42 protein-coding genes, 1 other RNA gene and 1 pseudogene are annotated in these 47,564 nt (G+C 75.8%); 25 read left to right on the top strand and 19 right to left on the bottom strand.

Annotated elements, in window-relative coordinates; translation table 11 throughout:
- Positions 1 to 156 precede the first annotated feature (156 nt).
- Positions 157 to 1,011: a PhzF family phenazine biosynthesis protein gene (locus ACZ6EJ_RS20730; protein WP_469268973.1), complete on the top strand. Its 855-nt coding sequence runs from the start codon at positions 157 to 159 to the stop codon at positions 1,009 to 1,011.
- 218 nt (positions 1,012 to 1,229) lie between these two features.
- Here ACZ6EJ_RS20730 and ACZ6EJ_RS20725 read toward each other — a convergent pair whose 3' ends face one another.
- Positions 1,230 to 2,252 carry a hypothetical protein gene (locus ACZ6EJ_RS20725; RefSeq protein ID WP_469268972.1) on the bottom strand — a complete coding sequence of 341 codons (1,023 nt, stop codon included), beginning with the start codon at positions 2,250 to 2,252 and terminating at the stop codon, positions 1,230 to 1,232.
- A 109-nt stretch (positions 2,253 to 2,361) separates the two neighbouring features.
- Complete coding sequence (locus ACZ6EJ_RS20720; RefSeq protein ID WP_469268970.1) at positions 2,362 to 3,006, bottom strand: TetR/AcrR family transcriptional regulator; 645 nt, start codon at positions 3,004 to 3,006, stop codon at positions 2,362 to 2,364.
- A 112-nt stretch (positions 3,007 to 3,118) separates the two neighbouring features.
- Between ACZ6EJ_RS20720 and ACZ6EJ_RS20715 the strand changes: the two genes are divergently transcribed.
- Complete coding sequence (locus ACZ6EJ_RS20715) at positions 3,119 to 4,597, top strand: MFS transporter (protein WP_469268968.1); 1,479 nt, start codon at positions 3,119 to 3,121, stop codon at positions 4,595 to 4,597.
- Between the two features lie 431 nt (positions 4,598 to 5,028).
- Positions 5,029 to 5,895 carry a glycosyltransferase family 2 protein gene (locus ACZ6EJ_RS20710; RefSeq protein ID WP_469268978.1) on the top strand — a complete coding sequence of 289 codons (867 nt, stop codon included), beginning with the start codon at positions 5,029 to 5,031 and terminating at the stop codon, positions 5,893 to 5,895.
- A 143-nt stretch (positions 5,896 to 6,038) separates the two neighbouring features.
- Here the strand turns inward: ACZ6EJ_RS20710 and rnpB are convergent.
- An RNA gene (rnpB, locus tag ACZ6EJ_RS20705) (RNase P RNA component class A) lies at positions 6,039 to 6,442 on the bottom strand.
- A gap of 141 nt (positions 6,443 to 6,583) precedes the next feature.
- On the opposite strand from rnpB, the gene yaaA reads away from it, so the two are divergent.
- Entirely contained in the window at positions 6,584 to 7,384 is an 801-nt protein-coding gene (yaaA, locus tag ACZ6EJ_RS20700) for a peroxide stress protein YaaA (RefSeq protein ID WP_469268967.1), read from the top strand.
- A gap of 73 nt (positions 7,385 to 7,457) precedes the next feature.
- A complete protein-coding gene (gene eda / locus ACZ6EJ_RS20695) occupies positions 7,458 to 8,108 on the top strand; it encodes a bifunctional 4-hydroxy-2-oxoglutarate aldolase/2-dehydro-3-deoxy-phosphogluconate aldolase (protein WP_469268965.1) in 651 nt (216 codons plus the stop codon).
- Between the two features lie 295 nt (positions 8,109 to 8,403).
- Here the strand turns inward: eda and ACZ6EJ_RS20690 are convergent, their stop codons facing one another.
- Positions 8,404 to 9,294 carry an alpha/beta hydrolase gene (locus ACZ6EJ_RS20690; protein WP_469268963.1) on the bottom strand — a complete coding sequence of 297 codons (891 nt, stop codon included), beginning with the start codon at positions 9,292 to 9,294 and terminating at the stop codon, positions 8,404 to 8,406.
- Positions 9,295 to 9,543: 249 nt separating this feature from the next.
- Here ACZ6EJ_RS20690 and ACZ6EJ_RS20685 point away from each other — a divergent pair, with 249 nt between their 5' ends.
- Positions 9,544 to 10,443, top strand: a complete 900-nt coding sequence (locus ACZ6EJ_RS20685) for a helix-turn-helix domain-containing protein (protein WP_469268961.1) — start codon at positions 9,544 to 9,546, stop codon at positions 10,441 to 10,443.
- Between the two features lie 46 nt (positions 10,444 to 10,489).
- On the opposite strand, the gene ACZ6EJ_RS20680 is transcribed toward ACZ6EJ_RS20685, so the two are convergent.
- The 4 genes from ACZ6EJ_RS20680 to ACZ6EJ_RS20665 form a co-directional block, all read right to left on the bottom strand.
- On the bottom strand, positions 10,490 to 11,809 hold the full coding sequence (locus ACZ6EJ_RS20680) for a bifunctional RNase H/acid phosphatase (protein WP_469268959.1): 1,320 nt from the start codon (positions 11,807 to 11,809) through the stop codon (positions 10,490 to 10,492).
- On the bottom strand, positions 11,809 to 12,552 hold the full coding sequence (locus ACZ6EJ_RS20675) for a zinc ribbon domain-containing protein (RefSeq protein ID WP_469268977.1): 744 nt from the start codon (positions 12,550 to 12,552) through the stop codon (positions 11,809 to 11,811). The genes ACZ6EJ_RS20680 and ACZ6EJ_RS20675 overlap by 1 nt, the downstream gene beginning before the upstream one ends.
- Positions 12,549 to 13,385, bottom strand: coding sequence for a Nif3-like dinuclear metal center hexameric protein (locus tag ACZ6EJ_RS20670; protein ID WP_469268957.1), 837 nt, complete (start codon positions 13,383 to 13,385; stop codon positions 12,549 to 12,551). Before ACZ6EJ_RS20670 ends, ACZ6EJ_RS20675 begins: the two co-directional genes overlap by 4 nt.
- 246 nt (positions 13,386 to 13,631) lie before the next feature.
- Positions 13,632 to 14,669, bottom strand: coding sequence for an ABC transporter substrate-binding protein (locus tag ACZ6EJ_RS20665; RefSeq protein ID WP_469268955.1), 1,038 nt, complete (start codon positions 14,667 to 14,669; stop codon positions 13,632 to 13,634).
- Between the two features lie 211 nt (positions 14,670 to 14,880).
- Between ACZ6EJ_RS20665 and ACZ6EJ_RS20660 the strand changes: the two genes are divergently transcribed.
- Positions 14,881 to 16,533 carry a hypothetical protein gene (locus ACZ6EJ_RS20660; protein ID WP_469268953.1) on the top strand — a complete coding sequence of 551 codons (1,653 nt, stop codon included), beginning with the start codon at positions 14,881 to 14,883 and terminating at the stop codon, positions 16,531 to 16,533.
- A 424-nt stretch (positions 16,534 to 16,957) separates the two neighbouring features.
- On the opposite strand, the gene ACZ6EJ_RS20655 is transcribed toward ACZ6EJ_RS20660, so the two are convergent.
- On the bottom strand, positions 16,958 to 18,421 hold the full coding sequence (locus tag ACZ6EJ_RS20655; RefSeq protein ID WP_469268952.1) for an MFS transporter: 1,464 nt from the start codon (positions 18,419 to 18,421) through the stop codon (positions 16,958 to 16,960).
- 195 nt (positions 18,422 to 18,616) lie between these two features.
- On the opposite strand from ACZ6EJ_RS20655, the gene ACZ6EJ_RS20650 reads away from it, so the two are divergent.
- The 3 genes from ACZ6EJ_RS20650 (at position 18,617) to ACZ6EJ_RS20640 (ending at position 21,214) form a co-directional block, all read left to right on the top strand.
- A complete protein-coding gene (locus tag ACZ6EJ_RS20650) occupies positions 18,617 to 19,204 on the top strand; it encodes a class I SAM-dependent methyltransferase (RefSeq protein ID WP_469268975.1) in 588 nt (195 codons plus the stop codon).
- Positions 19,205 to 19,286: 82 nt separating this feature from the next.
- Positions 19,287 to 20,222 (top strand): N-acetylmuramoyl-L-alanine amidase, encoded by a 936-nt coding sequence (locus ACZ6EJ_RS20645; protein ID WP_469268950.1) that lies wholly within the window; start codon positions 19,287 to 19,289, stop codon positions 20,220 to 20,222.
- A gap of 176 nt (positions 20,223 to 20,398) precedes the next feature.
- Positions 20,399 to 21,214 (top strand): hypothetical protein, encoded by an 816-nt coding sequence (locus tag ACZ6EJ_RS20640; protein WP_469268948.1) that lies wholly within the window; start codon positions 20,399 to 20,401, stop codon positions 21,212 to 21,214.
- Between the two features lie 120 nt (positions 21,215 to 21,334).
- On the opposite strand, the gene ACZ6EJ_RS20635 is transcribed toward ACZ6EJ_RS20640, so the two are convergent.
- Complete coding sequence (locus ACZ6EJ_RS20635) at positions 21,335 to 22,114, bottom strand: maleylpyruvate isomerase family mycothiol-dependent enzyme (protein ID WP_469268947.1); 780 nt, start codon at positions 22,112 to 22,114, stop codon at positions 21,335 to 21,337.
- A 126-nt stretch (positions 22,115 to 22,240) separates the two neighbouring features.
- Here ACZ6EJ_RS20635 and ACZ6EJ_RS20630 point away from each other — a divergent pair, with 126 nt between their 5' ends.
- Positions 22,241 to 22,534, top strand: coding sequence for a hypothetical protein (locus tag ACZ6EJ_RS20630; protein ID WP_469268946.1), 294 nt, complete (start codon positions 22,241 to 22,243; stop codon positions 22,532 to 22,534).
- Between the two features lie 49 nt (positions 22,535 to 22,583).
- On the opposite strand, the gene ACZ6EJ_RS20625 is transcribed toward ACZ6EJ_RS20630, so the two are convergent.
- The 3 genes from ACZ6EJ_RS20625 to ACZ6EJ_RS20615 are packed head-to-tail and all read right to left on the bottom strand — an operon-like array spanning position 22,584 to position 25,742.
- Positions 22,584 to 23,657: a prenyltransferase gene (locus ACZ6EJ_RS20625; RefSeq protein ID WP_469268945.1), complete on the bottom strand. Its 1,074-nt coding sequence runs from the start codon at positions 23,655 to 23,657 to the stop codon at positions 22,584 to 22,586.
- Positions 23,654 to 24,385: a class I SAM-dependent methyltransferase gene (locus ACZ6EJ_RS20620; RefSeq protein WP_469268943.1), complete on the bottom strand. Its 732-nt coding sequence runs from the start codon at positions 24,383 to 24,385 to the stop codon at positions 23,654 to 23,656. Before ACZ6EJ_RS20620 ends, ACZ6EJ_RS20625 begins: the two co-directional genes overlap by 4 nt.
- 52 nt (positions 24,386 to 24,437) lie before the next feature.
- A complete protein-coding gene (locus tag ACZ6EJ_RS20615) occupies positions 24,438 to 25,742 on the bottom strand; it encodes a glycosyltransferase family 4 protein (RefSeq protein ID WP_469268941.1) in 1,305 nt (434 codons plus the stop codon).
- A 243-nt stretch (positions 25,743 to 25,985) separates the two neighbouring features.
- On the opposite strand from ACZ6EJ_RS20615, the gene ACZ6EJ_RS20610 reads away from it, so the two are divergent.
- The 6 genes from ACZ6EJ_RS20610 (at position 25,986) to ACZ6EJ_RS20585 (ending at position 32,746) form a co-directional block, all read left to right on the top strand.
- Positions 25,986 to 26,615, top strand: a complete 630-nt coding sequence (locus ACZ6EJ_RS20610) for a TetR family transcriptional regulator (RefSeq protein WP_469268940.1) — start codon at positions 25,986 to 25,988, stop codon at positions 26,613 to 26,615.
- Positions 26,616 to 26,951: 336 nt separating this feature from the next.
- Positions 26,952 to 28,202, top strand: coding sequence for a prenyltransferase/squalene oxidase repeat-containing protein (locus tag ACZ6EJ_RS20605; RefSeq protein WP_469268939.1), 1,251 nt, complete (start codon positions 26,952 to 26,954; stop codon positions 28,200 to 28,202).
- Positions 28,199 to 28,897 (top strand): SCO2322 family protein, encoded by a 699-nt coding sequence (locus tag ACZ6EJ_RS20600; RefSeq protein ID WP_469268937.1) that lies wholly within the window; start codon positions 28,199 to 28,201, stop codon positions 28,895 to 28,897. Before ACZ6EJ_RS20605 ends, ACZ6EJ_RS20600 begins: the two co-directional genes overlap by 4 nt.
- Positions 28,894 to 30,141, top strand: coding sequence for an energy-coupling factor transporter transmembrane component T (locus ACZ6EJ_RS20595; RefSeq protein ID WP_469268935.1), 1,248 nt, complete (start codon positions 28,894 to 28,896; stop codon positions 30,139 to 30,141). The genes ACZ6EJ_RS20600 and ACZ6EJ_RS20595 overlap by 4 nt, the downstream gene beginning before the upstream one ends.
- Complete coding sequence (locus tag ACZ6EJ_RS20590; RefSeq protein WP_469268934.1) at positions 30,138 to 31,853, top strand: ABC transporter ATP-binding protein; 1,716 nt, start codon at positions 30,138 to 30,140, stop codon at positions 31,851 to 31,853. The genes ACZ6EJ_RS20595 and ACZ6EJ_RS20590 overlap by 4 nt, the downstream gene beginning before the upstream one ends.
- A complete protein-coding gene (locus tag ACZ6EJ_RS20585) occupies positions 31,850 to 32,746 on the top strand; it encodes an ECF transporter S component (RefSeq protein WP_469268932.1) in 897 nt (298 codons plus the stop codon). Before ACZ6EJ_RS20590 ends, ACZ6EJ_RS20585 begins: the two co-directional genes overlap by 4 nt.
- A gap of 149 nt (positions 32,747 to 32,895) precedes the next feature.
- On the opposite strand, the gene ACZ6EJ_RS20580 is transcribed toward ACZ6EJ_RS20585, so the two are convergent.
- Positions 32,896 to 35,034, bottom strand: a complete 2,139-nt coding sequence (locus ACZ6EJ_RS20580; RefSeq protein WP_469268931.1) for a bifunctional glycosyltransferase 87/phosphatase PAP2 family protein — start codon at positions 35,032 to 35,034, stop codon at positions 32,896 to 32,898.
- Positions 35,035 to 35,200: 166 nt separating this feature from the next.
- Between ACZ6EJ_RS20580 and ACZ6EJ_RS20575 the strand changes: the two genes are divergently transcribed.
- A complete protein-coding gene (locus ACZ6EJ_RS20575) occupies positions 35,201 to 35,689 on the top strand; it encodes a GNAT family N-acetyltransferase (protein WP_469268928.1) in 489 nt (162 codons plus the stop codon).
- Positions 35,690 to 35,703: 14 nt separating this feature from the next.
- Here ACZ6EJ_RS20575 and ACZ6EJ_RS20570 read toward each other — a convergent pair whose 3' ends face one another.
- On the bottom strand, positions 35,704 to 37,803 hold the full coding sequence (locus ACZ6EJ_RS20570; RefSeq protein WP_469268926.1) for an MDR family MFS transporter: 2,100 nt from the start codon (positions 37,801 to 37,803) through the stop codon (positions 35,704 to 35,706).
- Positions 37,804 to 37,945: 142 nt separating this feature from the next.
- On the opposite strand from ACZ6EJ_RS20570, the gene ACZ6EJ_RS20565 reads away from it, so the two are divergent.
- On the top strand, positions 37,946 to 39,271 hold the full coding sequence (locus tag ACZ6EJ_RS20565; RefSeq protein WP_469268925.1) for a peptidoglycan-binding domain-containing protein: 1,326 nt from the start codon (positions 37,946 to 37,948) through the stop codon (positions 39,269 to 39,271).
- A 180-nt stretch (positions 39,272 to 39,451) separates the two neighbouring features.
- The gene (locus ACZ6EJ_RS20560) at positions 39,452 to 40,114 is read left to right on the top strand and encodes an HAD-IA family hydrolase (RefSeq protein ID WP_469268923.1); all 663 of its coding nucleotides are present in this window, start codon (positions 39,452 to 39,454) and stop codon (positions 40,112 to 40,114) included.
- A gap of 164 nt (positions 40,115 to 40,278) precedes the next feature.
- Here ACZ6EJ_RS20560 and ACZ6EJ_RS20555 read toward each other — a convergent pair whose 3' ends face one another.
- Positions 40,279 to 41,013, bottom strand: a complete 735-nt coding sequence (locus ACZ6EJ_RS20555; protein WP_469268922.1) for an ABC transporter permease — start codon at positions 41,011 to 41,013, stop codon at positions 40,279 to 40,281.
- Positions 41,014 to 41,483: 470 nt separating this feature from the next.
- Here ACZ6EJ_RS20555 and ACZ6EJ_RS20550 point away from each other — a divergent pair, with 470 nt between their 5' ends.
- Both ACZ6EJ_RS20550 and ACZ6EJ_RS20545 read left to right on the top strand, forming a co-directional pair.
- The gene (locus tag ACZ6EJ_RS20550; protein ID WP_469268920.1) at positions 41,484 to 42,128 is read left to right on the top strand and encodes an HNH endonuclease family protein; all 645 of its coding nucleotides are present in this window, start codon (positions 41,484 to 41,486) and stop codon (positions 42,126 to 42,128) included.
- 1,163 nt (positions 42,129 to 43,291) lie between these two features.
- Complete coding sequence (locus ACZ6EJ_RS20545) at positions 43,292 to 43,741, top strand: DoxX family protein (RefSeq protein ID WP_469268918.1); 450 nt, start codon at positions 43,292 to 43,294, stop codon at positions 43,739 to 43,741.
- Between the two features lie 253 nt (positions 43,742 to 43,994).
- Here ACZ6EJ_RS20545 and ACZ6EJ_RS20540 read toward each other — a convergent pair whose 3' ends face one another.
- The gene (locus ACZ6EJ_RS20540; RefSeq protein ID WP_469268916.1) at positions 43,995 to 44,771 is read right to left on the bottom strand and encodes a superoxide dismutase family protein; all 777 of its coding nucleotides are present in this window, start codon (positions 44,769 to 44,771) and stop codon (positions 43,995 to 43,997) included.
- Between the two features lie 198 nt (positions 44,772 to 44,969).
- Here ACZ6EJ_RS20540 and ACZ6EJ_RS20535 point away from each other — a divergent pair, with 198 nt between their 5' ends.
- Positions 44,970 to 45,800 (top strand): DedA family protein, encoded by an 831-nt coding sequence (locus ACZ6EJ_RS20535; RefSeq protein ID WP_469268914.1) that lies wholly within the window; start codon positions 44,970 to 44,972, stop codon positions 45,798 to 45,800.
- 19 nt (positions 45,801 to 45,819) lie between these two features.
- On the opposite strand, the gene ACZ6EJ_RS20530 is transcribed toward ACZ6EJ_RS20535, so the two are convergent.
- Positions 45,820 to 46,044 (bottom strand): DUF2277 domain-containing protein, encoded by a 225-nt coding sequence (locus ACZ6EJ_RS20530; RefSeq protein WP_469268913.1) that lies wholly within the window; start codon positions 46,042 to 46,044, stop codon positions 45,820 to 45,822.
- Positions 46,045 to 46,253: 209 nt separating this feature from the next.
- Complete coding sequence (locus ACZ6EJ_RS20525; RefSeq protein ID WP_469268911.1) at positions 46,254 to 46,472, bottom strand: hypothetical protein; 219 nt, start codon at positions 46,470 to 46,472, stop codon at positions 46,254 to 46,256.
- 157 nt (positions 46,473 to 46,629) lie between these two features.
- Between ACZ6EJ_RS20525 and ACZ6EJ_RS20520 the strand changes: the two genes are divergently transcribed.
- Both ACZ6EJ_RS20520 and ACZ6EJ_RS20515 read left to right on the top strand, forming a co-directional pair.
- Positions 46,630 to 47,253 carry a histidine phosphatase family protein gene (locus ACZ6EJ_RS20520; RefSeq protein WP_469268908.1) on the top strand — a complete coding sequence of 208 codons (624 nt, stop codon included), beginning with the start codon at positions 46,630 to 46,632 and terminating at the stop codon, positions 47,251 to 47,253.
- Positions 47,254 to 47,472: 219 nt separating this feature from the next.
- Positions 47,473 to 47,564 (top strand): annotated as a pseudogene (locus ACZ6EJ_RS20515) (RidA family protein); the annotation flags it as partial.

The raw sequence follows: 47,564 nt of genomic DNA, 5'->3' as shown, positions 1-47,564 counted from the left end.
CACCCCCCCCCACCCCCCCCCCCCCCCCCCCCCCCCTCCCCCCCCCCCCCCCCCCCCCCCCCTCCCCCTGCTCCCCCCCCCCCCCCCCCCCCCCCCCCCCCCCACGCCGGGGGCGGGCCGGGAATGACACGGGGCGCGCGCGGGTTGGGGTGCTGCATGGCACCTGACCGCGAGCCCCGCGTACTGCGCTACACCGCCTTCTCCGACGACCCCGCCGGCGGCAATCCCGCGGGCGTCGTCCTGGACGCCTCGGGGTGGGACGAGCCGCACATGCGGACCGTCGCGGCGGAGCTGGGCTACAGCGAGTCGGCGTTCCTCACGGAGCGGACCGGCGAAGGGGCCTACACGATCCGCTACTTCAGCCCGAAGGCCGAGGTCCCCTTCTGCGGCCACGCCACGGTCGCCACCGCGCTCGCCCTGGCCGAACGGGACGGACCGGGCGGACTGGTGTTCACCACGGTCGCCGGCACGGTGCCGGTCGACGTCGTCCGCGAGCGCGGCGAACTGCGCGCCACGCTGACCAGCGTGACCCCGTACGTCGCGGAGGTCGACGCGGCGGACCTGGCGGAGGCGCTGGCCGCGCTGGACTGGGCGGCCGCCGACCTGGACCCGGCCCTGCCGCCCCGGATCGCGTACGCGGGGGCCCGCCACCTGGTGCTGGCCGCGGCGACGCGCGAGCGGCTGGCGGACCTGGACTACGCCTTCGCCCGGCTCGAAGCGCTCATGCACCGGCTCGACCTGACCACCCTGCAACTGGTCTGGCGCGAAGGGCCGGACGTCTTCCACGTACGCGACCCGTTCCCGGTGGGCGGGGTGGTCGAGGACCCGGCGACGGGCTCGGCGGCGGCCGCCTTCGGCGCGTACGCCCGCGAACAGGGCCTCGTACCGGAGGCGGCCGTGCTCACCCTGCACCAAGGGGCGGACATGGGCCGCCCCGGCGTCCTCACGGTCGAGCTGCGCGCGGGCGACCCGCGGGTGCGGGTGAGCGGAACGGGCGTCCGGATCGGCTGACGGCCGGGGGCGGGGGCGGTCGCCGCGCCGGGGGCGGCGGTGGCCGCGGCGGTACGAGGGGTGGCGGTGGGGCCGGTTCTGGCGGTGGTGCGGGCGGGGCGGCCGGTGCGGGTGGGGCGGCCGGTCGGCGTCGCGCTTGAGCGGTGGGGCGCGGCGCCCGGTCGGTGGGACGCGGCGCCCGGTCGATGGGGCACGGCGCCCGGTCGGTGGGGCGCCGGTCAGCCGGCGGGCCCCCCGGCCGAGGAGACGCGGGCGTACCAGTGCTCGGTCTCCTCCGGGTCGAGGACGCGCTCCAGCAGGACCTCGCCGCGCATTCCGGGGAGGACGCGGCCCGCGGGCCAGGACCGCCGGCAGGACGGCGCGTCCAGCACCAGCAGGCGTACGCCGTCGACGCGGGGGATGTCGGCCGGGACGCCCTCGTTCCGGATCGGGCTGCCGTCCGGGGCCGTCAGGTCGAAGGAGCCCACGGTGTCCACCTGGCCCGGAGTCTCCCGGCACACGGCCGCCTCCTGGGGCGAGGGGGCGCGGCCCTCGACGTGGCCGCCGCCGACGAGGGTGTCGGCGAGCAGGGTGTGCAGTTGGAAGGTGTCCCCGATGCCGGAGATGCGGAGCAGGTAGCCGGTGCCGGTCGCCCGGTGGAGGGCCACGAGCGGTTCGTCGTCCAGCACCCGCAGGGCGTGGGACAGGTCCGCGAACTCCGCGCCCGACGCCTCCTCCACCACGCGCAACCGCCGCAGCAGCGCGTCGCGGTCGCCGGTCCCCCGGCGCACCTCGGGGTCGTTCAGCACCGCGACGGCGGCCATCTCCCACTGCCGCAGCGTCCACCAGCCGACGGCCGCCTCGAAACCGGCCCGCTTCACCACGTCCTCGTCGGGCTCGTCGCCGCTCGGGACGGGCAGGGGGCCGCCCCCGGTCCCGGCCCACGCCTCGGTGAACGCCACGGCCTGCTCCAGCGCCGCCCGGAGTCCGGCCAGCACCCCCGGCGCACAGCGCCCGGCGTCCGCGCCGCGCTCGACGCAGGCCCCGACGAGGGCGGCGACGACGGCCCGCGGCATGGGCGGCGTCTGCTCCAGGACGGCGGCGAGCCGCACCCCGCCGGCCAGCAGCTCCGCCTCCTTGGCCTGCCCGAAGGTGTCCTGCAACCGGGCGAACGCCCTACCGGACCGCTTGGCGTCCCGCGCGACCACGGCGGCCTCGAAGTCCGCGACCGCGCCTCCGAACCCGGCTCTACCGAATATCATTCCCGCACTTTATCGACGCGCCGCGCTCCACCGTGAACGCGGTCTCCCGACGACGCCCACCCCGCCGCGGCGCTGCCCCGGCCACCTCCCCTCGCCGCTCCCGCCCGCCTCACCGGACGAACACCCCGGCGCGGGCGGCGGCGACGGCCGCGGCGGCGGCGCGGTCGGCGGCGGCCTCGTCCAACGGGGCGCCACTGGCCAGCAGCCGGTAGTACAGGGGTGCGGAGACGGCCATGACCGTCTCCGCCGGGTCGGTCCCGGCGGGCAGCTCGCCGCGTTCGACGGCCGCTGTGACGCACCCCGCCCACGCGTCGACGCGCACCGCGTAGAAGCGGTGCAGGGCCTCGGCGGTCCGGGGGTCGCAGGTGGCCGCCGCGATGACGGCCGCGAAGAGGGCTCCCTGGCGCGGATCGGTCAGGGTGCGGACCACGAGGCGGGCGTTGGCCCGGAGGTCCTCCGCCAGTGAGCCGGTGTCCGTCCGGGGCAGCGACTGCTCGGCCATGTCCGCCAGCAGGTCGGCCACCAGTCCGGCGGGGGTGGACCAGCGGCGGTAGACGGTCGTCTTGCCGACCTCGGCCCGGCGCGCGACGTCGGCCAGGTCAAGTCGATCGAACCCCTGTTCGGCCAGTACGTCACCGGCCGCGCGCAGCACCGCCTCCCGCACGCGCGCGGTACGGCCGCCGGGGCGCACGGTCCCCGGCTCCGTACCGCCAACACCCCCGCCGTCGACGCGCTCTGCACCCTCAGCACCCATAACGGGACTCCTGTTCCATTAATGACGCCCAAGCTGTTACGGTGCTCCCACCTTAATGGAACCACAGGACCATTAACGTCTCGGCATCCCGCCCAGGAAGGCATCCTCCGCCATGTCCGCACCGTGCACCGCCCCTGATCCCGCGCCTCCCGTCCCCTACGCCCCCGAAGCCCCGGCGGACGCCGAGGCCCCCGGTCCCCGCATGACCGGTCGGCAGAAACTCGTGCTCACCCTGCTGCTCGGCTCGCAGTTCATGATCGCGGTGGACTTCTCGATCCTGAACGTGGCGCTGCCCGTCGTCGGGGAAGGACTCGGCTTCCCCCTCGCCCACCTCCAGTGGATCGCCACGTCCTTCGCGCTCGCCGCCGCCGGATTCACGCTGCTCTTCGGGCGCGTGGCGGACCTCGTCGGCCGCAAGAACGTGTTCCTCGGCGGAATGGCCGTCCTCGGCCTCTCCTCCGCGCTCGGCGGGCTCGCCACCACCCCCGAGGTCCTGCTGACCGCGAGGGTGCTGCAAGGTCTGGCCACCGCGGCCGTCACCCCGGCCGGCCTCGCCCTGCTGACCACCGCGTTCCGGGAGGGGCCGCTGCGCGACCGCGCGCTGGGACTCAACGGGGCCCTCATGTCGGCCGGGTTCACCGCCGGGGCGATCCTCGGCGGGCTGCTGACGGACCTGCTCTCGTGGCGCTGGGCCTTCTTCGTCAACGTACCGGTCGCCGCGCTCGTCGTGCTCCTGGCGCCGTCCGCCATCAGCGACTCCCGCCCCGAACGGCGGCCGAAACTCGACGTGCCCGGCGCCGTCACCGTCACGGGCGGGCTGCTCCTCCTCGTCCTCGGGCTCACCCGAGCCGGGGAGACCGGCTGGACCGCCCCCTCCGCCCTCGCCCCCCTGCTCGCCGGGGCCCTCCTCCTGGCGGCGTTCGTCCGCATCGAACGGCGGGCCGCCGCGCCCCTCGTCCCGATGCACGTCCTGAAGCGCCGCAGCGTCGTGTGGGGGAACGCCGCCGGGCTGATCGCCTTCGTGACGGAGACCTCACTGGTCTTCCTGCTCACCCTCTACCTCCAGGAAGTCCTCGGCTACACCGCGCTCGCCACCGGCCTCGCCTTCGGCGTCCTCGGCGCCGGGACCGTCCTCGGGGGCGTCCTCGGCGGCCGGGCGACGGGCCGGTTCGGCAGCCGGCGCACCATCGTGCTGGGCGGCGTCGTCCAGGCCCTGGCCACGCTCTCCCTGGTGGCGCTGGGCGGCTCCGGGGCCTGGATCTGGCTGCTGCTGGCGGCCACCTTCGTCGGGGGCGTCGGCAATATGCTGATGATCGTCGGCTTCATGGTCACGGCCACCTCGGGGCTGCCGGACGAGGAGCAGGGGCGGGCCACCGGGCTCGCGACGATGACCCAGCAGGTCGGCATCGCCCTCGGCATCCCGGTGATGAGCGCGGTCGTCACCGCCCGGATGGGGGCCGCGACCGGACCGGAGGCGGTTCTGTCCGGGGTCACCACCGCCATCCTGGTGAACTCCGCCCTGGTCCTCGCGGGCGCGCTGGTCGCGGGCCGCTTCCTGGGCGCGGGAGAGCGGACGCCGAGCACGAGGTGAGCGGAGCCGCGGGCGGGGGACGGGGCGCGCGACAGCGGTGAGGCGGGTCCGGCACCGGCGGGCAGGCGGGAGTACGACCGCGGATGAGGCGGTCCGGCGCCGGCGAGGAGACGGGCGTACGACCGCGACGGGCCGGCCCGGATCCGACCGGGGCGGGCGGCCGGAACCGGCCAGGGCGACCGGCGGCGGCACACAACCGCGTACGCGCCGCTGAACACCGAGCGACCCGCGCGTGACCGGACGGCGACGGCGATCTGAACAGCGAGGCGTTACGATCGCGGGCACCGTATCGCACGGTGCCGCACCGCGCGGCGGAGCAACCGGATCGCGCCGAAAAGCGTCACGGAGCACTGCACCGCGCGGCCGTCGCCGCCGAACCAGGAGTACCGATCTTGTCGTCCGCCCCACGCATCGGCGTATCCATCGTGACCATGGGGGACCGCCCCCAGGCGGTCGAAGCGCTGCTCGCGTCGGTCGCCTCGCAGGACGTCCGGCCCACCCGGCTCGTGGTCATCGGCAACGGCACGGCCCTCCCGGACTACACCGCCTTCCCCGGCCTGGACGACCTCGACGGCGGGGTGACCCTCATCGAGCTGCCCGAGAACCTCGGCTGCCCCGGCGGACGGAACGCCGGACTGCGCGAGCTCGCGGAGATCGGCGACGTGGACGTGGTGATCGAGCTGGACGACGACGGGCTCCTGGTCGACAAGGACGTCTTCCGCCGGGTCCGGGAGCACTTCGCCGCCGACGACCGGCTGGGCATCCTCGGCTTCCGGATCGCCGACGAGCACGGCGAGACGCAGCGCCGCCACGTGCCCCGGCTGCGGGCGGGCGACCCGATGCGCGGCGGCCCGGTCACCGCGTTCCTCGGCGGCGGCCACGCGTTCTCCATGGAGATGCTGGCGGAGACCGGCCTGTGGCCCGCGCAGTTCTTCTTCACCCACGAGGAGACGGACCTCGCCTGGCGGGCGCTGGACGCCGGCTGGAAGGTGCTGTACGAACCGGAGCTGCTGCTCCAGCACCCGAAGACGTCCCCGGCCCGCCACGCGGTGTACTACCGGATGACCGCCCGCAACCGCGTCTGGCTGGCCCGCCGCAACCTCCCCCTCCCTCTGGTCCCCGCCTACCTCGGCACCTGGACCCTGCTCACCCTCGCCCGCACCCGCTCCGCGAAGGGCCTGCGCGCCTGGGCGGCCGGCTTCGCCGAGGGCGTCCGCACCCCCTGCGGCGAACGCAGCCCGATGCGCTGGTCCACGGTGTGGCGCATGACGAGGCTGGGCCGCCCGCCGGTCATCTGACCCGACCACCGTCCGGCGGCGCCCACTGATGCGCCTCCGGCCCGCGAGTGGAGCAGCAGGCCCCCGCGCGACACGGAGTCCTGGGTCGGCGCACGAAAAAGAGCCCATGACCAGCGCTTTCGCTGATCAGAGGCCCTGAGCGGCAGACGAGTCGGGCTGTACGCCGGGTTCTGTCGCCCGGTCGCCTCGCGGCGGCCGGGGAGACGGCCATCCATCTAGGACCGGCATTGCTGCCGGCCTCCTGCGGTCTACCCGCGAACTCGGGCGGGCAGCCCTCGAACGTTCGCGCAGGGCCGTCCTGGGACGGCCCCTCTTGACCTTGCTCCGGGTGGGGTTTACCTAGCCGCCTGAGTCACCTCAGGCGCTGGTGGTCTCTTACACCACCGTTTCACCCTTACCCGAGACCGAGGTCTCGGGCGGTCTGTTTTCTGTGGCACTGTCCCGCGGGTCACCCCGGGTGGCCGTTAGCCACCACCCTGCCCTGTGGAGCCCGGACGTTCCTCGGGAGGGTCCCGAAGGATCCTCACGCGGCCGTCCGCCCGGCTCGTCTGCCGTGCCGCCCATCCTACCGGGCCGCCCGCCCGGCGGTCCCCCGGCCGGTGGGCGCCCTCGCCGTACCCTTGCCGGGGACCTCGTGCGCAGACCGGGGTCGCCGTCGCCCGTGTCGTGCGTACGAAGGAGAAGCCCCGTGCTCGTGCTGTTGCCGCCCTCCGAGGGGAAGGCCGCCTCGGGGCGCGGGGCGCCCCTGAAGCCGGAGGCGCTGTCGTTGCCGGGTCTCGCTCCGGCCCGCGCGGCGGTGCTGGAGGAGCTGGAGGAGCTCTGCCGGGGCGACGAGGAGAAGGCCCGCGAGGTGCTCGGCCTGAGCGTGGGGCTGCGGGGCGAGGTCGCCAAGAACGCCGGGCTGCGCACCGCCGGGGCCCGCCCGGCCGGGGAGCTGTACACCGGCGTGCTGTACGACGCGCTGGACCTGGCCTCGCTGGACGCGGCCGCGCGGCGGCGGGCGAGCGCGTCGCTGCTCGTCTTCTCCGGGCTGTGGGGCGCGGTCCGGATCGGTGACCGGATTCCCCCGTACCGCTGCTCGATGGGGGTGAGGCTGCCCGGCCTCGGTGCGCTCGGCGCGTACTGGCGCGCACCGATGGAGACCGTGCTGCCCGAGGCCGCCGGGAGCGGGCTCGTCCTGGACCTGCGGTCCTCCGCGTACGCCGCCGCCTGGAAGCCGAAGGGCGAGGTGGCCGCGCGGACGGCGAGCGTGCGGGTGCTCCACGCGCAGTGGGTGGACGGGGTGGAGAAGCGGTCCGTGGTGAGCCACTTCAACAAGGCGACCAAGGGCCGGATGGTGCGCGACCTGCTGCTGGCGGGGGCCCGGCCGAAGGACCCGGCGCGGTTGGCGGAGGCGTTGCGGGACCTCGGGTACGTGGTCGAGGCCGAGGCCCCCGCACGGGCCGGGCGGCCCTGGACGCTCGACGTGGTGGTGACGGAGATCCACTGACCCGACCCTCGATCCATTGCACCCTGCGCAACGGTCGTTGCAGATACCGCTGGGCGCGCGGCAGGATGGGCCCATGACCTCCTCCTCGTCGCCCTCCGCCCCGTCCGACGCCTCCGTGCTGGACCTCGCCCCCGTCATCCCCGTCGTCGTGCTGCATGACGCGGCCGACGCGGTGCCGCTGGCGCGGGCGCTGGTGGCGGGCGGCCTCCCGGCGATCGAGGTGACGCTGCGGACGCCCGCCGCGCGGGAGGCGATCCGGGCCATCGCCGCCGAGGCGCCGGGCGCGGTGGTCGGCGCGGGCACGGTGATCACGCCCGAGCACGTGCGCGACACGGTCGCCGCCGGCGCCCGCTTCCTGGTCAGTCCGGGGTGGACGGACGCGCTGCTCGACGCGATGAAGGCGTCCGGGGTGCCGTTCCTGCCGGGGGTCTCGACGACCTCCGAGGTGGTGGCCCTGCTGGAGCGCGGGGTGCGCGAGATGAAGTTCTTCCCGGCCGAGGCGGCGGGCGGCACGGCCTACCTCAAGGCCCTGTCCGCGCCGCTCCCCCAGGCCCGCTTCTGCCCGACCGGCGGCATCTCGCTCGCCTCCGCCCCGTCCTACCTCGCCCTGCCCAACGTCGGTTGTGTGGGCGGAAGTTGGATGGTTCCGGGCGACGCGATCGCGGCCAAGGACTGGGACCGGGTGGCCCGCCTGGCCGCCGAGGCGGCGGCGCTCGCCGCGTAGGGCGCGGAGCCTCCCCGTACGCTCCCGTTCCGGGGCCGCGGTCCGGGGCGGGTCTCGGCCCGTGCGCGCGCACGGGCCGGCCCCCCCGCGCCCCCGTACGTCCCGCGCCCGCGGTCCGGGGCGGGACCCGGCGGTCGTACGCCCGGCTGCCGCGTCACGGGGTGAGGCGGTCCACCGGCGCGCAGGACGTCAACCCGCGGGCCCGTCCTCCCGGTCGAGGGCGGCACGCCCGCGGGTTCACGGCAGGCGGCCCCGCGGGGTGCGCCCGCGGTCGGCGCGCGCCCCACCGCGGCGGTCAGAGGTGCTTGCCGAAGAAGTCGACCAGCTTGGCGACGGCCGGGGCCACGGCCTCGTCCCGGTCGTACAGGTCCACGTGCGTGGCGCCCTCGACGAGGAAGAGCTCGGCGGTGTCACCGGCCTTCTCCACCGCCCCCCGGCTGAAGGGCAGCGTCTCGGCCTCGGAGCCGGCGATCATCAGGAGCGGGCGCGGGGCGATCTTGTGGACCTCGGCGTAGGAGTCGAACTGGTCCAGCAGGTCGGCGCTGCGCAGCGCGTACGCCCCGATGGAGCGCGGGTGCCGGGCGCGGGGCGTCTTGTAGTAGTCGTGGAACTCGCGTACGGGCGCCGGGGTGCTGCCGTCGACCGTGTCGGGCAGCACGGGGACCAGGCGGACCGGCTGCCCGGCGGCCTCCTCGGTGCGGGCCCGGCCGGCCTCCTCGACGAGCTTCCGGAAGCCCTCGGGGTCGGCGCTCCGGAGGAAGGTCGGCACGTCGGCGGCGCTGACGGTGGCCACGGCCTTCATGCGGTGGTCGGTCTGCGCGGCGTACGGGGCATAGCCGCCGGAGCCGCAGATGCCGAGCACGCCGATGCGCTCCGGGTCGACGTCCGCGCGGGTCGTCAGGTACGTGACGGCGTTGCGGAAGTCCTCGGCACGCTGGAACGGGTCCTCCAGCGCACGCGGCAGGCCCTCGCTCTCGCCCTGGTGGGCGGCGTCGAAGGCGAGCACCAGATAACCCGCCTCCGCCAGGCCCGGCGCGTACGAGGCGGGGGCCTGCTCCTTCACCCCGGTCGTCGGGTGGCCGATCACGACGGCCGGGAGGCGCTCGCCCCCGGCGCGGCCGTCGGGGGCGTAGAGGTGTCCGGCCAGGTTCATGCCGCTGCTGGGAAAGGTGACGTCCGTCTTCATTTCCTTCGCCTTTTTCTCTACAAGGGAATGTTCCATGAGGGTGCGCCGGGGACCGGAAAGAGGACGGGAAATCCTCCTCAATGCGGTCCGCTCTCCCGGAGGCGGAATCCGGGTCCCATCGGCGACCCCATGCACCGTCGCATGGGGTTTGCACCCTCCACAATGGGCCGGGCACGTCCCCGGACAAGGCGGTCCGGGGACAGGATTGGCCCCCTCTCCCCGGTGGCGCCCGCTGGCACACTGGTCTTCATGAGCAGCGATGCGAACGCGTTGGGGGAATTCCTGAAGGCCCGCCGCGCCGAGGTCTCCCCCCGGGCCGCCGGGCTTCCGGAGACCGGGGCGGCCCGCCGGGTCGAGGGGCTGCGCCGCGAGGAGGTGGCGCTGCTCGTCTCGATCAGCACCGACTACTACACCCGGCTGGAGCAGGGCCGCAGGCAGGCGTCCGCGCCGGTCCTGACCGCGCTCGCCCGCGTGCTCGACCTGAACGAGGAGGAGCGCGCGTACCTCTTCGAGCTGGCCGGGAAGGACGCTCCGAGAACCCGCCGGCAGAGCGCCCAGAAAGTACACCCCCAGTTGCGGCGGCTGCTCGACGAACTGCCCGTCAGCCCGGCCCTCGTACTCGGCCGCCGTATGGACGTGCTCGCCTGGAATCCGATGGCCGCCGCACTGCTCACCGATTTCTCGGCGCTTCCGCGAAAACAGCGGAATTACGCGTGGCTGGTCTTCTCCGACCCGGTCATGAGGGAGATCCACGCGGACTGGGAGGGCACCGCCCGCGCGTGCGTGGCGATGCTCCGCATGGAAGCGGGACGCGATGCGGACGATCCCCGCATGGCGGCGCTCGTCGGCGAACTCTCGATAAAGGACGCGGATTTCCGCCGCTGGTGGGGCGAACACCACGTCGCCGCCCGGACGCGGGGCGCCAAGGTCCTGCGCCACCCGGTCACCGGCGACCTGGCGCTCGACTGGGACTCCCTCGCCTGCGCCCACGACCCGGACCAGCATCTGGTCGTCTGGACCGCCGAGCCCGGCACCCCGTCCCACGACGGCCTGCGCATCCTGGCCTCCTGGGCGACGACGGGCGCCGCGCCCGCACCGCCCGGCGGCAGCCCCCGTACGGGCCCCGCGGCCTCCCGCCGGTCCCCCTGAGCCGCGGCGCGGCCCCGCCCCCGGCACGGCGGGCGGGGCCCGGTCCTCACCCGCGCAGGTGCGAGGTGCCGTTGAGCAGGCGTACGGAGGCGTTGCCGTCCCCGTAGTACGCGACCTCCGAGATCGAGGCCGCCGACAGCTCCATGCGGAACAGCGACCGCGCCGGGGCCTCCAGGGCGAGCCGGACGAGCGTCTTGATCGGGGTCACGTGGGTGACCAGCAGCACGGTGCGGCCGGCGCAGCGGGCGACGATCCGGTCCCGTGCCGCGGCGACCCGGTCGGCGACCTCGGTGAAGCTCTCGCCGCCGCCGGTCGGGGCGGTGTCCGGGTCGGCCAGCCAGGCGGTGAGGTCGTCGGCGTACCGCTCCCGCACCTCCCCGAAGGTCAGGCCCTCCCACGCGCCGAAGTCCGTCTCGCGCAGGCCCGGTTCGGTGCGGACGTCCAGGCCCAGGCGGGCGGCGACGGCGTCGGCGGTCTCGCGGCAGCGGCGCAGCGGGGAGCTGACGATCTCCTGGACAGCGCCCAGGGCGGCGAAGTGCTCGGCGGCCCGCTCGGCCTGGCGGCGGCCGGCGTCGGAGAGTGCGGGGTCGGCGCCGCCGCTCCCGGAGAACCGTTTCTGGGGGGTGAGGGCGGTCTCGCCGTGCCGGAGCAGGAGGAGGGTCGCGGGGGCCCCGAGGTCGGGGGCCGGACCCCAGCCGACCTGCGGCACGGTCGTGGGCTCGGGCACGGACGCCGACGCGCCGGCCGTGCGCGCGGAGACGTCGGCCGCGGGCTCGGCCGCCGACGACGCGGCTCGGGCCGCCGCCAGGGCGGCGCGGGCCTTCGCCGCGCCCGCGGCGGCGTCGCCGGGCGGGCCCTGGGCGGGCGGCCCGGCGGGCGCGGTGCGCGCCGGGGCGTCCAGGGCGGCCGTCGAGGCGGACGCCTCCCACCGCCTGCCGTCGCGGCCCGCGTCCATCGCCTCGTTGGCGAGCCGGTCCGCGTGCTTGTTCTGCGCGCGCGGGATCCACTCGTACGTGACGGAGGACGGCGGCAGGACCGCGGCGGCGCGGGCCGCCAGCGGCTTCATGTCGGGGTGCTTGATCTTCCAGCGCCCCGACATCTGCTCGACCACCAGCTTGGAGTCCATCCGGACGTGGACCCGCAGGTCCTCTCCCGCGTCCGGGTACAGCGCCTTCGCGGCGGTCAGACCGGCGATCAGGCCCCGGTACTCGGCGACGTTGTTCGTCGCCACGCCGATGTGCTCGGCGGCCTCGGCGAGGGTCTCGCCGGTGGCCGGGTCGATGACGACGGCGCCGTAGCCGGCGGGTCCGGGGTTGCCCCGTGAACCGCCGTCGGCCTCGACGACGAGTCGGCGGGGGGTGGGCATTACAGGCCCGACTCCGCCGTGCGCACCAGGATGCGGTGGCAGTTCTCGCACCGCAGGACGGTGTCGGGGGCGGCGGCCTTCACGTCGTTGACCTCGGTGATGTTCAGCTCCAGGCGGCAGCCCTCGCAGCGGCGCTGGTAGAGGCGGGCCGCGCCGACGCCGCCCTGCTGGGCGCGGAGCTTGTCGTACAGCTTCATCAGGTCGGCGGGGATGACCTCGGCGACGACCTGGCGGTCCTTGGCCACCGTGGCGGCCTCGGCGTCCAGCTCGGCGATGGCGGCGTCGCGGCGGGCGGTGGCGTCGTCGACCTTGGCCTGGACGGCGGAGACCCGCTCGGTCAGCTCCGCGACCCGCTCCTGGGCGGCCTCACGGCGCTCCATGATCTCCAGGACGACGTCCTCGAGGTCGGCCTGGCGCTTGGCGAGGGAGGTCAGTTCGCGCTGAAGGCTCTCCAGGTCCTTGGACGAGGAGACCGCACCGGAGTCCAGGCGCTGCTGGTCGCGGACGGCGCGCTGGCGCACCTGGTCGACGTCCTGCTCGGCCTTGGTCTGCTCGCGGGTGGTGTCGCTCTCCTCGGTGGTGGAGGCGACCAGCAGGTCGCGCAACTGGGCGAGGTCGCTGCTGAGCTGGTCGATCTCGGCGTGCTCGGGCAGCGCGTCGCGCTTGTGGGAGAGCTGGGCGAGGCGTACGTCGAGGGCCTGGACGTCGAGAAGTCGGATCTGGTCGGCGGGCGCGGCGTTCAGTTGGGGGCTCCAGAGGAATGGTGGGTGGTCCAGGGGTCGGTGACCCGCTTCGAGACATGGACCCGCAGGTCCCATCCGTGGCGGTCGGAAACTTCGTCGAGCTGCGCGGCGGCCTGCTCGCACCAGGGCTGCTCGGTGGCCCAGTGCGCGGCGTCGACCAGGCCGATCGGCGCCTGCTGCACGGCCTCGGACGCCGGGTGGTGGCGCAGGTCGGCGGTGAGGAAGGCGTCGACGCCCGCGGCGCGCACGGCGTCGAAGAGGCTGTCCCCGGAGCCGCCGCTGACGGCGACGGTGCGCACGAGCGCCTCCGGGTCCCCGGCCAGCCGGATGCCCTGCGCGGTGGCGGGGAGCCGGGCGGCGGCTCGGGCGGCGAAGGCGGCCAGGGTCTCGGGGTGGTCGAGTGCGCAGATCCGGCCGAGGCCGCGCCGCCCCGCGGGGTCGGTGGCGTCCGGGACGAGGGGGCCGGTGACGCGCAGGTCGAGCGCGCCGGCCAGGGCGTCGGAGACGCCCGGATCGGCGGTGTCGGCGTTGGTGTGCGCGACGTGGAGGGCGATGCCGTGCTGGATGAAGGTGTGCACGACCCGGCCCTTGAAGGTGTCGGCGGCGACCGTCGTCGTCCCGCGCAGATAGAGCGGGTGGTGGGTGACGATCAGCTGCGCGCCGAGGCGCCGGGCCTCGTCCGCGATCTCCTGGACGGGGTCGACGGCGAACAGCACCCGGTCGACCTCCGCGTCCGGATCGCCGCAGACCGTCCCCACCGCGTCCCATCCCTCGGCTCGCTCGGGGGGCCACAGGGCGTCGAGGGCGGCGATGACTTCAGACAGACGGGGCACGGGGGAAAGGCTACCTGTCCGGCGTGGCCCGCCGCCCCTGGCCGCCGGGCCCCGCACCGGGGCCCGGCGGCCGGACGCGCTCGCGACGCCGCCGGGCCGGTTCGGTGCGCGACCGGCCCGATCCGCTCCGTGACGGGGGCGGGCCCGGCCAGGTGACGACGCGGCGCTCCCGCCCCGGCGGGCGGGGCCGGTCCGTCGCCGGATGCGGGCCTCCGCCGGGCGCGGATCAGCTGCGGGTTCGGGCCGTCACTTCACCAGGGCCGCGCGCAGGTCGTCCAGGACGAGGCCGGCCGAGGTGACGCCGAGGCCCAGGTACCAGGTCTCGTCGGAGACGTCCTTGGCCCGGCCCTCCTTGACGGCCTTCAGGTTCTTCCACAGCGGGTTGGACCGGGCGGTGTCGCGCTGGGTGGCCTTCGGGTCGCCGTAGACGCCGGTGAAGATCCAGTCGGCGTCGGCCTCGTCGATCCTCTCCGGGCTGATCTCGGCGGCGAGGTCGTCGATCTGCTGGTTCTTCGGCCGGGGCAGGCCGACGTCCTCCAGGATGGTGCCGATGAACGACGCCTTGGCGTACAGCCGGAGGCGGTCGGGCATGTAGCGGACCATGGACACCGTCGGCTTGTCCGCGCCGATGTCCTCGCCGAGCTTCCGCGCCTTCGTCCGGTAGGCGGCGAGCGCCGACTCGGCCCGGTCGGTGCGGTCCAGCGCCGCCGCGTTGAGGAGGTAGTTCTCCTTCCAGGTGAAGCCCGGACGGATGGAGAACACGGTCGGGGCGATCTCGGACAGCTCGTCGTACTTGTCCGCGGCCCGCAACTGGCTGCCGAGGATCAGGTCCGGCCGGAGGGCGGCGATCGCTTCGAGGTTGAGGCTGTTGATCGTGCCGACGCTCTTCGGCTCGCCCGCGTCCTTCTCCAGGTACGACGGGAGGGCCGCGTCGCCCTCGCTGGGCGCGTAGCCGACCGGCTTCAGGCCGAGCGAGACGACGTTGTCGAGCTCGCCGACGTCCAGCACCACGACGCGCTTGGGCGCGGCCTTGATCACGGTCCGGCCCATCGCGTGGGTGACCGTACGGGGGAACTCCCCGGCCTTCGCGTCGGTGCCGTACGCCGCCGTCTTCTCCGCCGCGTCCGAGAAGTCCTTCCCGCCCGCCGCGACCGCGGCCTTCTTGTCGCCGCGCGCGCCGGAGCCGGCCGCACCGCCGTCACCGCCCCCGCAGGCCGAGAGGGAGAGAGCGGCCGCCACGGCCAGGGCCACTGCGGCGGCGCCGCGGGATCGAAGGGACGTCACGTGTGCTCCAGTTGTCCACGCCATACGTGCCACGGGCACGCGCGTTCGGTAAGGGTGGCCTTACCTTAGACGTAACTGGGTACGGGAGCACACCCACCCCTCCACCTCCGGAGAATCCGGGCATCGCCACCCTTATGTGTGAAGGGGTACGGGTGGCGTTGTCCGGCTGGACGTACGAAAACTAGTTTTCGTAGCCGGAGGTGACCAACTCATGACTGCCTGTGCCATCGAGGGGCGGACCACCGGGGCCACCGGAGCGGCGGGCCCCGGACCGGTGGAGCCCGGCGGCCCCGAGGGGCGGGCCGGGGCGCACGCCCCCGCCGACGCCCCCGCGGAGGGACCGGAGAGGCCCGGACACCGGGAAGCCCGGCAGCCACCGGCCCCGGCCCCGGCCCCGGTCGCGGCCGCGCGCCCACCGGCCCCGGCCGAGCGGGCGCAAGCCCCCGCCGCCCGCACGGCTCCGCGGCGGCCGGCCACCGGCGTCGGCCCGGACGTGCCGCCCCCGGTCGGAAGGCCGCACGCCCCCGGCGCGGGCCGCGGCCGGCCTGCGGCGGGCGCGGCCCGCGGCCCCGAGACGTGGTCCATGACCCTGGGGCGGGGGGTGCCGGTCGCCGTGAGCGGCCCCCCGGCCCCGCCCGCGGGCCCGGCCTCCGCGCCGCCGCATCCCGCCGCGGGCGCCCCCGGCGCGGCCGCCGCGACCGAGGGGCACGCGGCCGGTGCGCCCCGGCCGGGCCCCCTGACCGGCGGTCTCACGCTCACCGCCGACGGGGCGTACGGGGCCCGGCTCGCCCCGGCGCCCGACCGGTCGGGCGGGACCGCCTGGTACCCGGAGCGCTGGACCCTGGACGGGCCCGAGCCCTACGCGGTGCCCCTCCCCCTCGACCGCCCCGAGGACCCCGCCTCCCAGGTGGTCCCGCTGGCCGACGGGCGGGTGTTGATCCGGCGCCGGGTCGCGGACCGGCAGACGTTCTCCCTGCTCTACCCCACCGGCCCCGGCACCGGCGAGCTTCCGCTGGGCTCGGTGGCGTGCGCCCGGATGACGCTGCTGCCGCCGTCGCCGGACGGGGGCAGCGTGTACGCCCTCGCGGCCGGCGAGCGCGTCTCCTCGCTGTGGCGGGTGGCGGGCGGCGCGCAGGGGCCGGAGCGGGTCGCCCTGGTCCCCGGCGACTGCTCGGGCGGCGTCTGGCTCGACCGGGCGGGCCGGATGCTGGCGCTGGACCGGCGGCCGCCGGGGGGCGGTCCGGTCAAGGCGGTCGCCGTGGACCTGGGGCGGCACGGCGAGGTGACGCCGCTGCTCCAGATCACCCCGGAGAGCGACGACCGGCTGGTGCTCGCCGACGCCGACAGCGGGCTGCTGCTGCTCCGCTCCGACGCGCCGGGCCAGGACCGGCTCGGCTGGGGCGTGTGGGGGAGCCGCCTGCCCGTCAGGTTTCCCGAGTGCCTGCACCCGGCGGCCGGGGCGGACACGGTGATCACGCCGTTCGCGGTGCAGCCCGGTCAGACGCTGACGCCGGAGAGCTGCGCGGTGGCGCTGCGGATCGACGGCCCGGCGGGCACGTGGGTGGGGCTCTGGCGGCCCGCCGGTCGCCGGCTGCACCCGTTCGCCGCCCCGGAGGGCTGGTCGCCGGGGGTGGGCCACTGGAGCCGGGAGGGCGTGCTGCGCCTCCCGTACGCCAACGGCTCGACGCCCTGCGGCGTGGCCCGGCTGGTCGCCCCGCCGGACCCGGACCCCGTCCCCGCGACCGGTCGGACGGGCGGCGAGGAGAACGGAACGGAACCGTCCGCGGCCGCCGCCCCTCCTGTGGGGTGTAAGCCCGTTCCGCTGGGGCAGGCGCCCCTCCGCGGAAACCAGCCACCTGGCTAAACTCTGGCCCCTGAACCGCGTGAACGTTCCGGGCGGACGCCGACGGCGACCGCGTCGGACCACGAGGGCGGGGCTTGCGACACACGTACGGGCGACACGAACGAGCGACCACAACGGGGTGACTTCCCACATGTCCGAAGCGCGAACCGACATAAGCCAGACGCGCCCGCAGGGGGCGGACGAGGGAGCAGGAAGCGGCGGCTCAGGACGGCACCGAGGGGGTGCGTCGATGGAGAACACCTCGGTGCAGCCGCACGGACGCCACCGCCGGCCGGTCGAGGAGGAGTCCAGGGCCGCCTGAGCCGCCGAGCGCGTGCACGACCGCGTCACCGCACGGCGGTGGCGCGTGAACGGAAGGGCCCGGCCGGGCGTACAGCCCCGGCCGGGCCCTTCCGCTCGCCGGACCCGCCGGGCGGGCCCCCTCCTATCCCCCGGCCGGAGCCTTCGCCGGGCGGCGGACGGGGCGGTGGTTGGGCAGCCAGAGCAGCATCACGAGCACCCCGGCCAGCAGCACCCCGCTCGCCGTGCGGAACGCCAGCGCGTACCCGGCGGTGATGTCGGCCGCCTCGGCGGACCCGGCGGTACGGGCGGCGGCGACGGTCGAGAGCGCCGCGAGGCCGAGCGCCCCGCCCATGGTGCGGGAGGTGTTGACCAGGCCGGAGACGAGTCCGGCGTCCCCGGCGGCCGCGCCCGAGGTGGCGAGGGCGGCCAGCGGGGTGGAGGCGAGGCCCGCCCCGGCCATCATCAGGACGCCGGGCAGGCAGATCGCGGTGAGGTAGGAGCCGTGCACGCCCATGGTGGACTGCCAGCCGAACCCCGCCGCGGTGATCAGCACCCCGGCGACGGCGAGGCTCTTGGCGCCGGTGCGCGCCATGAGGCGGGGGGCGAGTTTCGAGCCGATGATGACGGCGGCCGAGGTCGGCATCAGCGCCAGGCCGGCCTGGAGCGGCGTGTAGCCCAGGACGTTCTGGGCGTACACGGTCATGAAGTACCACATGGAGAACGTGGCCGACCCCATGAGCAGCATCGACACGTTGGCGGAGGACACCGCCCGCACGGTGAAGACCCGCAGGGGGATCAGCGGCACCGCCGTGCGCGCCTCCACCGCGACGAACACCGCCAGCAGCGCCGCCCCGGAGAGCAGCGGCACGAGCGTGGCGGCGGCCGTCCAGCCCGCGGCCTCGGTCTGGACGATGCCGTACGCGACGGTGGCCAGCCCCGCGGTGACGAGGACCGCGCCCAGCAGGTCGAGGCGGCGCCGGTCCCCCGCGCGGCCCTCGGTGATGCGCAGGGCGGCGGCGACCAGGACGAGCGCGCCGATGGGGACGTTGATCAGGAGGACCCAGCGCCAGGAGAGGGCGTCGGTGAGGATGCCGCCGATCAGCCCGCCGGCCGCGCCGCCGCCCGCGCCGACCGCCATCCAGGTGCCGATCGCCTTCGTCCGGGCGGGGCCCTCGGGCACGGCGGCGGTGAGGATGGTGAGGGTGGCGGGGGACAGCACGGCGGCCCCGAGGCCCTGGGCGGCGCGGGCGGCGAGGAGCTGCCACCCCTCCTGGGCGAGGCCGCCCGCGAGCGAGGCGGCGGTGAAGAGGCCGAGCCCGACGAGGAACATCCGCTTGCGCCCGTAGATGTCGGCGGCCCGCCCGCCCAGCAGCATGAACCCGGCGAAGGCGATCGAGTAGGCGTTGACGACCCACTGGAGCGCCGGGGCGCTCAGCCCCAGGTCGGCCCGCATGGAGGGCAGCGCCACGTTGACGACGGACACGTCGAGGACGACGAGGAACTGGCCGGTGCAGGCGGCGAGCACGACGGCCCAGGTGTCGGGGGGTATTCGGGGGGCGGTCGAACGGGCGGAGGCGGGCGCGGAGACGTCAGGCATGGAGGTCATGGTCGCACCCGCCCGGCGGGCCGTACATCGGGTTCTCCCGCCCCCGCCGACCGCCCCGCCGGGCGGGTGCGGCACGATGGGTCGCCGTCCCCGCCCGCCCCGCCGTCCCCCACCAGGAGGAACCCCGTGGTCACCGAACCCGCCGCCGGTCCCCGGCCGGAGATTCTCGCCGCGTTCGAGGCCGCCAAGGGCTTCATGCCCCTCCACGAGGGCCTGGCCCTGTACGCCGCCGCCGCCGAGGCCGGTGCGCTCGGGCTGCCCCTGCTGGAGGTGGGCACGTACTGCGGGCGCTCCACCCTCCTGCTGGCGGACGCGGCGCGGGCCGCCGGGGTGAGCGTGCTCACCGTGGACCACCACCGGGGCAGCGAGGAGCAGCAGCCGGGCTGGGAGTACCACGACCCGAGCGTGGTGGACCCGGAGGTCGGGCTGATGGACACCCTGCCGACGTTCCGCCGCACCCTGCACCGGGCGGGCCTGGAGGAGCACGTGGTCGCCCTCGTCGGGCGCTCCCCGCAGGTCGCGGCGGTCTGGGGCGGGCCGCTCGGCCTCGTCTTCGTCGACGGCGGCCACACCGACGAGCACGCCGCCGGCGACTACGAGGGCTGGGCCCCGCATGTCGCCGAGGGCGGGCTGCTGGTGATCCACGACGTGTTCCCCGACCCGGCCGACGGCGGGCAGGCCCCGTACCGGATCCATCTGCGGGCGCTGGCCTCGGGGGCGTTCACCGAGGTGTCGGCGACGGACTCGCTGCGCGTCCTGCGGCGCACCGGTCCGGGGATCTGAGCCTGCCGCCGAACGCGTGCCGGCACGCCTCCTCGTCCGCGTACGCCGACGAGGATCCAAGTCGCCCGGATAGCATCGCCGCGTGCCGAACGCCGACAGCCCTCGCCCCGCCCGCCGTGCCCGGCCGCCGCTCGCGGCCGCCGCCGCGTCGGCCCTCCTCTGCCTGACCGCCGCCGGATGCGGCGGACCGGAGGCGGACCGGGCCGGCGCCGCCTCGCCCCGGCCGGGCGCGGGCGGCGCGTCCTCCTCTGCCGGGTCGGCCACGACGCGCGCGCCGGAGCCCGAGCCGTCCGGGTCCGCGCCGGGCCCGGCCTCCCCGTCCGCCGGGGAGCCGCTGCCGACGGGGCCGTTGACCGGTCGGACGGTGGTGATCGATCCGGGGCACAATCCGCGCAACCGCGAGCACGTCCGGGAGATCAACGAACAGGTCGACATCGGGACCGGCCGCAAGGAGTGCGACACGACCGGCACGTCCACCGACGACGGCTACACGGAGGCCCGGTTCACCCTCGACGTGGCGCACCGGCTGCGCGCGCTGCTGGAGGCGGAGGGGGCGCGGGTCCGGTTGACGCACGACGCGGACCGGCCGTTCGGGCCCTGCGTCGACGAGCGGGCCCGGATCGGCAACGAGGCGCGGGCCGACGCGGTGGTGTCGGTGCACGCCGACGGGTCGGCCGTGGGCAACCGGGGTTTCCATGTGATCCTGCCCGCCGCCGTGAAGGGCGGCGCGGCCGACACCTCGGCGATCGTGGAGAGTTCGGCGGACCTCGGGGCGCGGATCGCGGGCCACTTCGTCCGGACGACCGGAAGCGCGCCGTCCAATTACGTCGGCGGGAATACCGGACTGGACACGCGCAATGACCTCGGTGGACTGAATCTGTCGACTGTGCCCAAAGTGTTCATCGAATGCGGCAACATGCGTGACCCGAAGGACGCCGCCCTGCTCACCAGCGCCAGTTGGCGGCAGAAGGCGGCCCAGGGCCTGTCCGACGGCGTCGCCAGTTACCTGAAGGGGTAGTTCCGCGATGGTGTCGGGGGGATACCCGTTCGGTGACCGGGCTGGGACACAACCCGCCGGGGCAGACGATAGATTCATCCGTACGATGGGGGGCCGCTCCCGAGCTTCGTGCCGTGCCCGCCGCACCGGCGGCAGCGACGACCGCCCCGACGAGACGACCGACTAAGGACCTTCACGTGAATATCCGCTCCCTCACTCGAGGCGACGGCGTGGTGATCGGAGCAGCGGTCGTGCTGTTCATCGCCTCTTTCCTCGACCTCTCCGGTTACGACTGCCCGCAGGGCGTCGACTGCTCCCGGTTCAGCTCGAACGCCTGGGACTCGCTGACGCTCCTGATGAGCATCTACCTCGCCGGCGTCATCGGCGCGGCGCTGGTGGTCGTCGGCCGCGCCGTGCCGGGCCGCAAGGTGGCCGGTCTCGACATCGGCCAGTTCGGCACCGCGCTGACCGTGTTCGCGCTGTGGACCGTGTTCTGGACGGTCATCGACACCAGCGACGCCGGCGCCGGTCTGATCCTGGGCCTGCTGGCCGCCATCGTGCTCGCCGCCGGCACGGTCGCCGGTCCGCTGGTCCCCGCCCTCAAGGCCCCCCTCCTCGGCGCGCCGCGTCCGGCGCAGGGCGTGCAGGCCCCCTACGGCGGGCAGCCGAGCCAGGGGTACGGCTACCCGTCCGCGCAGCAGCCCTACGGCGCCCAGCCCGGCCAGCCGCAGCCCTACGGCGCGCAGCCGGGTCAGGCCGACCCCTCGCAGCCGCAGGCCCAGCAGCCCTCGCAGGGCGGCGGCGCTCCGGCGGGCGACTTCACCCCGTTCTGGTTCGCCGTGCCGGTGGCGCGCCCGCTGTACGGCGAGGACGGTTCGCCGAACCCGATCGCCGAGCTGGCGCCGGGCACCTGGTATCTCGCGGTCGAGCAGCGCGGTCCGGGCCTCATCGCCCAGACGCAGGACGGCCGGCGCGGCGTCCTCCAGGACACCACGGGCATCCAGCGCGGCTGATCCCGTACGCGCGCACCGCGGCCCCTCGCCCTGTCCGGGCGGGGGGCCGTCGCCGTACGGCGCCGCTCGCCCGACCGCCGCCGTACGCGGTGCGGTCGGGCGCGCCGTACGCGTCGGGGCTCAGCCGAACGAGGACCGGTCCAGCCAGAAGTCCAGCAGCGCCGCGTCGCCCAGCACCTCCACCCGCTCGCTCGTGGGCTCCAGCCGGCGGTTGAAGACGAGCATCAGGTCGGTCAGCGGGCCGCGCAGCGCGACCGTCGCCCGCTCGTGCGCCGCCCGCCAGGTGAAGCGGTCCTCCTCGAAGGCGATCAGCCACTCCGCTCCGGGCACGTCGGTGGCGTGGAGGTGCAACGTACGCCCGCCGCCGCGCAGTTCGGCCGCCTCCGGGTCGCCGTGCTCCTGGGCGAAGGAGACGATGCGCAGCCACTCCTCGATGGTGTCCGCGGCCACGTCCGGGGCGACCGTGAAGGGGGCCTGCGCGGCGAGCGCGGCGTCCGCCCGGTGCACCACCGTCTCGTGCGTCATGCGCCGCGCCCAGAAGGCCGTGCGCCGCTCCCATCCCCAGGTCCACACCTCGGCGTCGGGCCCGGCCTCCCGGAGCGCGGCGACGGCGGCGGCCGTCCCCTCGGCGAGCCAGGCGTCCAGCGCCGCCGGGTCCTCGCCCTCGGGTCCCCCGAAGCCGGGCGCCTTCTCCGCCGGGACGTCCTCGGCGGCGCGGGTGCGGACGATCTCGCCGACCCAGCGGTGGGCGTTGCCGACGTGCACGGCCAGCTCCCGCAGGGTCCAGTCGGGGCAGGTGGGGACGGTCGCGGTGAGGTCGGCGCCGGACAGCACCGCGCGCAGGGCGTCGGTCTGGGCGAGGACCTCGTCGCAGTAGCGTTCGTGGGAGAGAAGCGTCATGCGGCGCACCCTAACCGGCGCGGCCCCCGCCGCTCAGCCGGATTTCCGCCGGTCGCCGCCACCCCGATCCCACGTGCCGTGCGGTCGGGCGGGTTTCACTCGGCGTCAGGCGGCAACCAGAGGTCCATGTCTCCCAGAACCGGCTCAGGAAGCAGTTCAGCGGCACGGATCGTCGCCGTCGTGGCCGACGTCATGGCCTTCGTCATCATCCTCTGGATCCTGATGTACCTGCTCGACGCCAACCGGGGCAACGACTTCGTGCAGTGGGTGCACGACGCCGCGCGCTGGCTGGCGGGGTGGTCCCACGACCTGTTCACGTTCGACGAGGCGTGGGCGCGGGTCGTGGCGGGCTACGGTCTGGCGGCCGTCGTCTACCTGTTCGTCGGGCACGCGGTGGCGGGCCGGCTCCGCCGCCCCTGAGCCGACCGGCGCCGCCGCCCCGGTGACCGGCGGCGCCGCCGGGGCGGGTTCAGCGGCAGCAGTCCGGCTCCAGGCCGACCGGCAGCCGTTCGCCGCTGAAGACGGCGGTGGTCGCCTCGTCCCCGCCGAGCGCGGCCACCGCCAGCAGCAGCGAGCCCGCCGTCCAGGTGGTCAACTCCTCGGGCCAGAAGGCGCGGTCGCCCTCGAAGACGTACCCCGTCCAGTACAACCCGCCCTCGGCGCGCAGGTGCTGGACGGACTGGAGGATCTCCAGCGCCCGGTCCGACTCCCCCGTCATCCACAGGGCCATCGCCAACTCGCAGCTCTCGCCGCCGGTCACCCAGGGGTTGGGCAGCACGCAGCGCACCCCGAGGCCGGGGACGACGAAGCGGTCCCAGCCCTCCTGGATGCGGGCGGTGGCCTGCGCGCCGGTGACCGCGCCGCCGAGGACCGGGTAGTACCAGTCCATCGAGTAGCGGGACTTGTCGAGGAAGCGCTCCGGGTGGGCGCGGATCGCGTGGGCCAGCGCCCCGGTCGCCAACTCCCAGTCGGGCTGCGGCTCCTCGCGGCGCTCGGCGATGGCCAGCGCGCAGCGCAGCGCCTGGTGGATCGAGGACGAGCCGGTCAGCAGCGCGTCGTTCACGGGCGTGCCGTCGGCCTCCCGCTTCCATCCGATCTGCCCGCCGGGCTGCTGGAGCCCGAGGACGAACTCGATCGCCGCGTAGACGGTCGGCCACATGCGGTCGACGAAGGCGTCGTCGCCGGTGGCCAGGTAGTGGTGCCAGACGCCGACGGCCACGTACGCGCAGAAGTTGCTCTCCCGGCCGCGGTCGGTCGGGCGCGCCGGGTCGCCGTCGTGGTAGGCGGCGTACCAGGAGCCGTCGCCGTTCTGGTTGCGGGCGAGCCACGCGTAGGCGCGCGCCGCGGCCTCGTGCTCGCCCGCGGCGTCCAGGGCCATCGCGGCCTCGGTGTGGTCCCACGGGTCGAGGTGGTGCCCCCGGAACCAGGGCAGCGCCCCGTCCTCGCGCTGCACGGCGGCGAGTGCGGCCACGGTCTCGGCGGCCTCGGCGGCGGTCAGGACTCCGGGCAGGACGAGGTGTTCGGTCTGTTCGGGTGTGCTCACGCCTCGGCCTTCGGAAGGTGCGGCTTGGTGGCGTAGGCGACGAAGCTCTTGCCGACGACCGGGTTGAGGAGCCGCTCGGCGATCCGGGTGGCCCTGGGCTTCTTCATGATGTCCCAGACCAGCAGCTTGTGGTAGGCCCGCACCGGCAGGGCCTGGTCGTTGTCGACGCCGAAGGCGCACTTCAGCCACCAGTACGGCGAGTGCAGCGCGTGGGCGTGGTGGGTGCCGTACGGCTTCAGCCCGGCCTCGCGGATGCGGGCGAGGAGCTGGTCGGCCTTGTAGATGCGGATGTGGCCGCCCTCGACCTCGTGGTAGGCGTCGGAGAGGGTCCAGCAGACCTTCTCGGGGCCGTAGCGCGGGACGGTGACGGCGATGCGGCCGCCCGGCCGCAGGACCCGGACCATCTCGGCGAGGACGCCCTTGTCGTCCGGGATGTGCTCCATGACCTCGGAGATGATCACGACGTCGAAGGAGTCGTCGGGGAACGGCAGGTTGAGGGCGTCGCCCTCCATGGCGGTGGCGGTCGCGCCCTCGGGCGCCTCCCCCGCCTCCTTCATCGCGGCGAACCAGGTGGCGACCTCGCGGATCTCCTCGGCGTTCCGGTCGAGGGCGACGACCCGTGCTCCGCGCCGGTAGCACTCGAAGGCGTGCCGTCCGGCGCCGCAGCCCAGGTCGAGCACGCGGTCGCCTGCGGCGAGCGGGAAGCGGGTGAAGTCGACGGTCAGCACGGGGGCCTGCCTTCGAGGTCGGAGGTACGGGTTCCGGTGAGCGGGGTCGCGGTCACCTGCGGGCGCCGCGGGCGGCGATCGCCTGACGGTACAGCTCGGCCGTTCCGGCGGCCGCTCTGGCCCAGGTGAACCGGTCCAGCACCCGCGCCCGGCCCGCCGCGCCGAGCCGGGCGCGCAGTTCGGGGTCGGCCAGCAGCCGGCCGAGGGCGCCGGCCAGCGCGTCCGCGTCGCCGGGCGGCACGGCGAGGCAGGTCTCCCCGTCGCGGCCGGAGACCTCGGGGATCGCGCCGCCGGTGGTGGCGACCAGCGGGGTGCCGGTGGCCATCGCCTCGGCGGCGGGCAGCGAGAACCCCTCGTAGAGGGAGGGCACGCAGGAGACCTGGGCGCTGCGCACGAGGTCGACCAGCTCGGCGTCGGTGATGCCCTTGACGAACTCGACGGCGTCGCCGAGCCCGTGCCGCTCGATGGCGCGCGCCACCGGCCCGTCCTCGGCGCGCCTGCCGACGACGACGAGGTGGGCGGCGGGGTTCTCGGTGCGGAGCTTGGCGAGCGCGTCGACGAGGTGGACCAGGCCCTTGAGCGGGACGTCGGCGCTGGAGGTGGTGACGATGCGGCCGGGCGTCTCGGCCACGGAGGGGTCGGGCGACCACAGGTCGGTGTCGGCGCCGATGTGGACGACGCTGATGCGGTCCGGCCGCACCCCGAGGTCCTCGACGATCTCGGCACGGGAGGAGCCGGAGACGGTGAGGACGGAGTCCAGTCGGCGGGCGACCCGCTTCTGCATCCGGGTGAAGGCGTACCACCGGCGTACGGAGGCCCGGCGGCGGCGGCCCGCGGCGGCCGCCAGGTCGAGCCTGCGGTCCACGGTGATCGGGTGGTGGATCGTCGTGACGAGCGGGGCCCCGAGGTCGCCGAGGAGCCCGTAGCCGAGGGTCTGGTTGTCGTGGACGACGTCGAACTCGCCGCGCCGGGCCCGCAGATGGCGGCGGGCGCGCAGGCTGAAGGTGAGCGGTTCGGGGAAGCCGCCGGTCCACATGGTGGCGACCTCGGCCAGGTCGATCCAGTCCCGGTACTCGCTCGGGCCGGGGGTCCGGAAGGGGTCGGGCTGCCGGTAGAGGTCGAGGCTGGGCAGCTCGGTGAGCGGGACGCCCTCGTCGAGCACCGGGTAGGGCTGCGCGCCGATCACCTCGACGCTGTGGCCCAGCCGGGCCAGCTCCCGCCCGAGGTGGCGGACGTAGACGCCCTGGCCGCCGCAGAACGGGTTGCCCTTGTACGTGAGGAGCGCGATGCGCAACGGCCGGTCGGCGGAACTGCCGTCGCCCGTGCGGGGGCCCGTCTCCACGGCCTCAGCGGTCACACTCGGCCCCCTTCTCCCTGCGTGTTCGCCGGAGCGTAACCGGTCGCGCTAATCTAGAACAAGTTTCAGACTTGATCGTCGGCGTGCATCGAATCTACCGGCAGGTAGCGTCGGCGGGACGGCCGGATCAGGTGATTCGCACCACGGCGGGCGTCCCTGCCATGCTGGGCGCACGCGCGGGCGCCCGCACGCCGGGAACCCCCGAAGGACGGGTGGCGGATGCCGGGGACGGGGGCCAGGACCATGGACGGTGACAGCGTGACCGCGGACGCCGCAGCGGCAGCAGCGCCTGCGCTGACCGAACGCCAGGAGGCCCGTCGCCGCCGCATCCTGCGCGCCGGCGCCCGGCTCGCCGGCCGGGGCGGGTTCGAGGCGGTGCAGATGCGCGAGGTGGCCGAGGCGGCCGAGGTCGCGCTCGGCACCCTCTACCGCTACTTCCCCTCCAAAGTCCACCTGCTGGTCGCCGTCGCGCAGGACCGGCTCCAGCACCTGCGGACCACCCTGCGCAAGCGCCCCCCGGCCGGGGAGGACGCCGCCCAGCGGGTCGCCGCGACCCTGACGCACGCCTTCCGCGCCCTCCAGCGCGAACCGCACCTCGCCGACGCCATGGTCCGCGCCCTCACCTTCGCCGACCGCGGGGTGAGCCGGGAGGTGGACGCCGCCTCCCGCCTCACCACGGCGATCATCCTGGACGCGACGGGGCTGGAACGGCCGACGCCGGAGCAGTCGGCGGCGGTCCGCGTCATCGCGCACACCTGGCACTCGGCGCTCATCGCCTGGCTGTCGGGCCGGGCCTCGACCGCGCAGGTCAGAGCCGACATCGAGACGGCCTGCCGCCTCATCGGCCCGCCGGCGGGACCGGGGCGGGACTGAACCCCGAGGCCGCCGCCGGCACCGTCCGGGGCGCGGCGGAGTCCGCCGCGCGCGGCTCGGGCGGGGCCCCCGCCCGACCATCCGGGGCGCGCGGTGCGGCCCGGTAGAGTGGGCAGGTCGTCATCATGCCCGTACAGGGGAGCGCCGCGCCCGACCGGAGCCGCGCCCCAGCCGTGAACCGTCCGTCCGACGGCAGCCGGACCGCCCTGGGCGGAGCGTGACCGGCTCGGGCCATCGGAACCCCGGTGGCCGGCACCGTCGAGGCATACGGGGCCGGAGCCCGGTGCCCACGGGCCCCCGGGGAGTCCGGCCCTCGCAGGAGAGGCCCAGCCAGCCATGACCGTACGCCGCAGCGCAGCCGCGCTCGCGACCACCGCCCTGCTCCTGGGCGCGGCCGCACCCGTAGCGGTCGCCGCACCGGGCCCGTCCCCGTCGGCCGAGCTGCCGCCGGGGCTCTACGGCACCACGGACCCGACGTACGACGGGGTCTGGCGGCAGTCCCTGGCCTTCCTGGCGCAGAAGATCGAGTACGTGACGCCGTCGGTCCGGGCCGTGGACTGGCTGGTGGGGCAGCAGTGCGAGAGCGGCGCGTTCCCCTCGTACCGGGACGCCTCCGAGCCGTGCGACGCCTCGACGGTGATGGACACCAACGCCACCGCCGTCGCCGTCCAGGCCCTGGTCGAGGTGGACCAGCACCGCGACGCGGCGAACAACGGCTCCGACTGGCTGAAGTCGGTGCAGAACGAGGACGGCGGCTGGGGCTACAACCCCGGCAGCCCGAGCGACGCCAACTCCACCTCCTTGGTGGTCGGCGCGCTCGCCCGCACGGGCGTGCCGATCTCGGAGGTCACCACCGCCGGCGGGAAGACCCCGTACACCGCGCTCCAGACCCTGGCGATCCCGTGCGGGGTCAAGGACGGGGGCGCCTTCGCCTACCAGCCCGGCAAGAAGGGCGAGCTGGTCGCCAACGGGGACTCCACGGCGGCCGCGGTGCTCGGGCTGATGGGCAAGGGCATCGCGTCGGGCACCTCCAACGCGGTGAAGGACCCGTCCTGCGCGAAGGGCGACGACCTCAGCCCGGAGCAGACCGCGCAGAACGGCGCGTACTTCCTCGCGAAGACGCTGAAGGAGTCGCCGTACCTGAAGCAGCCCCCGATGCCGGGCGCCGAGGAGGCCGCCCCGCAGCCCGACTTCGGCAACACCGCCGACGCGGTCGTCGCGCTCGCCGCCTCCGGGCACAAGGACAAGGCCGAGGCGACGGTCGCGTGGCTGGCCGAGCACGCGAAGGACTGGGCGCGGCAGGCCGGTCCGGCCGCGAGCGCGCAGTTGATCCTCGCGGCGCACGCCACCGGCGCGGACGCCCGGAACTTCGGCGGCGTGGACCTGGTCAAGCAGCTCAACGCGACCGGGCCCGCCCCGGCCGCCACCGCCGTCCCCTCGCCGACGCCGACCGGCCCGCAGCCCGCCAGCGGCACCGGCAACGACGACAGCGGCGTCGGCCTGGGCTGGCTGGTCGGCATCGGGCTGGCGTTCGGCGCGGGCATCGGCTTCCTGCTCAGCCTGCGCCGGAAGAGGCGGCGGCCGTGAGGCGTGCGGGCGTCCGGGGGCGGTGCGCCGCGCCGGTCGGCGCGGCCCTGGCCGCGCTCGTCGCCGTCCCGGCCGTCCTGCTGGGCGCGGGGAGCGCCGAGGCCGCCGGGTACCGCTACTGGTCGTTCTGGCAGGGCAACGGCACGACCTGGGAGTACGCCACCCAGGGGCCGTCGCTCCTGCGCCCGGACGACGGTGCGGTCCAGGGCTTCCGGTTCGCCGTGAGCGAGGACTCCGCGGACGCGGCCCAGCCGCGCCGCGCCCCCGACTTCGGGGCGATCTGCGCGGGCACCCCGGCGCGGGACGGCTCCAAGCGGGTCGCCCTGGTGATCGACCCCGGCACGGCGGCGGACGCCCCGGACGGGGAGGAGCCGCCCGCGCCGCGCACGGCGTGCGCGCGGGTCGCCCCGGACGCGAGCAGCGCGGAGGCGCTCGCCTCGGTGGCGAAGCCGCTGCGGTACGACAGCGCCGCCCTGCTCTGCGCGATCTCCGGCTACCCGGCGTCGGGCTGCGGCGAGCAGGTCTCCGGCGACGGCGGCCGGCCGCCGTCCGCGCCGGCCTCCGGGAAGTCCTCCGCCCGAGGGGACGACGGGGCCGCGCGGGACGGCGGTCCGTCCGCCGGACTCCTCGTCGGCGTCGGCGCCGTCCTGCTGCTCGGCGTCGCCGCCCTGCTCCGGGCCCGCCGCCGCCGGTGACCGCCTCCCCGGCCCGGCCGCCGCGCCGTGCCCTGCGCGCGCCCGAGGCGGACCGGGGCAACGCCCTGCCCGCCGGGGCCTGGTGGCTGTGGGCGCTGGGGCTCGCCGCCGCGGCGTCCCGGACGACCAACCCGCTGCTGCTGGGACTGCTGGTCGGCGTGGCGGGGTATGTGGTGGCGGCCCGGCGCACGGACGCGCCGTGGGCGCGCTCCTACGGGGCGTTCCTCAGGCTCGGGCTGTTCGTCGTGGCGCTGCGCCTGGTCTTCTCCGTCGTCCTCGGGTCCCCGGTCCCCGGCTCGCACACCGTGCTGACCCTCCCCGAGCTGCCGCTGCCCGACTGGGCGCGGGGCGTCCGGATCGGCGGCCGGGTCACCGCCGAGCAGATGGTCTTCGCCCTGTACGACGGGACGAAGCTGGCCGCGCTGCTGATCTGCGTCGGCGCGGCGAACGCGCTGGCCAGTCCGGCCCGGCTGCTGAAGTCGCTGCCGGGCGCCCTGTACGAGGCCGGGGTCGCCGTCGTCGTGGCCATGACGTTCGCGCCGGCCATGGTGGCCGACGTGGTGCGGCTGCGCACCGCGCGCCGGTTGCGGGGCAGGCCGACCGGCGGGGTGCGGGCCGTCGCGCAGATCGGGCTGCCGGTGCTGGAGGGGGCGCTGGAGCGGTCGGTGGCCCTCGCGGCGTCGATGGACGCGCGCGGGTACGGGCGTACGGCGCGGGTGCCGGCCGCCGTCCGGCGCACCACGAACGTCCTCACCCTGGGCGGGCTGCTCGGGGTGTGCGCCGGCACGTACGGGCTGCTGGCCGCGCAGGGGGCGGTGTACGGGCTGCCGCTGCTGGCAGCCGGGCTGGTCGCGGCGATGGCCGGGCTGCGGCTGGGCGGTCGCCGCTCGGTGCGCACCCGATACCGCCCGGACCGGTGGGGCGTGCGGGCCTGGCTGGTCGCCGGGTCGGGCGCGGTGGTCGCGGCGGCGCTGATCCGGGCGGCCGCCGTGGACCCGGAGGCGCTGCGTCCGGGTGTGGTCCCGCTGACCGCGCCGGTGCTGCCGCTGTGGCCCGCCGCCGCGGTGCTCGTGGGACTGCTGCCCGCGCTGGTCGCCCCCGTACCGCCGTCCGCGCGGCGGGCCGGGGAGCGGTCGGAGCGCGGCGGAGGAGAGGCCCGGCAGGTCCGGGGAGAGGCGCGACGCGCCGATGAGCAGCCACGCGGCGCCCGTGAGCGGACGCGGCGCGACGAGGAGCAGGCGTGATCAGGTTCGAGCAGGTCTCGGTGCGGTACGAGGGCGCGGAGCGGCCCACGCTGTCCGGGGTCGACCTCACGGTGCCCGAGGGCGAGCTGGTCCTGCTCGTCGGCCCCTCCGGGGTCGGCAAGTCGACTCTGCTGGGCACGGTCTCCGGGCTCGTCCCGCACTTCACGGGCGGGCTGCTGTCGGGGCGCGTCACGGTGGGCGGGCGCGACACGCGTACGCACAAGCCGCGCGAGCTGGCCGACCTGGTCGGGACGGTGGGGCAGGACCCGTCGGCGCACTTCGTCACCGACACGGTCGAGGACGAGTTGGCGTACGGCATGGAGTCGCTGGGCCTGGCCCCGGACGTGATGCGCCGCCGGGTCGAGGAGACGCTCGACCTGCTGGGCCTGGCCGAGCTGCGCGACCGGCCGATCGCGTCCCTGTCGGGCGGCCAGCGGCAGCGGGTGGCGATCGGTTCGGTGCTGACCCCGCACCCGAGGGTGCTGGTGCTCGACGAGCCGACCTCCGCGCTGGACCCGGCGGCCGCCGAGGAGGTCCTGGCGGTGCTCCAGCGGCTGGTCCACGACCTGGGCACGACCGTGCTGATGGCCGAGCACCGCCTGGAGCGGGTGGTGCAGTACGCGGACCGGGTCGTGCTGCTGCCCGCGCCGGGCGCCGCCCCCGTGACGGGGCCGCCCGCCGAGGTCATGAGGGTGTCGCCCGTCCGCCCGCCGGTGGCCGAGCTGGGGCTGCTGGCGGGCTGGGACCCGCTGCCCCTGTCGGTGCGGGACGCCCGGCGCGGGGCGGACGGGCTGCGGGCCCGCCTGGCGTCGGCCCCGCCGCCGCGGGTCCCGGCCGCTCCGGGCGGTGCGGCGGCTCCGGTCCCGGTCGCCCCCGGGCGGCCGCCCCGCCCCGGACGGCTCGCCCGCCTGCTCGGCCGCGCCGGCGGCGACGGACCGGCGGCGGCGGACGACCCGGTCACCCGCGTCGAGGGGCTGGGGGTGCGGCGCGGCCGGATCGAGGCGCTGCGCAGGGTGACGCTCACCGTCTCCCCCGGCGAGACGGTGGCCCTGATGGGCCGCAACGGGGCCGGCAAGTCCACGCTGCTGGGCGCGCTCGTCGGCATGGTCGAGCCCACCGCGGGCGCCGTGCGCGTCGGCGGCCTGGCCCCGGCGCGGACGGACCCGCGGACGATGGTGCGCCGCGTCGGCCTGGTCCCGCAGGAGCCGCGCGACCTGCTGTACGCGGACACGGTCGCCGCCGAGTGCGCGGCCGCCGACCGGGACGCGGGCGCTCCGGAGGGCCGCTGCCGGGCCCTGGTGTCACGGCTGCTGCCGGGCGTCGGGGACGACGTCCACCCGCGGGACCTCTCCGAGGGCCAGCGCCTCGCCCTGGCCCTCGCGCTCGTGCTGACCGGCCGTCCGCCCCTGCTGCTGCTGGACGAGCCGACGCGCGGCCTGGACTACGCGGCGAAGGCCCGCCTCGTCGGCGTCCTGCGGGAGCTGGCCGCCGAGGGGCACGCGATCGTCCTGGCGACCCACGACGTGGAGCTGGCGGCGGAGCTGGCGCACCGGGTGGTGATCCTCGCCGACGGGGAGGTCGTCGCGGACGGCCCGACCGCGCACGTGGTCGTCTCCTCCCCCGCGTTCGCCCCGCAGACGGCCAAGGTCCTGGCCCCCCAGGAGTGGCTGACCGTGTCCCAGGTGCGCGACGCGCTGGAGGCGGGCGCGTGAGGGCGCGTACGGGACGGGACCGCGCCGCGGACGTACGGGGGCCGGCCGCGCGGCCGGTGCGGCTCGGGCCGAAGTCGGTCGCCGCGCTGGTGCTGGTCGGGGCGGTCGGCGTGGTCGCCTTCGGGTGGCCGCTGCTGGCGGGCGCGGGGTCCGGGCTGGCGCACGCCCAGGACGCGCCCTGGCTGTTCGCGGCGCTGCTGCCGCTGCTGGTCGCGGTGGTGGTGGCGACGATCTCCGAGTCCGGCATGGACGCGAAGGCCGTCGCCATGCTCGGCGTGCTCGCGGCGGTGGGCGCGGCGCTGCGCCCGCTGGGGGCGGGGACGGCGGGCCTGGAGCCGATGTTCTTCCTGATGGTGCTGAGCGGCCGGGTGCTGGGGCCCGGCTTCGGCTTCGTCCTGGGCTCGGTGACCATGTTCGCCTCCGCCCTGCTGACGGGCGGGGTGGGGCCGTGGATGCCGTTCCAGATGCTGGCGATGGGCTGGTTCACGATGGGCGCGGGCCTGCTGCCCGGACCCGACCGGCTGCGCGGCCGGGCGGAGGTGGCGCTGCTGGCCGGCTACGGCTGCGTCGCGGCGTTCGCGTACGGGACGGTGATGAACCTCCAGGGCTGGACGCTCATCGCGGGGCTGGGGTCGGGCGTCTCGTTCGTCGCGGGCGACCCGCTGCACGAGAACCTGGTGCGCTTCCTCGCCTACTGCGCGGCGACCTCGCTCGGCTGGGACCTGGGCCGGGCGGTGCTCACCGTGGTCCTGACGGCCGCGATCGGCCCGACCGTGCTGCGGGCCCTGCGCCGGGCCACCCGCCGCGCCGTGTTCGACCCGCGGCCGGCGTTCGACGCCGGGCCCGCGACCGCCGCCCGCGCCGCCGGGGAGGGCCGGCCGCCCGAGGCGTGACGGGGGCGGGCGCCCTCCCGGCCCGGCGCGCCGGCTCCCGAGTGGCGCGCGGGGCGGAGTGCGCCGATCCTGGGAGCACGCGACGATCCACGCCGAAGGGGCGCGGGGCGACGACATCGTCCCCGCGCCCCTTCGGCGTACCCGCGTCCCTACGGCTTGCCGCCCGCCGTCCCGGCCACCTCGGGCTCGGGCTCGGGCGCGGGGGCGGGGACGGGCTCGGGCGCGGGGGCGGCGGGTACGGACGCCGGGGTCGGCTCCGGCACGGGCTCGGGGAGCGCCGCGGGCTCCCGCGCCGACGTGCGCCCGGTCGTCAGCGCCCTCGGCCCCGACAGGGCGTAGGTGAGCCCGAAGCCCAGCGAGACCACCAGCGCACCGCCGACCGCGTCGAGCACCCAGTGGTTGGCGGTGGCCACGATCGCGGCGATGGTGAAGAGCGGGTGCAGCAGCCCGAGGGCCTTCATCCACATCCTCGGGGCCAGCATCACGATCACCACCCCGCACCACAGCGACCAGCCGAAGTGGAGCGACGGCATCGCCGCGTACTGGTTGGTGACCGTGGTCAGCGTCCCGTAGTCGGGCTTGGCGAAGTCCTGCACCCCGTGGACGGTGTCGATGAACCCGAGGCCCGGCATCAGGCGCGGCGGGGCCAGCGGGTAGAGCCAGAAGCCGACGAGCGCCAGCAGGGTGGCGAAGCCGATGGAGGAGCGGACCCAGCGGTAGTCGGCGGGACGCCGGGCGTACAGGACGCCGAGGATCGTCAGCGGGACGATGAAGTGGAACGTCAGGTAGTAGTAGTCGAAGAAGTCGCGCAGCCAGGTGATCCGGACGACCGTGTGGTTGACCCAGTGCTCGATGTCGATGTGGAGCCACTGCTCGATCGCGTGGATCTGCCGGCCGTGCTCCTCGGCGAGCGGGCGGCCCGCGGTGGCGGCGAGGCGGACCTGCGCGTAGGCGGAGTAGACGACCCGGATGAGCAGGAGTTCCAGCAGCAGGTTGGGGCGGGTGAGCACGCGCCGCCAGAACGGCAGGAGGGGCGCCCGCCTCCAGCGGCCCGCCACCGGGGTCGCGTACTCGGTGGGGACGGGGTGCTGCCAGTACGGCGAGGTGCGCGGCAGGAACGGGACGAGGCAGGCCGCGCCGAGCGCCGCGAGGAGCAGCACGTTGTCGCGTACGGGCAGCAGGGGCTCGACGTTCGGCAGCAGCATCGTCCCCGGCAGGGTGGTGACGAGGACCAGGACGGCCGGCCAGACCAGCCGGTCGGAGGCCCGCTTGCCGACCCGCCCGACGACCGCGAGCAGCACCCACAGCAGTTGGTGCTGCCAGGCGGTCGGGGAGACGGCCACCACGACGCAGCCGGTCACGGCCACGGCGAGGAGCAGTTGCCCGTCCTGGGCGTAGCGCGCCGCGCGCCGCAGGCCGAGGACCGCGACGGCGGCGGCGAGCACCAGGAACAGGACGGTCTCCAGCGGGCCCTCGACCCCGAGCCGGAGCAGCGCCCCGTGCAGGGACTGGTTGCCCAGGCCGTCCGGCCGCTCGGCCAGCCCCGCGCCCGCCGCGTGGTGCGCCCAGTACGTCCACGAGTCCTTCGGCGCCATGGCCCAGGCGGCGGCGGTGGCGAGCGCGAAGGCCGCGCCGGCGTTCACCGAGGCCGACCGTCTGCCGGTCAGCCAGAACAGCGCGGCGAAGAGCAGCAGCACCGGCTGGAGGGCGGCGGCGAGGCCCACCAGCACGCCCGCCGCCCGGTCCCCCCGTACGGCGCAGCAGGCCAGGAGCACCAGCAGGACCGGCAGGATGCTGGTCTGGCCCAGGTGCAGGGCGTTGCGGACCGGCAGCGACAGCATGAGCAGGCTGATCGCGACGGGGGCCGCGAGCAGGGCCGTGCGCCGGCCGACCGGCTGGGGCAGGGCTCGGGCCGCGACGACGCCGAGGGCGACGACGAGCAGCAGGGAGCCGAACGTCCACGCGACGCCCAGGGCCTGCTGGGCCGAGGCGGTGAGGGGCTTCAGCACCAGTCCGGCGAAGGGCGTGCCGGTGAACCGGCCGCCGTCGTACAGCGAGCCCGCCCCGTGCAGCACGCCGTTCTCACCGATCCAGGTCTCCAGGTCGGTGAGCCGCTCCCCCGGCGGCTGCCGCAGCACCGCCGCCGCCTGCCGTGCCGCCAGCGCGGCCACGACCAGCCAGAGGAGGGCGCGGACCAGCACGGTCCTCGTCTCCCCGTCCACCGCCGCGTCACCGCGCACACTGTGATCCGCATTCGCCACGCTGCGCCGACCCTCCCGCCGTTCCATGCGTCCGCCCCCACGTCGGGGGCCGCGCCGGATGAAGCCTCGCATTGCCCTACGAGGTAGACACAATCAACCCCCTCTTTGCCTGACTGTCATCGCGGCCTTTGTGCGGAGGATCGCTTCGGACGCGCGTGCGACCCCGCCGGGGGCCTGGGCGAGAATGCCCGCCATGACATGGACCGTGACCGAGGAGCGCTTCGACTCCCCCGACGCGACGGCCCTGCGCCGGGACTACTACGCCGAGGTCGCCGGCCGCTACTGGCGGCGGCCCGCCACCGAGGCGGAGATCGCCGACGGGCTCGCGGACGACGGCGCCGAGCTGCTCGCGCCGCCGACCGGGCAGTTCCTCGTCGGCCGCCGCGGGGGCGCGCCCGCGAGCTGCGCCGGGCTGGTGCTGACGGAGTCCGCCGAGCCGGGGACGGCGGAGCTGACGCGGGTGTACGTGCGTCCGGCGTTCCGGGGCACGGGCGGCGGCGGGCTGCTGCTGGCCGCGGTCGAGGAGGCCGCGCGCGGGTTCGGCGTACGGGTGCTGCGGCTGGACACCCGCCACGACCTGGTCGAGGCACGGGGGCTGTACGGGAAGCACGGATACCGGGAGGTGCCGGCGTTCCACCGCCGCACCCCGTACGCGGAGCGCTGGTTCGCCAAGGAGCTGTGACGCCGGGCGCGCGTTCACCGGGTCCGGCGGCCTCGGGGGCCGTGGCGGGGCTCGTGGGGGCCGTGTGGGCCGTGTGCCCCGTGGTCGCGGGGAGGCTCCGGGGCGTGCGGGCGCTCCCGGCTCGACCCGCTGGTCTCCGCGTTCAGCTCGGCGACGAGATGGACGAGGTCGGTGGGACGCTCGGGCCCCCACCAGTCGCCGAGGAGTTCGGCGAGGGAGTCCTCACGGGCCCGGGAGAGCCGGACGACCGCCTCGCCGCCCTTCTCGGTGAGGACCATGTGCACGCCCTCGCGGCGGGCCAGTCCGCGTTCCTCCACCTGCCGGGCCGCCTCGGTGACCACGCGCAGCGGTACGGGGGCCACCTCGGCGAGCCGGGCCGGTTCGACGGCCCCGTGCCGCCTGATCCGCAGCAGGAGCCAACTGGCGGCGGGCAGCAGGTCGTACCCCGCCCGCGCGGTGATCTTCTCGTAGATCTCGCGGCGGCCCTCGCGGCTCGCGAGCGTCGACAGGGCGCGGGCGCACTCCTCGTAGGAGGAGCGGTGCACCGGGTTGGCGGCGAGGGTCTGGCTGGTGTCGGGGGCGGTCACCGAGCCCCGCAGCCGGTCCTCCCGCAGGAACCAGGCGAGGACGAAGGCGAGGAGGACGACCGGTGCCGCGTACAGGAAGACGTCCGTGATGGAGGTGGAGTACGCGCCGAGGACGCTCGGGCGCAGCTCGGCGGGCAGCTCCCCGATGGCGCGGGGGTCGGCGGCGAGCCGGTCGGCGTCCACGCCCGGCGGCAGCGGGCGGTCCGCGAGCGCCCGGTCGAGCCGGCCGGTGAGCCGGTTGGTGAAGACGGTCCCGAAGACGGCCACGCCGAACGAGGCCCCGATGGAGCGGAAGAACGTGGCCCCGGAGGTGGCGACGCCCAGGTCCTGGTAGGAGACCGCGTTCTGCACGACGATGACGAGGACCTGCATGACGAGGCCGAGCCCGGCGCCGAAGACGAAGAAGGAGGCGCTCATCTCCGCGGTCGAGCTGGACACGTCCAGGCGGTGGAGCAGCAGCAGGCCGACGGTGGTGACGGCGGTGCCCGCGAGGGGGAAGACCTTCCAGCGGCCGGTGCGGCTGACGATCAGCCCGGAGCCGGTCGAGGTGAGCAGGATGCCGAGCACCATGGGCAGCATGTGCACGCCGGACATCGTCGGCGTGATGCCGTGGACCACCTGGAGGAAGGTGGGCAGGTAGGTCATCGCGCCGAACATCGCGAAGCCGATGACGAAGCTGATCACGGCGACGAGGCTGAAGGTCCGGACGCGGAACAGCGACAGCGGCAGCACCGGTTCCGCCGCCCGTCGCTCGACGGCGACGAAGGCGGCCAGCAGGACGGCGGCGAGCACCGCGAGGCCGATGATCTGCGCGGAGCCCCAGTCCCAGGTCGTGCCGCCGAGGGAGGCGACGAGGACCAGGCAGGTGGCGACGGAGGCGATGAGGAAGGTGCCCAGGTAGTCGATGGTGTGCTTCTCCCGGTGGACCGGGATGTGCAGCACGGCGGCGATGACGAGCAGCGCGACGACCCCGACGGGCAGGTTGATGTAGAACACCCAGCGCCAACTGAGGTGTTCGGTGAAGACCCCGCCCAACAGCGGCCCCAGGACGCTGGTCACGCCGAAGACCGCCCCGAACAGGCCCTGGTACTTGCCGCGTTCGCGGGGCGGGACGATGTCCCCGACGATCGCCATGGACAGCACCATGAGCCCGCCGCCGCCGAGCCCCTGCAGGGCGCGGAAGCCGATGAGCTGCGGCATGTCCTGGGCGAGCCCGCAGAGGGCGGAGCCGACCAGGAAGATGACGATCGCGGTCTGGAAGAGCTTCTTGCGTCCGTACTGGTCGCCCAGCTTCCCCCAGAGCGGAGTCGCCGCGGTGGCCGCCAGCATGTAGGCGGTGACCACCCAGGACAGGTGGTCCAAGCCGCCGAGATCGCTGACGATGGTCGGCAGCGCGGTGGAGACGATGGTCTGGTCGAGTGCGGCCAGCAGCATCCCGAGGAGCAGTGCGCCGATCGCCACCAGGACCGTCCGGTTCGACCGCCCCTCGCCGGGTGCCAGGGGCGGCCGGCTCACCTGCTGGGCCATGGGCGTCTCCTCGGTCCGCTGATCCGCTACACCCCCATCCTGGGCGTTCTGCCCCGTTACGGCCCGTCGAGCCCCGGCGGATCGTTGGGCCGGGCGGGGGCGGGCTGCATAATCGCAGGCAGTCCAAGGGGAGGGACCCACGATGACCGGACACCCATGCCCGGAGTGCGGCGGAGCGACGAGCGGGGCGGCGGGCGCGGCCGGCACGGACCACCGCGCGCCCTGCCGGTGCGGCACGGACCCGCACCCGGCGCCGCCCACCCGCGAGGAGCAGCGCGCCGCCGCCCGTACGGCGGAGATCGCGGCGGCCGAGGACTTCGACCCGCTGCGCATCAGGCCGTACGTCACGCTGACGAACGACACCGCCCCCGCCCCCGGCGGACCGGGGGACGCGCCCACGCATGGCGGGGCGCCGGGGGGCGGGGCGCGGGATGGTGGAGCGCCGCGCACCGGCGGGGCGGGGGCGGGGGGCGCGTACGCCGGTCCGTCGGATGGCGGGGCGGCGCGCGCCGGCGGGACGCAGGGCGCGTACGCCGGACCGTCGGGAAGCTCTCCGGGAGACGTGGCGGCGACCATGCCGCTGTACGTGGGCGGTGCCGGCGGCGGGGCGATGCCGGGAGGTGGCGGGGGCGCGGGCCTCGGCGCGGGCGTCGGGCCCGGCGGGAGTGCGGGCGCGGGTGCCGGGCCCGGCACGGATGCCGTTGCGGGGGGACTCTTCGGCGCCGTGTCCGCCGCGTCGGGCGGGAGCCGTCGGCGTACCGCCGCGCCGGACGCCGGGCCCGGCTACGGGACCGATCCCGTGCAGCCGCGCCGCAGGCGCCCCCTCGCGGCCCTGGCCGTGGGGGCGGCGGTGGTCGCGGTGGTCGGCACGGCGGCCTTCGCCGGAGGACTGTTCGGCGGCGAGGACACGCGGGACGAGGCGCTGCCGGAGGCGACCGCGAGCGCCCCGGACGCGGGCGGCGGACCGGCGGGCTCCGTCGCCCCGTCCCGCACCGCGTCGACGGCTCCCTCCCGTACCGGTACCGCCTCGCCTTCCGCCGCCTCCCCCACCGCGTCCGGCTCGCCGTCCGCGTCGCCCTCCGCTTCGGCGTCCGCGTCGCCGTCGCGGAGCGGGGGGCCGTCCGCGACCGCCACCGGCCCGGCGTCACCGGCCGCGAACACCCCGCCCGCCGAGACCACCGGCAGCCCGAGCCCCGGAGCGCCGACCGTCGCCCCGCCCCTCGCGCCCGCGGAACCCGCCCCGCCCACGCTGCGGCGCGGCGACCGCGACCCGGAGGTCACGGAACTGCAGAAACGGCTCAAGGAAGTGGGGCTCTACTTCCTGGGGCCACTGGACGGGTTCTACGGAAGTTACGTGGAGAACCAGGTGCGCTCCTACCAGAGTTCCAACGGGATCGAGGGCGACGAGGCCGGGGCGTACGGGCCGAACACCCGGCGCGCCCTGGAGGCCGAGACGAGCGGGCGCTGACGCCCCCGGGGGATTGGCGTTCCGCCCGCACGCTTTGTATGGTGATGGAACAAAGTGGCTCCCGCCCGTACTCCCTGACCGGCGGGCGGGGGTTGCTCTGTATCGCGCCGCGCGCCCCCTCCCCGCCCGAGTACGGCGCGGCCCGCCGCCCCACCCCTCCCCCGCGTCCTGGAGCAGCCGATGCCGGCCACCGTTCTCCCCGCCCGAGCCCTCCTGCTGGACATGGACGGCACCCTCGTGAACTCCGACGCGGTGGTGGAACGCTGCTGGCGCCGCTGGGCGCTCCAGCACGGACTGGACCCGGAGGCCGCGCTGAAGGTGGTGCACGGCCGCCAGGGGTACGCCACGATGGCGCTGCTGCTCCCGGACCGCCCGATGGAGGAGAACCACGCGGACAACCGGGCGATGCTCGCCGAGGAGACGGCCGACGTGGACGGCGTCGTGCCGATCGGCGGGGCGCCCGCGTTCATGGCCGCGATCGCCGGTCTCCCGCACGCCCTGGTGACCTCGGCGGACACCGCGCTCGCGGCCGCCCGCATGGGGGCGGCCGCCCTGCCGATGCCCGCCGTCCGCGTCACCGCCGAGCAGGTCGGCGCGAGCAAGCCCGACCCCGAGGGCTTCCTCAAGGGCGCGGCGGACCTGGGCTTCGACGCGGCGGACTGCATCGTGTTCGAGGACTCCGAGGCGGGCATCGCGGCGGGCCGGGCGGCCGGTATGCGAGTGGTGGGCGTGGGCCCGCGCGCCGCGGCCCTCGCGCCGGACGCGCACGTCGACGACCTGACGCGGGTGCGCGTGGAGGCGTCCGCAGACGGCACGATCCACCTGCACCTCAACGCGGTCTGAGGCTCACCGCCGTACGAGGGAAGCCTCACCAGCGCCCCCGGAGACGCCGCGCACGCAGCAGCCTCCGGGGGCGCGCTCATGGCGCACCCGCCCCCCGGATGCGCGTACCGCGGCAACCCGCGAAACCCCGCCCCCGGCGCGGCCGTCCACGGAACCCCGCGGCCTCACTCGCGGTGCAGTCGCCCGCGCGCGACCAGCTCCAGCACGACCGCGACGGCCACCACCTGCACCGCCATCAGGGCCACCAGGACGAACAGTTGCACGGCGCCCGCCTCCACGGGTGACGCGCCGCCGAGCAACATGCCCACGAACGCGCCCGGCAACGTGACGAGCCCGACCGTCCGGGTCTGGTCGAGCCCCGGCAGCAACGCGTCCGACGCCGCGGGCCGGACGATCTCCAGCCGGGCGTCGCGGTCGAGCAGACCGAGGGCCAGGCCCGCCTCCACCTCCCCCCGGCGCGTGGCGAGTTCGTCCAGTGCGCGCCTGCCCCCGAGCACGGTCGCGGTCAACGCCCCGCCGATGAGGATGCCCGTCACCGGAACGAGCACCAGGCCCCGGACCGGCACGAGCCCCACCAGGACCAGCGCCGCCACCACGGGCAGCACGCCCGCCGCGATCGGCAGGGCCGCCCACCGCCAGGTGCGGTTGCCGGTGACGCGGCGGCCGGCCGTCCGCACCGCGACGGCGAACATCAGCGCCACGAACCCGAACAGGGGCGCCGGGGAGCGCACCACCCAGCCGATCACCAGGGAGACGGCGGCGAGTTGGGCCGCCGCCCGCACCCCCGCGACCAGTATCTCGCGCGACCGGCCCAGCGAGGCCCACGCCGCGACGGCGGCGGCGAGGAGCAACAGGGCGACGAGGACGACCCCGAGCGCGGGGGAGACCGGAAGCAGCACCCGACAACGGTAGAGCCGCACCGCCGACGGCCCGCCCACCTCGGGAGCGGGGTCGGGCACTTCGGGAGCGCGGTCGGCCACTTCGGGAGTGCGGGTCGGCCCTCTCGGGAGTGCGGTCGGCCCCCTCGGGGACGTGGTCGGGGACTTCGGGGACGTGGTCGGGGACTTCGGGGACGCGGTCGCCCGCCTCCGGGGCGCGGTTCGCCCCGCCTCGGAGCACGTCCGCACGTCCGGGGCGCGGTCGCCCGCCCGCGAGCGCCCTGCGCGCGACCGCCGCCCGCCCCACGGGCGCATCGCGGCGTTCCCACGCGCCCGCACGATCCGGCACTCCCCCGGCGCACCTCTTGATGTGACGTGAACATGTCGTCACTCTGTTACCTGACGCCCACCCCACAGCAACCTGGCGTCGCCACGATGGCCGGGCTCCACCCGTCGCCCGCCCAAGCCTTCCCCCCACCAAGGGAGTTCGCATGTCCGGTGTCTACGCGCGTCGCCTCTCCGTCGCCGCCGCAACCGCGGCGCTCGCCGCCACGTCCGCCCTGTTCACCGCCCCGTCCGCACAGGCCGCCATGCCCACCCCGGTCAGCGCGGCGACGGCCCGCACCTACCTGGGCCAACTGGCCGTCAGCCCCGAGGGCTCGTCCACCGGTTACAGCCGCGACAAGTTCCCGCACTGGATCACCCAGTCGGGGGCCTGCAACACCCGCGAGGTCGTCCTCAAGCGCGACGGCACGAACGTCCAGCAGGACTCCTCCTGCGCCGCCGTCAGCGGCAGTTGGTACTCGCCGTACGACGGCGCCACCTGGAGCGCCGCGTCCGACGTGGACATCGACCACATGGTCCCGCTCGCCGAGGCATGGCGCTCCGGTGCCAGCGGCTGGACCACCTCCCGCCGGCAGTCGTTCGCCAACGACCTGACGCGCCCGCAGCTCATCGCGGTCACCGACCACGTCAACCAGGCCAAGGGCGACAAGGACCCGGCCGAGTGGATGCCGTCGCGCACCACGTACACGTGCACGTACGTCCGCGCCTGGGTCCACGTGAAGCACTACTACGGCCTGAGCGTGGACTCGACCGAGAAGAGCGCGTTGCAGTCGGCCCTGAACGGCTGCTGACCGAGGCCGCCCGCACACCCCGCGACACCCCGTACGACCGCCCGGATCGAAGGCGAGCCGTCCGCGCGCCGCGAACGCCCCGGCGCGCGGACGGCAGCACCCCGGCGCACGCTCCGCACGAACGTCCGGCCGCCCTCCCGCACACGCCGCACGAACGCCCACCCGTCCGCACACCCGCATGAACGCCCGGCGCACCCGCCGTACGAACACCCGACGTGCACGCCGCCCGGACCCCGCACCCACCCCGCGTGCGCGCCCTCCCGGCGTACGGGCGGGAGAGCCGGACCCCGGCGCAGACGCCGCGCGCACCCCGGCGCACGCCCGACATCCACACGTGCGGTGTGCGCACCTCCCGCGTCCGCACCTCCCGCGTCCGCGCCTCCGGCGTCCGCACCTCCGGCGTCCGCACCCCCGCGTCCGCACCTCCGGCGTGCGAACGACAGCACCCCGACACCCCTCCAGGCCGACCACGCCTCCAAGCCGGGGCGCGTCCCGGCACGACCACCGGAAGCAGCCGCGCGTTTTCGGCCGACTACGGCTATCGTCAACGCCGCTCCCCCACGGCTCGGACGCTGTCCGCGCCACCGGGGTGGCCGCTCGCCGCCGGGGCGGCCCCCGTGACGGCACTGCCCCCCGGACAGGCCACCGCCGAGGACGCCCCCCGGCCGCGAGCCGGCCGTGAGGCCGCCGTACTTCCCCGCCGCGCGAGGCCGCTCGCCGGGGGTGCGGCCCGCCTCGACGGGGCCGCCCGCGGGCCCCGCCTTCCCGTTGACCTGCCCCGCACCCGCGGAGAACCCCCGGCCGGACCGCGCGGCCCGCCGCACCCCTGGAGCCGGGCGGGGGCGGAGTCCGCGCCGCGACGGGGGCGCCAAGGCGTCACGGAAACGGCGCCGAGGCCCGGTGCGGGGGGCGCCCGCAGCTGCGGCAACCGGCGGACGACGCCCCACCGCATGGCCGGAACTCTGCGCTGCCATTGGTACAGGCCACCACGGGGAGGGGAGGAGCCCAGCTAAGAGCAGCCCGCGCAGGCCCTCTCCTCCCCCAGAACGAGACGATTTCCAGCCACTCGACGGAATGTTGAACTTGCAAGTACTAATGAGGCGTCCCTAACCTGATGCGCCCAGTCGGTTCCCGCCCCACCTCGCCGAAGGAGCCCGCCCCCCATGCTCATCCGTCTCATCCACGCTCAGCCCTACGTGCTCAGCCTCTTCCGCTTCGTCATCGGCCTGCTGTTCGCCTGCCACGGAGCCGCCTCGCTCTTCGGAGTCCTCAGTGGCGACCAGGTGCAGGCCGGCACGTGGCCCGGCTGGTACGCCGCGTTGATCCAGTTCGTCTGCGGCACCCTGGTCGCCCTCGGGCTCGGGACCCGCGCCGCGGCGTTCCTCGCCTCGGGCTCGATGGCCTACGCGTACTTCGACGTGCACCAGCCCGAGGCGCTTCTGCCGCTCCAGAACAGCGGCGAGCTCGCGGTGCTGTTCTGCTGGGCGTTCCTCCTGCTCGTCTTCACCGGGCCGGGCGCCATCGCCCTGGACCGGTTCTTCGGGGAGCGGAGCACGAGCGCCCGCGGCGGGAGCGCGTCCCGGCGCGAGGAGGCCCCGTCCGTCGCGGCCTGACCCCCTCGGTACGCCGCGCACACCGGGCGCACGCCTGCCCCCCCTCTCCTCATCCCCCGCACGCCGAAGCCGACCCGGCGCGCGGGGGCCCGAGCGCGGGGGCGGGGGCGCGGGGGCGGGGGCCGGGCGCTCTCGCCGAGCCCCGACCCCGGTCCCGAGCCCCGGTCCCGAGCCCCGGTCCCGACCCCGGTCCCGAGCCCCGACCCCGGTCCCACCCGAGGGCAGCCCCCGCCCCTCCCGTACCGCCGGGCTCTCAGCCCCGCCCTTGCGTGCCGTTCGTCGGAGCGAACGGCACGGTGAAGCAGGCCGACCGTTCCCCCGCACCGCCCTGCCGGTCGTGCACGACCACGGAGCGCGCTCCGCCCGCCCGGAACGCCCAGTCGCGCCGGGCCGTCGCGTGCCCGTCGCCGTACGCGTCGGTCCGGAAGTCGAGCCACACCTCGTTGGCCTCGACCGCCGTCGCCGCCGCCCGGTGCTGGTAGTGCGGTCCGGCCGCGGCGGGGTCGGCGGAGCAGGAGCCGGTGTGCACGTGCATCCCGTACGCGCGGTCCGGCAGGAGCCCCCGCAGCCGGGCGGCGACCCGGACGCCGGACCGGCCCCCGTACTGCGTGACCTCGATCCGCGCACCGGCCGGCACCAACGCGGTGTCGTACGTCAGGGCGTCGGACGGGAGGAAGGAGCCGGGCGGGGAGAACACTCCGGCGGCCCGCACCCACCAGCGCGCGCCCGGAGCGGCGCTTCCACCGGCCCAGCCCTCACCGGTCCCGCCCCCACCCGGATGGCCCTCGCCCGCTTGGGGGCCCTGCCCCGAGGGCTCCGGGCCCGAGACGTGGGCGCCGTGCCCGCCGGCCGCGCCGCCGTCCGTGCCGCGGGCGGCCCCGACCCCGGCCCCGCCGGCCACCGCCAGCAGGAGGGCCGCGCCCACCACCGCCCCCGGCAGCACCGCGCTCCCCCCGCGCACCGCCGTCCGCCGCCGCCCCGAATGCGGGTGCGAGGGCCCGTTCGCCGTCCGTGCCGTCCATGCCGTCATGCGCTGCTCCTGACTCGTGCCGGTCGTCTCCCTCCGTCTAACGCGCACCCGGCTTCCAGGTGTACGCAACCCGTACAACATCACCCGCCCCGGGAGAAGACGGGTGCCGCCGTACGCGTACGCTGTACAGCCGTACCTGCCGCCCCTGCCGCTCCCCTGCGACGTCGCGGCGTTGACACGACCGGGGAGTAGTCGACGGTGCTGGAGAGTGTGGGCGCGCTGACCAGCAGCCCATGGATCTACGTGGTGGTCGGCCTCTCGGTGCTCCTGGACGTCTTCCTGCCCCTGCTGCCCAGCGGGGTTCTCGTGATCACGGCGGCCACGGCGGCGGCCGCGGGCTCCACCACCGTCGGCGGCGCCGGGCCGGTCCCCACCGGGCCGTCACTGGTCGTGCTGATCCTCTGCGCGGCCACCGCCTCGGTGCTCGGCGACCTCGTCGCCTACCGGCTCGCCTGGCGCGGGGGCGACCGGCTGGATCGGGCCATCGCCCGCTCGCGCCGGCTCACCACGGCGCAGGAACGTCTCGGCCTGGCGCTGAGCCGGGGCGGCGGCGCGCTCGTCGTCGTCGCCCGCTTCGCTCCGGCGGGCCGGTCCGTGGTCTCCCTCGGCGCGGGCGCGGCCCGCCGCCGGGTGCGCGAGTTCCTGCCGTGGTCCGCGCTGGCGGGGTTGGCCTGGGCGGGCTACAGCGTGGGGCTCGGCTACTTCGGCGGTCGCTGGCTGGGCTCGACCTGGTTCGGCACGGCCGTGTCGGTGCTGGCCCTGTTCGTGGCGGGCTCGCTGGCCGCGTTCCTGGTGAAGCGCCCCGCCGGGACGAGGGCGGCCGTCTCGGATGCAGCGACGGACGGCCCCGCCGCGGAAGAGTCGGCCGGGGCGGCAGGCTCGTCCTCCGCACGGGCGGCGTCCGCGAAGGCGGCGACGCCCACGGCCGTGAACGCGCTGCCGTACGCCTCCATCCCCTCGCCCACGCCGAGCACCGCCCCGGCCGGCGGGCCGGGCGCCCTCGCCGCCCCGGCGCCGGTCGGCCCCTGAGCGCTTCGCGTACCCGGCCTCAGCTCCGGGCCGTCGCACCCCGTATCTCCAGGCCGTCCAGCAGCTCCATCGTGGCTGCGGTGATCTCGTCGACGGCCCGGTCGAAGACCTCCCGGTTGTGCGCGGCGGGCGCGCGGAAGCCGGAGACCTTGCGTACGTACTGAAGGGCGGCGGCCCGCATGTCCTCCTCGGTGGCCTCGTCGGGGAGGGCGGGCGGGCGGAGCGTCTTGATGCTGCGGCACATGTTTCCAGTGTGGACCGCCCCACTGACAACGGACACTTCTCCGGGCAGCCGCCGCCGTCCCCACAGCCCGCGCCCACAGCCCGTACGCGCACCGAAGGGCCGCGCGGAGCTTCGGCGCACGGGGGTCCGCGCCGACCCCCGTACGGCGGCCACCGCCCCGCGGCCGGACCGACGTACGCGTGCGGGCCGCTCCACCGCGCCGTACGGGGTCAGCCCCAGGTGTCGAGGTCGCCGCCGCGCCACTCGATCAGCTCGGGCCGGTCCAGCTCGACGGCCTCGTCCGGACCCGGCCCCAGCCCGGCGGCCCGCAGCAGGGCGGCCACCTCGCCGCGGCCGTGCGCCAGGCCCACGATCCGCCCGTGCACGGTGACCCGCCGCCCTCCGGTGGCGGACGGCGGGTGGACGATCACCGGTGGATGCTCGGCCATGCCTCCACCGTGCCCCGAGCGCTGATCCGCCGCATCCCGGACCGCGGAACCGCGCGCCGTCCCTCCCACGGGCCGGACCCGCGGCGGAACCGTCGGACGCAGGCCGACGTCCGTCCAGTTGTTCATACGATCATGAGAATCGACGGAGGACGCGGCCATGACGGCAACCGCCGCCCGCTACCTGTACCTCACCCGGCACGGCGAAGCCTCACCGGACGAGAGCACCCTGACGGAGAAGGGCCGCCGCCAGGCCGCCCTGCTGGGCGAGCGACTGCGCGGCGCGCCGTTGACCGCGATCCACCACGGCCCGCTCCCCCGCGCGGAGCAGACGGCACGGTTGGTCGGCGAACAGCTCGCCGGCGTACCTCTGCGGCGTTCCGAGCCGGCGGGCGACTACATCCCCCACCTGCCGGGGCGCGCGGAGCTGCCGGAGGAGTCGGCCGACGCCCTCCTCGGCCGGCTTGCCGCGTTCCCGGCCGAAGAGCGCGAGCGGGGAGCGGAGTTGGCGCAGCAGGCCCTCGCACGGTTCACGGGTCCCGTCGAGGGCGACCGGCCCCGCCATGAACTCGTCGTCACCCACAACTTCCTCGTCGGCTGGCTCGTCCGGGACGCGCTCGACGCCCCGAAGTGGCGCTGGCTGGGCCTCAACCACGCCAACGCGGCCCTGACCGTCATCCGCTACGCCCCCGGCCGCCCCGCGTCCGTCCTCCTGTTCAACGACACCGGCCACCTCCCGGTCGACCTCCGCTGGACGGGCCTCCCGCCCGACCTCCACGTCTGAGACGGCGGCCCGAACCGGTCCGGGCCCTGACGTCCGAGGCGGCGACCAGCCGGTCAGCCATGGTCACCTCGCGGTTCCCGAGGCACTTATAAGTGCGTTCTTCCCTGCCGAGAAGCGCTCTCTTATGGTTCCTGAGTAACCACAAGAGACCGGGAGAAGCCCGGTCCGGTACACGTGAGCCCTCGATCCCCCGGGCTCTCGAACGAGGAGAAGCGCAGCATGGCCATCACCCTGGTGAACCCCGCGGACCTGCCCGAGATCGACGTCTACCACCAGGTGTCGATCGCCTCCGGGACGAAGCTGATCTCCGT

This window comes from Streptomyces sp. NPDC041970, from assembly GCF_055588985.1.
Note: the sequence above shows the minus strand (reverse complement) of the source record. Positions and strands in the feature narration are given on the sequence as shown.

Bases quoted from the DNA above. Each gene is read 5' to 3' on its own strand.
- ACZ6EJ_RS20730 (WP_469268973.1), top strand. From the start codon at position 157: ATGGCACCTGACCGCGAGCCCCGCGTACTGCGCTACACCGCCTTCTCC.
- ACZ6EJ_RS20725 (WP_469268972.1), bottom strand. From the start codon at position 2,252: ATGATATTCGGTAGAGCCGGGTTCGGAGGCGCGGTCGCGGACTTCGAG.
- ACZ6EJ_RS20720 (WP_469268970.1), bottom strand. From the start codon at position 3,006: ATGGGTGCTGAGGGTGCAGAGCGCGTCGACGGCGGGGGTGTTGGCGGT.
- ACZ6EJ_RS20715 (WP_469268968.1), top strand. From the start codon at position 3,119: ATGTCCGCACCGTGCACCGCCCCTGATCCCGCGCCTCCCGTCCCCTAC.
- ACZ6EJ_RS20710 (WP_469268978.1), top strand. From the start codon at position 5,029: ATGGGGGACCGCCCCCAGGCGGTCGAAGCGCTGCTCGCGTCGGTCGCC.
- eda (WP_469268965.1), top strand. From the start codon at position 7,458: ATGACCTCCTCCTCGTCGCCCTCCGCCCCGTCCGACGCCTCCGTGCTG.
- ACZ6EJ_RS20690 (WP_469268963.1), bottom strand. From the start codon at position 9,294: ATGAAGACGGACGTCACCTTTCCCAGCAGCGGCATGAACCTGGCCGGA.
- ACZ6EJ_RS20685 (WP_469268961.1), top strand. From the start codon at position 9,544: ATGAGCAGCGATGCGAACGCGTTGGGGGAATTCCTGAAGGCCCGCCGC.
- ACZ6EJ_RS20680 (WP_469268959.1), bottom strand. From the start codon at position 11,809: ATGCCCACCCCCCGCCGACTCGTCGTCGAGGCCGACGGCGGTTCACGG.
- ACZ6EJ_RS20660 (WP_469268953.1), top strand. From the start codon at position 14,881: ATGACTGCCTGTGCCATCGAGGGGCGGACCACCGGGGCCACCGGAGCG.
- ACZ6EJ_RS20655 (WP_469268952.1), bottom strand. From the start codon at position 18,421: ATGACCTCCATGCCTGACGTCTCCGCGCCCGCCTCCGCCCGTTCGACC.
- ACZ6EJ_RS20650 (WP_469268975.1), top strand. From the start codon at position 18,617: ATGCCCCTCCACGAGGGCCTGGCCCTGTACGCCGCCGCCGCCGAGGCC.
- ACZ6EJ_RS20635 (WP_469268947.1), bottom strand. From the start codon at position 22,114: ATGACGCTTCTCTCCCACGAACGCTACTGCGACGAGGTCCTCGCCCAG.
- ACZ6EJ_RS20630 (WP_469268946.1), top strand. From the start codon at position 22,241: ATGTCTCCCAGAACCGGCTCAGGAAGCAGTTCAGCGGCACGGATCGTC.
- ACZ6EJ_RS20610 (WP_469268940.1), top strand. From the start codon at position 25,986: ATGGACGGTGACAGCGTGACCGCGGACGCCGCAGCGGCAGCAGCGCCT.
- ACZ6EJ_RS20605 (WP_469268939.1), top strand. From the start codon at position 26,952: ATGACCGTACGCCGCAGCGCAGCCGCGCTCGCGACCACCGCCCTGCTC.
- ACZ6EJ_RS20580 (WP_469268931.1), bottom strand. From the start codon at position 35,034: ATGGAACGGCGGGAGGGTCGGCGCAGCGTGGCGAATGCGGATCACAGT.
- ACZ6EJ_RS20575 (WP_469268928.1), top strand. From the start codon at position 35,201: ATGACATGGACCGTGACCGAGGAGCGCTTCGACTCCCCCGACGCGACG.
- ACZ6EJ_RS20570 (WP_469268926.1), bottom strand. From the start codon at position 37,803: ATGGCCCAGCAGGTGAGCCGGCCGCCCCTGGCACCCGGCGAGGGGCGG.
- ACZ6EJ_RS20565 (WP_469268925.1), top strand. From the start codon at position 37,946: ATGACCGGACACCCATGCCCGGAGTGCGGCGGAGCGACGAGCGGGGCG.
- ACZ6EJ_RS20560 (WP_469268923.1), top strand. From the start codon at position 39,452: ATGCCGGCCACCGTTCTCCCCGCCCGAGCCCTCCTGCTGGACATGGAC.
- ACZ6EJ_RS20550 (WP_469268920.1), top strand. From the start codon at position 41,484: ATGTCCGGTGTCTACGCGCGTCGCCTCTCCGTCGCCGCCGCAACCGCG.
- ACZ6EJ_RS20545 (WP_469268918.1), top strand. From the start codon at position 43,292: ATGCTCATCCGTCTCATCCACGCTCAGCCCTACGTGCTCAGCCTCTTC.
- ACZ6EJ_RS20540 (WP_469268916.1), bottom strand. From the start codon at position 44,771: ATGACGGCATGGACGGCACGGACGGCGAACGGGCCCTCGCACCCGCAT.
- ACZ6EJ_RS20530 (WP_469268913.1), bottom strand. From the start codon at position 46,044: ATGTGCCGCAGCATCAAGACGCTCCGCCCGCCCGCCCTCCCCGACGAG.
- ACZ6EJ_RS20525 (WP_469268911.1), bottom strand. From the start codon at position 46,472: ATGGCCGAGCATCCACCGGTGATCGTCCACCCGCCGTCCGCCACCGGA.
- ACZ6EJ_RS20520 (WP_469268908.1), top strand. From the start codon at position 46,630: ATGACGGCAACCGCCGCCCGCTACCTGTACCTCACCCGGCACGGCGAA.